General features: G+C 33.0%; 49 protein-coding genes (2 of these 49 running past the window's edge). 23 read left to right on the forward strand and 26 right to left on the reverse strand.

Going from position 1 to position 57,671, the window contains the following annotated elements:
• From BLP44_RS06700 to BLP44_RS06715, 5 genes are all read left to right on the forward strand, one after another.
• Window positions 1-250, forward strand: partial view of a TonB-dependent siderophore receptor gene (locus BLP44_RS06700; RefSeq protein WP_091130810.1) — the end only. 2,054 nt of this gene lie to the left of the window's left edge; 250 of the gene's 2,304 nt are visible here — the last part of the coding sequence; its start codon lies off the left edge, out of view; the stop codon is at window positions 248-250.
• Window positions 251-399: 149 nt separating this feature from the next.
• Entirely contained in the window at window positions 400-1,716 is a 1,317-nt protein-coding gene (locus BLP44_RS06705) for an APC family permease (RefSeq protein ID WP_091130811.1), read from the forward strand.
• Between the two features lie 59 nt (window positions 1,717-1,775).
• Window positions 1,776-2,021 carry a hypothetical protein gene (locus BLP44_RS23125; protein WP_244511689.1) on the forward strand — a complete coding sequence of 82 codons (246 nt, stop codon included), beginning with the start codon at window positions 1,776-1,778 and terminating at the stop codon, window positions 2,019-2,021.
• Between the two features lie 35 nt (window positions 2,022-2,056).
• On the forward strand, window positions 2,057-2,401 hold the full coding sequence (locus BLP44_RS23130) for a putative polyvalent protein kinase domain-containing protein (protein ID WP_244511703.1): 345 nt from the start codon (window positions 2,057-2,059) through the stop codon (window positions 2,399-2,401).
• A gap of 88 nt (window positions 2,402-2,489) precedes the next feature.
• A complete protein-coding gene (locus BLP44_RS06715) occupies window positions 2,490-3,113 on the forward strand; it encodes a GyrI-like domain-containing protein (protein ID WP_091130812.1) in 624 nt (207 codons plus the stop codon).
• A 120-nt stretch (window positions 3,114-3,233) separates the two neighbouring features.
• Here the strand turns inward: BLP44_RS06715 and BLP44_RS06720 are convergent, their stop codons facing one another.
• Window positions 3,234-5,867: a valine--tRNA ligase gene (locus BLP44_RS06720; protein ID WP_091130816.1), complete on the reverse strand. Its 2,634-nt coding sequence runs from the start codon at window positions 5,865-5,867 to the stop codon at window positions 3,234-3,236.
• 265 nt (window positions 5,868-6,132) lie between these two features.
• On the opposite strand from BLP44_RS06720, the gene BLP44_RS06725 reads away from it, so the two are divergent.
• Window positions 6,133-6,513 (forward strand): DUF1573 domain-containing protein, encoded by a 381-nt coding sequence (locus BLP44_RS06725; protein WP_008462293.1) that lies wholly within the window; start codon window positions 6,133-6,135, stop codon window positions 6,511-6,513.
• 96 nt (window positions 6,514-6,609) lie between these two features.
• On the opposite strand, the gene BLP44_RS06730 is transcribed toward BLP44_RS06725, so the two are convergent.
• The 5 genes from BLP44_RS06730 to BLP44_RS06750 form a co-directional block, all read right to left on the reverse strand.
• Window positions 6,610-7,107, reverse strand: coding sequence for a hypothetical protein (locus BLP44_RS06730; RefSeq protein ID WP_083219798.1), 498 nt, complete (start codon window positions 7,105-7,107; stop codon window positions 6,610-6,612).
• A gap of 241 nt (window positions 7,108-7,348) precedes the next feature.
• Window positions 7,349-9,478: an OmpA family protein gene (locus BLP44_RS06735; protein ID WP_091131379.1), complete on the reverse strand. Its 2,130-nt coding sequence runs from the start codon at window positions 9,476-9,478 to the stop codon at window positions 7,349-7,351.
• Window positions 9,479-9,488: 10 nt separating this feature from the next.
• Entirely contained in the window at window positions 9,489-10,415 is a 927-nt protein-coding gene (locus BLP44_RS06740; RefSeq protein WP_091130820.1) for a PorP/SprF family type IX secretion system membrane protein, read from the reverse strand.
• Between the two features lie 32 nt (window positions 10,416-10,447).
• Entirely contained in the window at window positions 10,448-13,081 is a 2,634-nt protein-coding gene (locus BLP44_RS06745) for a T9SS type B sorting domain-containing protein (RefSeq protein WP_091130823.1), read from the reverse strand.
• A 150-nt stretch (window positions 13,082-13,231) separates the two neighbouring features.
• Window positions 13,232-14,557 (reverse strand): PDZ domain-containing protein, encoded by a 1,326-nt coding sequence (locus BLP44_RS06750; RefSeq protein WP_091130827.1) that lies wholly within the window; start codon window positions 14,555-14,557, stop codon window positions 13,232-13,234.
• A 123-nt stretch (window positions 14,558-14,680) separates the two neighbouring features.
• Here BLP44_RS06750 and BLP44_RS06755 point away from each other — a divergent pair, with 123 nt between their 5' ends.
• The 6 genes from BLP44_RS06755 (at window position 14,681) to lgt (ending at window position 20,052) form a co-directional block, all read left to right on the forward strand.
• The gene (locus BLP44_RS06755; protein WP_091130830.1) at window positions 14,681-15,877 is read left to right on the forward strand and encodes a pyridoxal phosphate-dependent aminotransferase; all 1,197 of its coding nucleotides are present in this window, start codon (window positions 14,681-14,683) and stop codon (window positions 15,875-15,877) included.
• A gap of 203 nt (window positions 15,878-16,080) precedes the next feature.
• Entirely contained in the window at window positions 16,081-16,752 is a 672-nt protein-coding gene (gene folE / locus BLP44_RS06760; protein ID WP_008462286.1) for a GTP cyclohydrolase I FolE, read from the forward strand.
• A 37-nt stretch (window positions 16,753-16,789) separates the two neighbouring features.
• Complete coding sequence (locus tag BLP44_RS06765; RefSeq protein WP_008462285.1) at window positions 16,790-17,179, forward strand: four helix bundle protein; 390 nt, start codon at window positions 16,790-16,792, stop codon at window positions 17,177-17,179.
• A 56-nt stretch (window positions 17,180-17,235) separates the two neighbouring features.
• Window positions 17,236-18,717, forward strand: coding sequence for a cysteine--tRNA ligase (gene cysS / locus BLP44_RS06770; RefSeq protein WP_091130833.1), 1,482 nt, complete (start codon window positions 17,236-17,238; stop codon window positions 18,715-18,717).
• 89 nt (window positions 18,718-18,806) lie between these two features.
• Window positions 18,807-19,055 (forward strand): membrane protein insertion efficiency factor YidD, encoded by a 249-nt coding sequence (yidD, locus tag BLP44_RS06775; RefSeq protein ID WP_066032382.1) that lies wholly within the window; start codon window positions 18,807-18,809, stop codon window positions 19,053-19,055.
• Window positions 19,056-19,119: 64 nt separating this feature from the next.
• On the forward strand, window positions 19,120-20,052 hold the full coding sequence (lgt, locus tag BLP44_RS06780; protein ID WP_091130836.1) for a prolipoprotein diacylglyceryl transferase: 933 nt from the start codon (window positions 19,120-19,122) through the stop codon (window positions 20,050-20,052).
• Between the two features lie 56 nt (window positions 20,053-20,108).
• Here lgt and BLP44_RS06785 read toward each other — a convergent pair whose 3' ends face one another.
• The 11 genes from BLP44_RS06785 to BLP44_RS06835 form a co-directional block, all read right to left on the reverse strand.
• Window positions 20,109-20,696, reverse strand: coding sequence for an acyloxyacyl hydrolase (locus BLP44_RS06785; RefSeq protein ID WP_244511691.1), 588 nt, complete (start codon window positions 20,694-20,696; stop codon window positions 20,109-20,111).
• 111 nt (window positions 20,697-20,807) lie between these two features.
• Window positions 20,808-23,798, reverse strand: coding sequence for a protein translocase subunit SecDF (gene secDF / locus BLP44_RS06790; protein ID WP_091130840.1), 2,991 nt, complete (start codon window positions 23,796-23,798; stop codon window positions 20,808-20,810).
• 225 nt (window positions 23,799-24,023) lie between these two features.
• Window positions 24,024-24,959 carry a malate dehydrogenase gene (gene mdh, locus BLP44_RS06795; protein ID WP_008462261.1) on the reverse strand — a complete coding sequence of 312 codons (936 nt, stop codon included), beginning with the start codon at window positions 24,957-24,959 and terminating at the stop codon, window positions 24,024-24,026.
• A gap of 110 nt (window positions 24,960-25,069) precedes the next feature.
• Window positions 25,070-27,010, reverse strand: a complete 1,941-nt coding sequence (gyrB, locus tag BLP44_RS06800) for a DNA topoisomerase (ATP-hydrolyzing) subunit B (protein ID WP_008462259.1) — start codon at window positions 27,008-27,010, stop codon at window positions 25,070-25,072.
• 383 nt (window positions 27,011-27,393) lie between these two features.
• A complete protein-coding gene (asnB, locus tag BLP44_RS06805) occupies window positions 27,394-29,007 on the reverse strand; it encodes an asparagine synthase B (RefSeq protein ID WP_091130843.1) in 1,614 nt (537 codons plus the stop codon).
• A gap of 309 nt (window positions 29,008-29,316) precedes the next feature.
• Entirely contained in the window at window positions 29,317-30,993 is a 1,677-nt protein-coding gene (asnB, locus tag BLP44_RS06810) for an asparagine synthase B (RefSeq protein ID WP_066032395.1), read from the reverse strand.
• A gap of 475 nt (window positions 30,994-31,468) precedes the next feature.
• Window positions 31,469-31,918, reverse strand: a complete 450-nt coding sequence (locus BLP44_RS06815; protein WP_008462254.1) for a hypothetical protein — start codon at window positions 31,916-31,918, stop codon at window positions 31,469-31,471.
• Between the two features lie 64 nt (window positions 31,919-31,982).
• Window positions 31,983-32,513, reverse strand: a complete 531-nt coding sequence (locus BLP44_RS06820; RefSeq protein ID WP_091130847.1) for a GNAT family N-acetyltransferase — start codon at window positions 32,511-32,513, stop codon at window positions 31,983-31,985.
• 130 nt (window positions 32,514-32,643) lie between these two features.
• Window positions 32,644-34,395, reverse strand: coding sequence for a TonB-dependent receptor (locus BLP44_RS06825; RefSeq protein WP_091130851.1), 1,752 nt, complete (start codon window positions 34,393-34,395; stop codon window positions 32,644-32,646).
• Between the two features lie 168 nt (window positions 34,396-34,563).
• Entirely contained in the window at window positions 34,564-35,427 is an 864-nt protein-coding gene (locus tag BLP44_RS06830) for a PhzF family phenazine biosynthesis protein (RefSeq protein WP_091130855.1), read from the reverse strand.
• Between the two features lie 116 nt (window positions 35,428-35,543).
• Window positions 35,544-38,558 (reverse strand): tetratricopeptide repeat protein, encoded by a 3,015-nt coding sequence (locus tag BLP44_RS06835; protein ID WP_091130858.1) that lies wholly within the window; start codon window positions 38,556-38,558, stop codon window positions 35,544-35,546.
• Window positions 38,559-38,867: 309 nt separating this feature from the next.
• Between BLP44_RS06835 and BLP44_RS06840 the strand changes: the two genes are divergently transcribed.
• Genes BLP44_RS06840 through BLP44_RS06850 form a run of 3 tightly spaced genes read left to right on the forward strand, consistent with a single transcriptional unit; the run spans window position 38,868 to window position 41,362 of the window.
• Window positions 38,868-39,551 (forward strand): cell division ATP-binding protein FtsE, encoded by a 684-nt coding sequence (locus BLP44_RS06840; RefSeq protein ID WP_091131383.1) that lies wholly within the window; start codon window positions 38,868-38,870, stop codon window positions 39,549-39,551.
• Window positions 39,551-40,432: a glycosyltransferase family 2 protein gene (locus tag BLP44_RS06845; protein ID WP_091130861.1), complete on the forward strand. Its 882-nt coding sequence runs from the start codon at window positions 39,551-39,553 to the stop codon at window positions 40,430-40,432. Before BLP44_RS06840 ends, BLP44_RS06845 begins: the two co-directional genes overlap by 1 nt.
• Window positions 40,433-41,362 carry a glycosyltransferase family 2 protein gene (locus BLP44_RS06850; RefSeq protein ID WP_091130865.1) on the forward strand — a complete coding sequence of 310 codons (930 nt, stop codon included), beginning with the start codon at window positions 40,433-40,435 and terminating at the stop codon, window positions 41,360-41,362.
• On the opposite strand, the gene BLP44_RS06855 is transcribed toward BLP44_RS06850, so the two are convergent.
• Both BLP44_RS06855 and BLP44_RS06860 read right to left on the reverse strand, forming a co-directional pair.
• Window positions 41,345-41,752: a sugar 3,4-ketoisomerase gene (locus BLP44_RS06855; protein ID WP_091131387.1), complete on the reverse strand. Its 408-nt coding sequence runs from the start codon at window positions 41,750-41,752 to the stop codon at window positions 41,345-41,347. The two genes, BLP44_RS06850 and BLP44_RS06855, sit on opposite strands and share 18 nt — an antisense overlap.
• Window positions 41,752-42,834, reverse strand: coding sequence for a glycosyltransferase (locus BLP44_RS06860; protein ID WP_066032404.1), 1,083 nt, complete (start codon window positions 42,832-42,834; stop codon window positions 41,752-41,754). The genes BLP44_RS06855 and BLP44_RS06860 overlap by 1 nt, the downstream gene beginning before the upstream one ends.
• Window positions 42,835-42,879: 45 nt before the next feature.
• On the opposite strand from BLP44_RS06860, the gene BLP44_RS06865 reads away from it, so the two are divergent.
• Window positions 42,880-44,016 carry a glycosyltransferase gene (locus tag BLP44_RS06865; RefSeq protein ID WP_091130869.1) on the forward strand — a complete coding sequence of 379 codons (1,137 nt, stop codon included), beginning with the start codon at window positions 42,880-42,882 and terminating at the stop codon, window positions 44,014-44,016.
• Window positions 44,017-44,060: 44 nt separating this feature from the next.
• Here BLP44_RS06865 and BLP44_RS06870 read toward each other — a convergent pair whose 3' ends face one another.
• The 7 genes from BLP44_RS06870 to BLP44_RS06900 form a co-directional block, all read right to left on the reverse strand.
• Window positions 44,061-45,092, reverse strand: a complete 1,032-nt coding sequence (locus BLP44_RS06870; protein WP_139159183.1) for a SlyX family protein — start codon at window positions 45,090-45,092, stop codon at window positions 44,061-44,063.
• Window positions 45,093-45,209: 117 nt separating this feature from the next.
• On the reverse strand, window positions 45,210-46,505 hold the full coding sequence (locus tag BLP44_RS06875; RefSeq protein WP_244511693.1) for an O-antigen translocase: 1,296 nt from the start codon (window positions 46,503-46,505) through the stop codon (window positions 45,210-45,212).
• Window position 46,506: 1 nt separating this feature from the next.
• On the reverse strand, window positions 46,507-47,607 hold the full coding sequence (locus tag BLP44_RS06880; protein ID WP_091130874.1) for a DegT/DnrJ/EryC1/StrS family aminotransferase: 1,101 nt from the start codon (window positions 47,605-47,607) through the stop codon (window positions 46,507-46,509).
• Window positions 47,604-48,551 (reverse strand): FemAB family protein, encoded by a 948-nt coding sequence (locus BLP44_RS06885; protein ID WP_091130877.1) that lies wholly within the window; start codon window positions 48,549-48,551, stop codon window positions 47,604-47,606. Before BLP44_RS06885 ends, BLP44_RS06880 begins: the two co-directional genes overlap by 4 nt.
• Window positions 48,552-48,553: 2 nt before the next feature.
• Window positions 48,554-49,156 (reverse strand): trimeric intracellular cation channel family protein, encoded by a 603-nt coding sequence (locus tag BLP44_RS06890; protein WP_008462233.1) that lies wholly within the window; start codon window positions 49,154-49,156, stop codon window positions 48,554-48,556.
• A gap of 84 nt (window positions 49,157-49,240) precedes the next feature.
• A complete protein-coding gene (locus tag BLP44_RS06895) occupies window positions 49,241-50,086 on the reverse strand; it encodes a hypothetical protein (protein WP_091130880.1) in 846 nt (281 codons plus the stop codon).
• A gap of 106 nt (window positions 50,087-50,192) precedes the next feature.
• Window positions 50,193-50,936, reverse strand: coding sequence for an RDD family protein (locus BLP44_RS06900; protein WP_091130884.1), 744 nt, complete (start codon window positions 50,934-50,936; stop codon window positions 50,193-50,195).
• A 20-nt stretch (window positions 50,937-50,956) separates the two neighbouring features.
• Here BLP44_RS06900 and BLP44_RS06905 point away from each other — a divergent pair, with 20 nt between their 5' ends.
• The 7 genes from BLP44_RS06905 to BLP44_RS06935 form a co-directional block, all read left to right on the forward strand.
• Window positions 50,957-51,934, forward strand: coding sequence for a stage II sporulation protein M (locus tag BLP44_RS06905; protein WP_091130888.1), 978 nt, complete (start codon window positions 50,957-50,959; stop codon window positions 51,932-51,934).
• Window positions 51,934-52,890: an LTA synthase family protein gene (locus BLP44_RS06910; RefSeq protein ID WP_091130891.1), complete on the forward strand. Its 957-nt coding sequence runs from the start codon at window positions 51,934-51,936 to the stop codon at window positions 52,888-52,890. The genes BLP44_RS06905 and BLP44_RS06910 overlap by 1 nt, the downstream gene beginning before the upstream one ends.
• Entirely contained in the window at window positions 52,883-53,656 is a 774-nt protein-coding gene (locus BLP44_RS06915) for a DUF4129 domain-containing protein (RefSeq protein ID WP_091130895.1), read from the forward strand. The genes BLP44_RS06910 and BLP44_RS06915 overlap by 8 nt, the downstream gene beginning before the upstream one ends.
• Complete coding sequence (locus BLP44_RS06920; protein WP_091130898.1) at window positions 53,649-54,851, forward strand: DUF4350 domain-containing protein; 1,203 nt, start codon at window positions 53,649-53,651, stop codon at window positions 54,849-54,851. Before BLP44_RS06915 ends, BLP44_RS06920 begins: the two co-directional genes overlap by 8 nt.
• A gap of 38 nt (window positions 54,852-54,889) precedes the next feature.
• Window positions 54,890-55,903: an AAA family ATPase gene (locus tag BLP44_RS06925; RefSeq protein WP_091130901.1), complete on the forward strand. Its 1,014-nt coding sequence runs from the start codon at window positions 54,890-54,892 to the stop codon at window positions 55,901-55,903.
• A gap of 150 nt (window positions 55,904-56,053) precedes the next feature.
• Window positions 56,054-56,665: a DUF3828 domain-containing protein gene (locus tag BLP44_RS06930; protein ID WP_091130905.1), complete on the forward strand. Its 612-nt coding sequence runs from the start codon at window positions 56,054-56,056 to the stop codon at window positions 56,663-56,665.
• A 22-nt stretch (window positions 56,666-56,687) separates the two neighbouring features.
• Window positions 56,688-57,671, forward strand: the 5' portion of a protein-coding gene (locus tag BLP44_RS06935) for a DUF58 domain-containing protein (protein ID WP_091130908.1). Its footprint extends 348 nt past the window's final position; 984 of the gene's 1,332 nt are visible here — the first part of the coding sequence; its start codon is at window positions 56,688-56,690; its stop codon lies beyond the right edge, outside the window.

Genomic DNA, 57,671 nt, shown 5'->3' on the forward strand with positions numbered 1-57,671 from the left:
TGCTGTTAAACCTACACCAACAAATCCTAAACCTGACCCTGCATATACCGTAACGATTAGAGATCGTGATATTCCATTAGAAGGTTATGTTACAATTGATGCATCTGTCGGATATACTTGGAGAAAATGGTCTGTACTTTGCAAATTATCAAACATTACAAACGAATTAAATTATACAGTTCACGAAAACTATAGTGTGAACCCAATTGCTCCTCGTCAGGTTATGACAAGCTTGCGATACAAGTTCTAAAATATTGAATTAGATGTTTTTTTTTTGATTTATCCCAAGATTTTCTATTTCTCTTGAAATAGAAAATCTTGGGATTTATATTTTAAGTCCAATTCTAATTCAATTAACACTATTTTTGCGTGCAATAGTATTCCCTAAAAAAATCAAAAATGTCAGATTCTCCAAAAAACCAGTTGCAAAAAAGTTTAGGCCTTAGTTTTAATATTGCCGTTTTAATTGGAGGAACAATCGGTGTTGGAATTTTAAGAACACCAGGAACTATTGCAGAAATGCTAAACAATTATTGGCTAATTCTTGCTTCATGGCTATTTGGAGGTTTATATGTTTTATTGGGAGCCAATTCGTATTCAGAATTGGCTACAATGCTGCCAAAAGCTGGCGGATCTTACAATTACATTAAAAGAGCTTTGGGCGAATATGCTGGTTTTCTTTCTGGCTGGTACGATTATATTGTGAATGCCATTCCTCCTGCTTTTTATTGTATTGTAATAAGCGAATACACCATTATTCTATTTCCACAATTGGCCAATTATTCAACAGTAATATCCATTTCTTTATTGATAGCATTTGTATTGCTGCATTTAAGTGGTGTAAAAAACGGAAGCTTGATTCAGCAGATTACTAGTTTATTAAAAGTGATTTGTTTTGTGGCTTTGGTTGTGGCTTGTTTTATGTACTCTGGAGCTGAAATTCCGCCAATAAAAACTGATAATTCGGTTTTTCAAATCGGACTAATTTTTGGATTTTTCAAATCATTGCAACTAATTATCGGGACTTACAATGGCTGGAATGCTGTTTGTTTTTTTGCTGAAGAAAATGAAAATCCAAACAAAAATATTCCGAAATCTTTATACAGCGGAGTTTTACTTGTTGTAGCCATTTATATTTTGGTAAATGCCGCATTTTTTCATGTACTGCCAATCGAAACACTAGCAAAATCTAATCTTGCCGCTGCTGATGTTGCTAAAATTCTTTTTGGCGAAAGCGGAGCTAAAATCGTAACGGTAATTTCGATTTTCTCTTTAATCAGTATTTTGAATGCCTTTATGATGATTCCTCCAAGAATATTGTACGGATTAAGCCGTGACGGATTTTTTATCGAAAAAGGAACTCAAGTAAACAAAGGCGGAACACCAATAGTAGCTCTATTGGTTTCGTCATTTTTTAGCTTGTTTTTAATCTGCATTGGTTCTTTTGAAGTTTTGTTTTCATTCGCCGCTTTTATCTCCATAATCGTTTGGGGATTGGCGTATTATTCCCTTTTAAAACTTAGAACTTCTGAACCGCATTTACCAAGACCTTACCGCTCTTTCTGGTATCCGTGGACCACAATAATAGCCTTAATATTTTCTATTGCATTACTTGCTGGATTTATTTACAGCGATCCAAAAAGCTTTATTATAATTGTAGGTATTGCGATCGCTTCTTATCCTTTGTTTTTAGTTTTGAAGAAAAAACAAAAGTAATACAAAACTTACTTTTATTTTGTTTTTTAATAAAATGCACTATTTTTGCATTTAACAATATGAAACATGAATTACAACTTATCATTTCAGGAAAGAGCAAAGTTAAGCATGGAACAATTATCCAAGCAGCAACCAGTTACCTTAGAAGAAGCCAAAGCTCAAGTACAATGGCTAAAGAATTCAAGCATTTCAAAAAACAAGAAAAAGAGACCTTAGAAAGATTTATAGAATTAAATAATCTTTGGATTCTAGATATTAATCTTGAAGATTACCTTTCTGAAGGAGCAGAGCAAAAGTCTATCTAAAAGATGGAAAGCATGTAATCAAACTTAATGATTCTATTTATTACAATTCCTGGATAGATTACTTCAATAATTTATTGTTAAATAACTTCTTTTTTCCAGATACTGCATACAATTTACTAGGCTTTTTCAAAAACGAAGATATTATATATGCAGTTGTTGAACAACCTTTTGTAAAAGCAACTGAACCAACAGATTTAGAAGTTGTAAAGAAGTTTATGCTTGTAAACGGTTTTCTAAATACCAAAAACAATGATTATTATAATCCTGACCTAGGAATTATTCTTGAAGATCTTCACGACGAAAATGTATTGACAGAAAATGGTATTCTCCAATTTATAGATACCGTTTTCTATATAAAAGATAATTTTTACGAGAATTAAAAAAATAATTTCGTAAAAAAACAGAACTTCTACTGACATAACGTTGTCACTTCATGTCATTTAATTTGCATAACAAAACACAAAAAAGATGAGCAAATTAGATTTAACCAAAACAGACAAAACGTATTATAATGCCAAAATCAACCCCGAAATTGTCTTTATAGAAAAAGCGAATTATATATCGATTACAGGTCAAGGTGATCCTTCTGGAAAAGATTTTTCAGAAAAAATTCAAGCATTATACATCACGGCGTATGTCATTAAATTTATGAATAAAGCGATGGATAACGATTTTGTTGTTCCAAAATTAGAAGCATTGTGGAGTTTTGATAATGAAAAATACGCATCAATCTCAATGGATGAAGCTCCGCTGAAAATACCTCGCGCTGAATGGAATTACAGAATCATGATTAGAATGCCCGATTTTGTAACTCGAGAACAAACCGAAAAAGCTATTGCCATTGCGGTCAATAAAAAACAAAATGAATTAGCCAAAGCAATTGAATTCTTTGAAATGGAAGAAGGTAAAGTAATTCAGGTTCTTCATATTGGCCCTTTTGATACAGAACCGCAAACACTAAAAAAAATTCTAGAATTTAGTACTGAAAACAATCTGCAACAAAACGGGTTGCATCATGAAATTTATCTTTCAGACTTTCGTAAAACAGCTCCCGAGAAATTAAAAACAATACTGAGAGAACCTGTAAAATAATTTTTTTTATTAGCCACGACTCGAGCGAAAGCGAACAGGCGAAGCAATTTGTGGCTAATAAAAAAAAGACCTAACAGGTTTTAAAAACCTGTTAGGTCTGCTTATAAAAAGAAATATTTCTTATTTCAAACCAGCCAAACTCTGCTCGATTGTAGCAATTTTTGCTAAAGCATCAGCTTGTTTTTGTTTTTCTAAATTAAGTACTTTCTCCGGAGCTCCGTTAACGAATTTCTCATTTGAAAGTTTCGCTTCAACCGATTTCAAGAATCCTTTTGTATAATTCAATTCTTCTGTCAGTTTTGCAATTTCTGCTTCAACGTCAATATTTCCAGTAATCGGAATGAAATATTCATTAGATTTTACACGGAAAGACAAAGCGCCATCAACTTTTTCAGAAACATATTCGAAAGCAGAAACGTTTCCTAATTTCGTGATGATTGAATCAAAATAAGTAGAAACATTTTCGCTATTGATTCCTTTTAATTCAATTGCATCTTTAAATGGAATATTTTTATCTTTTCTGATGGTTCTAATTCCTGAAATTACTTCAATAGAATTTTCGAAATCAGCAATTAATTTTGCATCAAACGGTTTTACTTCTGGCCAAGTCGAAACAATTAAAGCTTCTTCTGGAGTTCTTTCCGTAATTAACTGCCAAATCTCTTCTGTCAAGAAAGGCATAAACGGATGCAATAACTTCAAGTTGTTTTCTAACATTTCGATCGCTTTCGCGAAAGTTATGCTATCAATTGGCTGTTGGTAAGCCGGTTTAATCATTTCTAAGAACCAAGAACAGAAATCATCCCAAACTAACTTATAGATTGCCATCAATGAATCTGAAATTCTGTATTTCTCAAAATTATCCTCAATATCAACCAAAGTCTGCTGTAATTTAGCTTCGTACCATTCGATTGCTACTTTTGATGATTCTGGCTGTGCGATAGTTTCAGAAACTTCCCAACCTTTAATCAATTTGAAGGCATTCCAAATTTTGTTTGAGAACGCTTTTCCTTGAAGGCATAATTCTTCGTCAAACATAATATCGTTTCCTGCAGAAGCACTTAAAAGCAATCCTACACGAACACCGTCGGCACCAAATTTCTCGATCAAGTCTAAAGGATCTGGAGAGTTTCCTAATGATTTAGACATTTTACGGCGCTGTTTATCACGAACTAAACCTGTCAAATATACGTTTGTAAATGGTTTTTCGCCTGCATATTCGTAACCTGCGATAATCATTCTTGCCACCCAGAAAAATAAAATATCCGGACCCGTTACCAAGTCATTTGTTGGATAGTAATATTTAAAATCTGGACTTTCTGGATCCATAATACCACCGAAAACAGACATTGGCCATAACCACGAAGAAAACCAAGTGTCTAATGCGTCAACATCTTGTTTTAAGCTGTCGGTTGTTAGTTGCGGGTTGTTGGTTTTTTCTTTTGCTAATGCTAACGCATCTTCGATGTTTTCTGCAACTACGAAATCTTCTTTTCCGTCTCCGTAATAGTAAGCCGGAATTTGTTGTCCCCACCATAACTGGCGAGAAATATTCCAATCACGAATATTGTTTAACCAGTGCGCATAAGTGTTTTCGAAACGTTTTGGATGTAATTTAATATCTCCTGTTTCTAAAACCGATTTAATTGCTGGTTTTACCAATTCTTCCATTTTCAAGAACCATTGATCAGATAATCTTGGCTCGATTACGGCTTTTGTTCTTTCAGAAGTTCCCACTTTATTTAAGTGTGTTTCTGTTTTTGCTAAAGCTCCAATTTCTTGAAGTTCTTTTTCAATTTCCCTACGAACCACAAAACGGTCTTTTCCTTGATAGTGTAATCCGAAGCTGTTTAATGTCGCATCTTCATTAAAAATATCAACGATTTCTAAGTTGTGTTTTTCACCCAACGTTTTATCGTTCATATCGTGAGCAGGCGTTACTTTCAAACATCCTGTTCCGAATTCAATATCAACATATTCGTCTTCAATAATTGGAATAACTCTTCCGCAAATTGGAACAATTGCTTTTTTACCTTTTAAATGTGTAAAACGCTCATCGTTTGGATTGATACAGATAGCAGTATCTCCGAAAATAGTTTCTGGACGCGTTGTAGCAATAGTCAAGAAATCTTCTGAGCCTTCAATTTTATATTTTAAGAAAAATAATTTTCCTTGCTGTTCTTCGTAAATTACTTCTTCGTCAGAAAGAGTAGTTTTTGCTTCTGGATCCCAGTTTACCATACGGTATCCTCTGTAGATTAATCCTTTGTTGTATAAATCCACAAACGATTTAATTACAGATGCAGACATATCTGGATCCATTGTAAATTTAGTGCGTTCCCAATCGCAAGAAGCACCTAATTTCTTAAGTTGTTCTAAGATTGTTCCTCCATATTTATCTGTCCATTCCCAAGCATGTTTTAGGAATTCTTCACGGGTCAAATCGTTTTTATTGATTCCTTCAGCTTTTAATTTCGCTACCACTTTTGCTTCAGTAGCAATAGAAGCGTGGTCTGTTCCAGGTACCCAACAAGCGTTGAATCCTTTAAGACGTGCTCTACGAATTAAAACATCTTGAATCGTATTATTCAACATATGTCCCATGTGAAGGACTCCAGTGACGTTTGGCGGCGGGATTACAATGGTGTACGGTGTTCTGTGATCTGGTTCTGAATGAAAATAGTTATTTTTCATCCAGTAATCATACCATTTACTCTCAATCGTCTTAGCGTCAAATTGTGCTGGAATTGTCATTTATATATGTTTAATCGTTTACTTTTTTGTTGATTCGTTTAATCGTTAAATTGTTTAATCGCTTGTTTTTTCGTGAAATCAATTTAAGGTAAATCGGTTAAACGATTAAACAGTTAAGCACATAAGCGAAACTTTGGTTCAGTTTTTGTATTTTATTAGCTGACAGCAAAAGTAAATAATTAAGTAGACTATAAAAAGAGAAATAATAATTTGTGTGTTAATTAAAAGAATGTATATTTACTTACAATTAAAAAAAAGATTTCATATGAAAAATGCAGCCTCTTTTATTGCAGTCTTATTGTTTAGTGCAATAAGTTATGCGCAAAATGGCCCAAAAATTGAATTTGCAGCCCCTGATAATACAATTGATTATGGAAAAATTTCTAAAAGTGACAATGGGCTTCGTTCATTTGAATTTACCAACACTGGAGATGCTCCTTTATTAATTACAGGTGCAGAATCTACAGTAAGTTCAATTATTGTGACTAAACCTGCGGCAGCCATTATGCCAGGCAAAAAAGGAAAAATTGATGTAAAATATAATATGGTCGCAGGACCTATCCGTAAAACTATTACTGTTGAAACAAATGCAGTAAACTATCCTGACGGAAGAGTAGCTCTTAAAATTAAGGGTGAAGTTCAATAAGAATCAAATAATCTAAAATAACAAAAGCCGTTTCTAAATCTAGAAACGGCTTTTTATTTTGCAAAGAAGCATCTTGCTTCTGAACTCTTTCCTCTTTTATTTCTTCTCAGCGCATTCAGCGGTATCAAATTTATACTTTACGCTTTCAAAGTCAATTGGTTTGTCTTTTACTAAATAAGTAACCCCCATTGTTGTCTGCATAGTTCCGTTTCCTAAAATAAGCTGATTATTGCGTTTTAAAAGTGCCATCGGATTTTTGAATGTTTTGTCCCCGTTTACGTTGTCTTTAAAAGTATAATCTACAAACAGCGTATCTCCATGAAACTCTCCTGCAACTTCACCCGTTCTAACAGTTGAAGGCGCCACTCTCATAACCATATCTCCAGATAATTTTCCGTTTTTTAAAGTATTTAATTTTAAATCTATTGTGTCCTTTTCATAAATTGCTTTGTAACATGCCGTGCTTACTATTGTTTCACCTTCTGCTTTTGCAGCTTCAGCGGCTTTTTGTTTTTCTTCATTTTTACAGCTTTGCAATCCAATGAAGGATAAAAGCAAACAAGATAAGGTTAGATTTCTCATAATATTTTTCATTTTTTTGATATTACTATAAAATTAAAGAAAAAGAATTTATTTCTTCAATAATTTTCATCTGTTGGTAAAAATTAATTTTAACACATAGAAACATAGTTTCAATAAACTTAAAAAGGCGTTTCACTAATTTCAATACACATAGCTAAGTGTTAAAGCTAGCTTTTCCTATAATCTTAAACAAAAACAATAAAAATCTATGTTTCTATGTGTTTAAATTCAATTTAACTCAAAAGGATGATTTTTATAAATTTTTAATTACAAATTCAGATCTTCTGTTTAATTCATGTTCTTCTTCTGAGCACGAGTCATCAGTTTTGCATTTTATAATTGGCACCGATTCACCATAACCTTTTGCTGTGATCCTTTGGGCATCTATTCCCGATTGAATAATAAACTCTCTAGTAGAATTAGCTCTCTTTTGCGATAAGTCTTCATTAAATTTAGCATTTCCTCTAGAATCGGTATGCGATCCTATTTCGATTTTCATTTCAGGATATTTCTTCATTAGTTCGACAACTCTTCCTAGAACCACTTTTGATTCTTTACGAATGTACCACATATTATAGTCAAAGTAAATTGGATCTGTTTTGATGATCAAGCGGTCTTTGTCTTTTACAACATCTTTTTCTTTCGCTAAAATCTCTTTTACTTTTTCCTGTTTTTTAACTTCAGCTGCAACAATTGCGGCTTCTTTGGCCTTTTTCTCTTTTTCTTTTAACTCAAGCGCAACCAAAGCTTCTTTTTTCTTGTTCTCTTCTTCAATAATAATTTCCTGTTTTCTCTTATTTTCAGCAATTTGTTTTTCTTCTTTTTTGATGGCTTCTAAAGATCTCAACGCCAAAGAAGCATCATTAACTTTATCTCTAGTTTTATCTAAGGTCAATATTTTAGAAGCATTGGTATAGTTTTCTTTGAAAGCGCTTATTTTATACGAACTCTCACAGGCAACCGTAAAACTGAATTTTCCGTCAGCAGAAGTTGTGATTGTATTTAAGGTTTTATTTTCTGAATCCTGCAATAATACTGTTGCACTTTCTAGAGCCAATTGCGTATCTACATCTGTAATTGTTCCTGCAATAAACTGTTTGCAATCTTCAACGATTAGATCTTTTATTTCTTTGAATTGATAAATGTCGTCGCTTCCCTTTCCTCCTTCTCTATTTGAAGCAAAAAATCCTTCTTTGGTATTAGAATCGATATTAAACGCAAAATCATCTAAATTAGAATTTAACGGAAGTCCAACATTTACTGGTTTTGAATAGTCATTTCCATTTATTTCAGAAACAAAAACATCTAATGATCCGTAACCTAAATGTCCGTCTGATGAAAAATATAATTTATTGTCTCCCGAAGCAAAAGGAAACTGCTCTCTCTTACCGGTATTGACTTGCGGCCCTAAATTCTTTGGAGTATCAAATGCTCCTTTATTTATGTTTACCGAATAAATATCAAATGAACCCAAAGAACCTGGCATATCTGAAGCAAAATACAATACTTTTTCATCGGCACTCAAAGCGGGATGCTCAACAGAATAATTCGGACTGTTGAAGGGAAGCGATGTAATATTGGTCCATTTTCCTTCTACTAATTCTGCTTTAAAAATCTGAAGATTTGAGATTTTTTTATCGTCTTTTTTCTTCTTGCCATTTTTAGAATTGTTTCTCGTAAAATACATCGTTTTGCCATCTTTTGTAAAAACTGCATTCGATTCGTGCATTCCAGTTTTTAATTCTTTAGCAAAATAATGAACGATAGAATCTGCCGAATTGATGTTTTTTAAAGGAATTGAAACTAAATTCAAATAGGTTTCGTTATCCCATTTGTATTTTTTATCGAATAAACCAGGTTTCAATTTAACTCCTGCAAAAACTAGATTTTCTTTGTATTTAACTGCTCCAAATTCAGAATTTGGCGTATTTATAGCAAGGTTTTTAATTTCAAAACGCTTACCGATCGCAGTAACATTTTCTAAAGTTTTAAGTTCTTTTTCAAATTTGGTAAGATCTTCTGGATTACTAGATTTAGCATAATATTCTTTTAAATTGGCATTTGCGTCATCGTTGCTATTTGTTGCTTTTAACGTTTGTGCGTATCTAAAATAATATTCTCGGTCTAAATTATTGCTGTAATTGCCAATCAGAAGACGATAATAACGCTGCGCTTTAACCAAATCATTGGTATAGAAATAAGAATCGGCCAAGTTTTTAATGACTTCTTGAGAAGGTCTTTCGTCGGCTAATTTTTGGTATAAAATAATGGCTTCGCTGTAATACGTTTTATCAAAAAAACGTTTTGCTCTAATCAATTCCTGATCCTGTGCACTTATAAACTGTATTGAAAATACGAATATAATAACGAGTAGTTTTTTCATATTTTTCATTTTAGAAGAATCTTGGTGATTTATCGAATCCTTTCCCTAACAAATCCAAATCGAACAACAGCATTATTTCGTGTGTTCCTGAATTAAACTGACCGAAATTTGTGAGCGTATAATCATAGGCGTAACCCACTCTCAATGTCGGCGTAACATTAATATTGAATAAAGCACTAACTGAATCATCAATTCTGTAGGCAGCTCCAAATTCAAACTTTTCATTATACAAAACATTCGCAGTGACGTCTAAAGTAATTGGCGCGCCTTTTACAAATTTTGACATAAATGCTGGTTTCAACTTCACCTTATCGCTAAACTGAAAAACATAACCTGCCGTTAAAAAAGTGTGTATTTCTTCAGAACCAAAAGCATTCATTCCTGATTTTTCTTCAATGTATTTTGATTTCAGCAAATTCGGCACAGATAGTCCGATATAAAGATTGTCTCTGAAATAATAAGCTCCAACTCCAATATTTGGTTTGGTTGCATTTATATTTTCTGCAAAAGCTAAATCAGTCTGAGGATCCGTAAAACGAAATCCGTTAAAATTAGTTTGCATGGATGAAAATCCCGCTTTTAAGCCCAGCGACAATTTATTTTTTCCGCCTAATTTTAAAACATAGGCAAAATCGGCATAAACATTATTTTCTTTTTTTGCTCCGTCTCCAATATCATCTGAAATAAAAGAGATTCCAGCTTCTATTTTGTCATTAATCGCTGTATGTCCAAAAAACGTAAATGTTTTTGGAGCACCGTAAGCGCCCACCCATTGCGTTCTATACAATCCGCCAAAATTCATCATAGCAGGAACGCCTGTCGCATAAGCAGGATTGACTACACTCATATTGTACATATAATGCGTGTATTCTGGATCTTGCTGTGCAGAGACCGATAAGCAGAAAAGGAAATTTATAAGGAGTACTATTTTTTTCATTTGAAAACTGTATTAAAATGTAAAAAGAGATTTTATCGATTTAAATAAAGACGGCCTTGTTTTGGCGGTTTATTGTCTTTATTGAAATGCAGTACATAAAAATAAACTCCGTTGGGTGCGATACCTCCCGCGATACCACTTTTTTCATAATTTTTACCGTCCCAAGCTGGTTTACTATTATCTCCTTTATACATTCCGTTTCCGTATCTATTATAAATTTCAAGTGTATAATTCGGGTATAAAAACTCAATATCTTTTATCACAAACGAATCGTTTACACCATCTCCGTTTGGTGAAAATCCGTCTGGAATAAAAAACTCGTATTGAGCCACCTCGCAGTCTTGCAAAGAGACTTTTACTTCTCTGTAACTTTCAGACAAGCATCTTGTTACTTCATTTAAATCATATCCGTAATAAGTTGCATTATGGACTAGTAATGTAGTTGAAGGCAATAAATTTCCATCTGCTGCGTCATACCAAGCAACTGTTGTGGGAACATTGGTTTTACTGGAAAGATCACTTATTTTCGGATTTGCCAATCCGCAGAAGTCTGGCGTTTCTGTCATTTCAGGAGCTGGCGTATCGTTTATAATTACCGAAATTTTGGCTGGTTCTGAAGTACAGCCCGCTGCTGAAGTTTCTCTAACGAAATAATCTTCTGTTTTTAAAACATAATCAACTGCTAACGGTGTTGTTGCTGTTGCCGAATTATACCATTTATATTGCGCCCCTTTTGGTTCTAAATTGGCTATTGATGCTTCATCAACTTTACAAAACTGCTGATCTGTTACAGTTGGTGCTGGCGGAATTGGATTTATTACAAAATCATCTGTAACATTGATTAAATCTACATCGCAATTTGTAACGGTATTGGTTAAATTCAATAATGTAATTTTTGTTGTTCCTGTATTTAAAAGCAATTCGGCAGGAATAATAAAATCTAATTTTCCATTTGTGACTGCTTTTGCAATAGTTTGCACGGATGAAGAATTGCTTTCAGACAATGCGTAAGAAATACTGGCATTCGTTAAGCTTCCTAAACCAGAAACTGCAACAGTAACAGGCGCATTCAAACAGAAATCATTAACTTTTGCCATCACAGTTACTGCATTTGGAAGCGGATTTATATTTAAATTCCCTGCTACATTTGCCGTATTGCTGCATTGAGGCGAAGGATTTGTAATATCAGTGATGCTATAAATACTAATTACCGATAATCCGCTTCTAGTATTTAAACTTTTTGGAACTATAAAAGAAGCCTTTCCTCCAACAGACTGCATTTCTGCTGTTTCGCCAAGAGCCAAATTATCTCCATTTACGTTATAAGAAATACGGTAATTTCCATCGAGCAATTGAGGCGCTGTGACTTGAATTGTAGCATCATCATTTTGACAAATAGGAAGCGCCGATAATGTAGCATTAGTCAAACGCGGTAATGGATAAATAGTCAAAATAGTTGAAAACGGACTAAAGATATTTACACATTTTCCTTTACTTGATGTTGACACTATACGCGTAACCGTTATGGTATATTGCCCCACTTGTTTAAAATAAGAAGATCGAATTGGAAAGTTAAATTCTCCATTTGCAAAATTTCCTCTTATAGTTTCAGATCCAGACGCTCCCGGTCCGACAACACTAAAACTAACGTCGTATACTCCATTAGGTATAGAGTCTGGTCCTTGCGTAATTTTTGCCGAATACGTTGCTGTGGCAATTTCCGATTCGCAGATATCTTTGCTAACTGCGATTTTTGACCCTGTAAAATCGAGTCTTTTTTCGAGCAATATTTTTACAGTAGCATTATCATCAGGACATATAAAGCTGTTAGGAACAGCTAAAACAGTATACGTATAAGAATATTCTCCTGGTCCATTTGCGTCAAATAATTCTTGAAGATTAATAGTATGATCAGTGGGCGATGTTATTCCGATACCTGTCCAAGTTCCATCTGGGTCTTCACCAGTAAGCCGATCATTTAAATTCAAATCGGTATATGCTGCCAAATCGGTTGTCCCGCACAACTCCAAATGCTGTGGTTCTCCTGCTTCTGGAGCTATATAAATAGTTACTTGCACATTGGTAGACTTTTCGTCGGGAGAACATTCAAGCACAGCTGGCACGGTATAGATAAAGTTAAGTGTAGTTTTGGTTTTATATTGGTCAATCGTTATTGAAGATTCTACGGGCTCTCCTTTGTCAGTCTTAAATGTCCCGTTTACATGTGGTCCCATTACTTTACTGTCAAAAGCCGTAAAAAGATTAAAAGTTCGATTTTTATTACAAACAGTAGCTTCCGAGCCAACTCCCACATATGCACCTATCGTAATTGTAACTACAGCTTTATTATCTGTACATCCTGAAGTCGCTGGGGCAGTATAAGTATAATAATACGTTCCACCGCCAAGAATAAGTTGCGCGTTCAAAATACCATTTACAGCATCTAAACCTTGCTTGCTGCTTCCTGTCCATGTTCCGCCAGGAACTGGAGAACCTCCTAATAAAGAAAATAAATTTACCGATTGATAAATTGGATTAGAGACGTCACAAATTAATTCATTTGTATTATCATCACCAGCACATTGTGCAGTTAGTTTTGAAGAAATGAGGGTAAAAAAAATAAAAAACAATACAAAACAGTGGTAGCTAATGTAGTTTTTTGCCATAGATTAAATTTTTTACTAAACATAAGAAAATATTTAACAAAAAACACGATTTTTAGTAAACTTATTTTCACAAAAAGTAAACATTTCTACAATACAACATCTTAAAATGCTGTTTTCATAATAAATCAAAAATTATGACCTAGTTCTTTTTTACAATTCATCTTCTAGCCTAAATCTAAATTTAAGCACCACACTATTTCGTTCAACCTCGATATTAATCCAAATATCATCTTCCGATTTTAAAAGATTATTAATCTGTTGGAGAGTATATTTATACGGCTGTGTCTTATTAATACTGATAATAATGTCACCTTTAAGAAGTCCGCATTTTTCAGCTGCAGAATTCTTACGCACGTTTACAATTTCATAAACAGGCTTTAGAGCAAATTTATATTTAAAATTATTGCTGTTCTTCTCTTTTTCCTGCAATTCATCCATCGAGGAAGCAACTCGCACGGTTTCTAAATGCACTGTTTCCTGTACCCACTGAAGTCCATTGTGCTGAACCGTGATTCCACTTTTATTGTAGGTAAAAGGTTCTCCAAATTTGCTATTCTTTTTCAGGTAGAGTTTTTTCCCTTTATAATCCAAAACCAAAGTAAATCGTTTTAAAACTTCGCCACCAACAGATCCAATACGTCCTGGGACCATCTTAACGTTCCGAATGGAGGCAGAATCAGGAAAAGAAACGATTGGTTTTTTAAAATCAAATTCGTCAATCGAAAATTTATCAATTTTAGCACGATGCCCTTCAATATCCCCGCTAAATCCTTTTCCTAAAAAATCTGGAAAATTTTTATTTGGGAGTTTGATTTTATCATTCTCAAAAACCCAGAAAGCATCACTATTTCCAATATCAATTAGAAGCTTTGCCGGAATTTCTTCATTATTGACCGTTGCTGTTGTCATGATGTAGGGTTTTGATTTTTCTACTGTTATCGGAACCATTCTAAACTTTTTATTTAGTTTTTCCTCAAACTTATTATTCTTCGCATGAACTATTATTTTCCTTTTCTGGTAATTAACTTCTACATAGTTATTTCGAAAGAATTTATGGCCGATAATTCCATTGACAGGAATTCCGATATGAGAAGACAAATTGAAGCTTTGGTCTAAAATAATAAAGACCATATGATCATTGGATTTCAGACCATGTGTTTCCAAAATATTCTTTGTCGATTTCAGACCTTCTATTTCTTCCTCGCTTCCTAAACCGCGGAGTTTAATTTTTTCCACATTATTAAAACTGACTTCCTGCTTTTCTTCCATACTAAACAGAATCGTTTCTTCGACACCAGAATCTAAAAGAAAATTAAGCTCAACTCCATTTACTTTTATCGGAATAAAAACAAGATTATTTATCAATTTAAAAGGAATTGTGGCCTTTGTTGCATTGTTTTCCAATAAAAAATCGCCTTGTCCAAAAAGCAAAAAAGGTAAGAATAACCCAAAAAACAATACTATATATTTTTTCATTGACAATATTTTATTATAAAATTAGTAAATATATTTATTATTGTTACATTTTTGCAAGTACCCGTATTGTTTACGTTAAATTGGAAAAAAAAATGCAAATTTGCACTTCAATAATTTATACTCATGCCGACAATTTCACACAAGGGAAGAAACATGCCCGAATCTCCGATACGCAAGCTGGCTCCTTTTGCTGATTTAGCAAAGAAAAAAGGACACAAGGTGTATCACTTAAACATTGGTCAACCGGATATCAAGACACCGGAAGTGGCCATCGAGGCGGTAAAAAATATTGATTTGAGTATTATAGAATACAGTCCGTCTGCCGGATATGAAAGCTATAGAAAAAAATTAGCTCATTTTTACCAGCGCCAAAATGTAAACGTTAACACAGAAGACATCATTGTAACTACTGGTGGTTCTGAAGCCTTACTTTTTGCACTGGCCACAATTACAGATCCTGGAGATGAAATCATTATCCCAGAACCTTTTTATGCTAATTATCATGCGTTTGCTTCTTCTACAAGTGCAACTGTAGTGCCTCTTGTTTCTACTATTGAAACTGGTTTTGCTTTGCCAAGTATTGACGAAGTTGAAAAACTAATAACACCAAGAACAAAAGCCATTCTGATTTGCAACCCTGGAAATCCGACTGGATATTTATACTCTGAAGCCGAAATTAAACAATTGGCTCATTTAATTAAAAAACACGATTTATACTTAATCGCTGATGAAGTGTACCGTGAATTTTTATATGATGGAGATGATGTTCATTTTTCTGTAATGAATCTAGAAGATGTACAGCAAAATGTAATCATGGTTGATTCTGTTTCTAAACGCTACAGTATGTGCGGAGCAAGAATTGGCTGTCTGGTGACAAAAAACAAAGACGTCTTGGCAACCGTAATGAAGTTTGCTCAAGCGCGTTTAAGTCCGCCAACTATTGAGCAGATAGCTTGCGAAGCTGCTATAGACACTCCGCAGAGTTATTTTGATGAAGTAATTGGTGAATACAAAGAACGTCGCAATACCTTAATTGCCGAATTAAACAAGATTGAAGGTGTTGTGGTAACAAAACCAAAAGGCGCTTTTTATTGTATTGCCGAACTTCCGATAGAAGATTCAGACGATTTTGCACAATGGCTTCTTGAAAGTTATAATTTAAATGGCGAAACAGTAATGATTGCTCCTGCAAAAGGTTTCTATTCAACTCCTGGAATGGGACTAAATCAGGTTCGTATTGCTTATGTGTTGAACAAAAAAGATTTGATTACTGCTGTAAATATCTTAAAGGAAGCTTTACTGGTTTACAACAACAGATAATCAATTCATTATAATCGATTTAAAAAGACAATAACGTTCTTCGTTGTTGTCTTTTTTGTTTTTAATAACAATATTTCTCTTTAAAATTTAAATTATATCCAAAAACGAGTAATTAAATCCTAAAAACCATAGAAAAGGTTTCCCATTTATTAATTATCTTTACCGCCTTAAAAAGATATACCACATTATAATAGTAGTTCTTAATGATAAATAACGAAGAATTTTTAGACGAAATAGGTGACAGTCATTTCAGCAGTAATGCAAAAAACCCTCTAAGAGCGGATGCTTTTGACATCACTGATGAAGAAAAAATAGAAAAAATTAAAAAAGATGTCGAAAACATCCTGCAAACTTTAGGAATGGATTTGACGGATGACAGCATTAAAGGAACTCCAAATCGAGTTGCAAAAATGTTTGTAAAAGAAATTTTTGGAGGCCTTAACCCTGCAAAACAGCCAAAAGCTTCTACTTTTGACAATAATTATAAATATGGCGAGATGCTTGTAGAAAAAAACATCACGGTTTATTCTACTTGCGAACACCACTTACTGCCAATTATCGGGCGTGCTCACGTTGCTTACATCTCAAGCGGACGCGTTATTGGTTTATCAAAAATGAACCGTATCGTAGAGTATTATGCAAAAAGACCTCAAGTACAAGAGCGTCTAACTATGCAGATTGTTCAAGAGCTTCAAAAAGCTTTAGGAACAGAAGATGTAGCCTGCGTTATTGATGCTAAACACCTTTGCGTAAACTCACGCGGAATTAAAGATATCGAAAGCAGCACAGTAACTTCTGAGTTCGGAGGAAAATTCAAAGAGCCACAAACAAAAAGAGAATTTTTAGATTATATTAAGCTAGACACTCAATTCTAAAATGTTTATTGTTTTTAGTTTATAGTTTGTTGTTTTTATGGCCAAAATAGAAAAGTTTGAAGATTTAGAAATTTGGAGATTAGCTCGAGAAATCTGTCTTCAAATTGAATTTTTAATTCAAAATACAAACTTGAAAACAAACTATTCGTTAAAAGATCAAATTGATAGAAGTTCTGGTTCAATAATGGATAATATCGCAGAAGGTTTTGAAAGAAATGGCAATCGAGAATTTATTAATTTTTTAAGTATTGCAAAAGGTTCTGCTGGCGAAGTAAAATCTCAATCCTATAGAGCCTTTGATAAAAAACTGATTAATCAGGAACAACATTTAAAACTGAATGAAAAGGTTGAACTTGTTAAAAACAAAATTGGGGCAATGATGAACTATTTAAACAAATGTGAAATCAAAGGTCTAAAATTCAAATAAACAATTTCATCCCAAAACAATAAACCAAAAACAATAAACAACAAACATTAAAAAATATGCCACTATATAGCAGTCAGCCTTTAAAAATATACAATTCGCTTTCTGGCGAAAAAGAAGATTTCAAACCAATCCATGAAGGAAACGTTGGAATGTATGTTTGTGGACCTACCGTATATAGTAATGTTCACTTAGGAAACGTGAGAACTTTTATGTCTTTTGATGTAATTTTCAGATATTTTCTTCATTTGGATTATAAAGTTCGTTATGTTCGAAATATTACCGACGTTGGACATATCGTAGACGATGTGGATGAAGGTGAAGATAAAATTGCTAAAAAAGCACGCTTAGAGCAATTGGAACCAATGGAAGTAGTACAGCGTTATACCGTAGATTTCCACAACATTCTAAAAGCTTTCAACTTTTTGCCTCCAAGCATCGAGCCTACAGCAACAGGGCATATTATTGAGCAAATTGAAATTATTAAAAAAATTATCGATAAAGGCATCGCTTATGTGGCAAACGGATCGGTATATTTTGATGTTGTAAAATATAACGAGACTAATAATTACGGTATATTAAGCGGTAGAAATATCGATGATATGCTGGCAAACACACGTGATCTTGACGGGCAATCTGACAAGAGAAATCCACAAGATTTTGCGCTTTGGAAAAAAGCAGAGCCGGAACATATCATGAGATGGCCTTCACCTTGGAGTGATGGTTTCCCTGGATGGCACTTAGAGTGTACTGCCATGAGCACCAAATATCTTGGGAATCATTTTGACATTCACGGAGGCGGAATGGATTTAAAATTCCCTCACCACGAGTGTGAAATCGCTCAAAATGAAGCTTGCACAGGTCAGGCGCCAGTAAATTACTGGATGCATGCGAACATGCTTACTTTAAACGGAAAGAAAATGGCAAAATCGACTGGAAACAATATTCTTCCAGGCGAAATTCTTAGCGGAGACAACAACATCTTAAGCAAACCATTCTCTGCTTCTGTAACTCGTTTTTTCATGCTTCAAGCACATTACAGAAGCATCTTAGATTTTTCTGACGATGCTATTGTTGCGGCCGAAAAAGGATATAAAAGATTGATGGAAGCACTAGATGCTTTACCAAATATTACTGCAGGAAATTCTAGTTCAATAGATTTTGCTGCTTGGAAACAGCTTTGCTACGATGCAATGAATGATGATTTCAACACGCCAATTTTAATTGCGCAGCTGTTTGAAGCCGTTCGCTACATCAATTTATTAAAAGATGGCAAAGAAACGATTTCTGCTGATGATTTAGCCGATTTCAAAAAAGCCGTAAATGCTTTTGTTTTTGACGTTTTAGGACTCAATGATGACAAAGCTGCTGATGGCGATAGCGATAAACTGGAAGGTGTAGTAAACATGCTTATCAAAATGAGAAATCAGGCGAGAGCAGATAAAAACTTTGCGCTTTCTGACCAAATTCGCGATCAATTAATTGCTTTGGGAATTCAGCTTAAAGACGGAAAAGAAGGAACTACTTTTAGCATTCAATAAAAAGTATTCAATATTAGTTTTTAGTGTTTCATTCATTCTGAACACTAAAAACTGAGTATTGAACACCAACTAAACGATACAAGAAAAATATGTTTTCAAAAATTCTGATATATCCGTTTGTATTGTTAGTCCGTTTTTATCAGACTGCCATTTCACCGTTTACACCGGCTTCTTGCAGATTTGAGCCAACTTGTTCGACATATATGATTCAGGCATTGCAAATTCATGGATTGTTCTATGGCGGATTTTTAGGCGTCAAGCGCATTTTAAGCTGTCACCCTTGGGGAAGAAGTGGTTACGATCCTGTACCAGAAAAGAAATGCAACCACAAACATTAACTTTTTAGGAAACGGTACTTTACATTAAATATTTATTTTTACAGCTATATAAAAACATTTATACATGACACACGCCTTAAATTTAGTTTGGAATCCTTCTGAGGGAATCAACTTAGGATTTTTTATGATTCGCTATTACAGCTTAATGTTTGTAATTGCTTTTGGTTTAGGATGGTTCCTAATGAAAAAGATGTTCGAAAGAGAAAACGAATCGATTGAAAAACTAGATTCTCTATTTGTTTGGACAGTTTTAGCCACTTTAATAGGCGCTCGTTTAGGTCATGTTTTCTTTTACGATTGGGAATATTTCAGAAATCATTTGCTTGAAATTTTCTTGCCATTTAAATTTGAGCCTGAATTTCAATTTACAGGCTTCCAAGGATTAGCAAGTCATGGCGCAGCTATTGCCATTATTGTTGCGATGTATTACTACAGCAAAAAAATTCTAAAACGTCCATTGTTATGGATTTTAGACCGAGTTGTAATTCCTGTTGCAAGCGGTGCTATTTTTGTACGTTTAGGGAATTTCTTTAATTCAGAAATTATTGGCCACGAAACTACTTCTGCATTCGGAATCCGTTTTCTTCATGATAAATTCAGTAAAGCCGAAGCTGTACAAAAAACGGGAATAGCCGATCCAAAAGAAGCTTATAACGCAATAGCTTCAGATCCAAGATTTGCTAATTTGCTAGCAGAAGTTCCTTCAAGACATCCTACTCAGCTTTACGAAGCAATCTGTTACGTTTTTGTTTTTGCTATTTTATACTTTTTATACTGGAAAACAAATGCAAGACTTAAATCTGGTCTATTATTCGGATTGTTTTTAGTTCTTTTATTTGTTGTGCGTTTCATCGTAGAGTTTGTAAAAGAAAGCCAAGGCGGTTTTGAGAGCGAATTAGGCTTATTTTCGACAGGACAATGGCTAAGCATACCATTTATCATTATTGGACTTTTCTTTGTTATTAGAGCACAAAGAAATCCTTTAGCTGACGCATAAAACAATTTTAATTCATAAAAAAATGCCCAATATTTAAAGTATTGGGCATTTTCTTTTTATGGTTGATACGAAATACCAAATTCGATATTCTTAGTATTATATCCTGCATTACTGCTTCCTAAACCTGCATTAGAAACGTGCCGCAAACTCGGGCGAAGATCAAACTGCATTTTATTATAGTCAACGGTAAAACCAAGCGCCAAAACATCTGCAAAAGCAAATCCTTTTGACATTCTCTCTGTTTCTGTATCTGTAATAAGAGGACCAACACTTCCTAATATATATATCGAGCACATTTTTCCAATTGGCTTTCTAACCACAAATCCAATATTCAGAACATATTCCATCACTTCCTTCATTTTCATATATTCTATTCTTTTCTGCTCGAAATCTGGTTTCTCTGGCTTTACAAAATAATAATTAAGCAATTGATGTTTTCCAAAATTGATTTCGGGTTGAACTAAAACTTCGTACTGAAAATTTCTAGATTCTTTGATTTTATAATACAATTGCACTTTATAAAAATGATTCTCAAAAGTATAATCGGTATTACTAAATTCACCTCCGAATCCATAACTTAAACCTATTCTATAATTTCTATTTTTCTCCTGTGCTTGAAGCTGAAAAGCAACAAAAAAAAGCAATTATAAAAAATCTTAGTTTTCGAATCATAATTCGTTTTAGATTGGCAAATGCAAACATAAAAAAAGATCCAGTGAAAACTGGATCTTTTTTTATATCAAACAAGGTTTTAATTATGCCTTATTGTGTTTGTCTTCAATTGTGTGTTTCTCATCACTTGAAATCGTGTCAACCAATACTGGTGTAGCGATAAATAATGAAGAGTAAGTACCAACGATAATACCGATTAACATTGCAAAGATAAATCCTCTGATAGATTCTCCACCGAAAATAAACATCGTTAATAATACGATAATCATCATTAATGAAGTATTCAATGTTCTAGATAATGTAGTATTAATAGAAGCGTTTACAATATCTTCAAAGCTACCTTTACGGTTTCCGATGATAAACTCTCTTACCCTGTCAAATACAATTACTGTATCGTTCATAGAATAACCAATTACAGTTAAGATCGCAGCGATAAAGTGCTGATCCATTTCCATGTGGAATGGCATGAATTTGTAGCATAATGAATAAATTCCTAATACGAAGATTACGTCGTGAGCAACAGCTGCAATCGCACCTAATGAATACTGCCATTTACGGAAAGATACCATTAAGTATAAGAAAATAACTGCCATCGCACCAAGAACTGCCCAGTAAGAGTTAGTTTTAATATCTTCAGAGATAGAAGCACCTACTTTAGAAGCTTGTAATACTCCAACTCTCTTACCATCAAATGAGTTGATGAATTTATCGTAAGTTGTATTTGGGAAATACTTCTGTAAAGCAGCATATAATTTTTGGTTTACTTCCTCATCAATAGCAACACCGTCTTCTTTAATTTTATATTTAGTAGTGATTTTCAATTGATCATCATCACCTAAAATTTTAGCCTCAACCGGAGTACCGAAAGCTGCAGACAATTCATCTGAAACTACAGTCGCATCAACTGGTTTTTCAAATTTAACTTGGAAAGTTCTTCCTCCAACAAAATCAACACCTTCATCTAATCCGTTAACGAAGAAGATAGATACTAAACTTACTACTGTTACAATAGAAGAAAAGATATAAGTGAACTTTTTGATTTTGATGAAATCAAAGTGGAAGTTTGTAAACCAGTTTTTAGTAATACTTGTAGAGAAAGTCAAATCTGCTTTTCCTGCAATATTTCTGTCAATGAAAATTCTAGCAATAAAGATAGAAGTAAACAATGAAGTTACGATACCAATTAATAATGTTAATGCGAAACCTTTAATAGGACCTGTTCCGAAAATAAACAAGATAGCTCCAGTTAAAACGTGAGTAACGTTAGCATCAATAATAGAACGCATTGCACCATGCCATCCGTAAGAAGCTGTAACTGCTTCAGAAAGAGATTTTCCTTCACGCAATTCCTCTTTCGCTCTTTCGTAGATAATAATGTTCGCATCTACCGCAGTACCTAATGTAAGTACGATACCTGCAATACCTGGTAATGTCAATACAAAACCAAAACTTGCCATAATTCCGAATAAGAATAGTAAGTTTAACAATAAAGCAAGGTTTGCATACCAACCAGCTTTACCATAATAGAATACCATCCAAACGCAAACTAATAAGAATCCTAATACAGAAGAGATTGTACCTGCATCAATAGCCGCTTGTCCTAAAGATGGACCTACAACAGTTGATTGAATAATATCTGCAGAAGCTGGTAATTTACCTGCATTTAATACGTTAGCTAAATCTTTTGTTTCAGCTACATCAAATGAACCTGTAATCTCAGATCTTCCTCCAGCAATAGGACCGCTTGTTACACCTGGAGCAGAATATACGATATCATCTAATACAATAGCAATGTAACTTTTTTGAGCAAATGCTCTTCCTGTCAATTCTTCCCAAACTTTAGCACCTTGGCTGTTCATCTGCATAGAAACTGCAGGTTTACCCATTTGGTCAAAAGTATCTTTTGCATCAGTTACAACACCACCGCTCATAGCTGGCGCATTGTCTCTGTTTCCTTTTAAAGCATACAATTCTACAACTTCAACATCTGCTGCAGTTTTTGGATCTTTTGCTTTAGGATCTTTTATAGTTGTTGGCTTACTCCATACAAATTTAGCATAGTGCTGATCAGCAGCCAATAAAACTCTAATTTCTGGTCTTTTAAAATATTCATTGATAGAAGCAGTATCTTTAGGTGCAAAATAACCTAAAACTGGTCCACCACCATTACCAATCATTTTATCAAACAAAGGATTGTTTCCTTTTTTAACATCTGAAGAATCTTTAGCATCTGTTAATAATGCATTTAATGAATCTTTAGCAACAGTTTTGGTTTCAGTCTTTTTAACTTCAGTTTTCTTTAAAGCTTCGTTTGCTGATACTAAGAAATTACCGATTTCTTCAATTTTGAAAGTTTCCCAAAACTCTAATTGAGCTTTTCCTCCTAATAATTTTTTAATTCTATCAACATCCTTAGCACCTGGAAGCTCAACTAAGATTCTTCCTGTTTCTCCCAATTTTTGGATGTTTGGCTGAGTAACACCAAATTTGTCGATACGCTCTCTTAATACTTTAAAAGCGCTTTCTACAGACTCATCAACTTTTCTTTTGATAACTTTTTGAACTTGCGCGTCAGACATTTGAAAGTCTACTCCACCTTCTCCTTGAAGGCTTCTGTTAGCGAAAATATCTGGAGATGCTAATTTTACAGTTCCTTTTGAATTTGCTTCAAAAGCTTCAAAAAACTTATTTAAATATGTTTTGTTTCCTTCTAAATTTGCAGATGCATCAGCTAATGATTTATTAAAAACTGGATTTTTAGAATTATTAGCCAAACCTTTTAATACATCTTTAATAGAAATTTGAAGAATTACGTTGATTCCCCCTTCTAAGTCAAGACCTTTATTAAGCTGTTTGTTTTTCACTTCGTTATAAGTGAAATCAGTAAAACCAAGATTTAATACTTTTTCTTTACCAATAGAATCTAAATATTTCAGCTCTTTATCAGGGTTATCTCCTGCAAAAGCTTTAGCTTCACTTTTGACACTATTTGCCACAAAAGTGAAGGATAGTTGGTAAATACTTACCAATGCAAATAGAATTGCGAAAAATTTAATAAGTCCTTTATTCTGCATTATTACTAAAAATTAATTATGTTTTATTTTTGATTTTGTTTTAAAGTCCCATAAAATAAGCCCTGACATTATTTTTTAAAACAAAAAAACGAGATCACGAATTACCAATTTTTTTTTAAACCGAGCAAATATATAATTAACGAAAATATTAACCAATTTATTTATTAATTAATCTCAAAAAAAAAGCTGCAAAAGTGCAGCTTCTTTTCTTTTTTGCCGTTTTTATTATACTAAAATCGTTTTTAGAGCATCATTCATACTACGAACTGCATCTGCACTTTTAGCAAATAATGCTTTTTCTTGATCGTTTAATTTAATATCAACTATCTCTTCTACTCCGTTTTTACCAATTATGCATGGCACACCAATACAAATATCATTCTGCCCATATTCTCCTTCTACAAAAACAGAACATGCAATCATTTTTTTCTGATCGTTTAAAATGCTATCTACCAAATAAGCTACAGAAGCCCCTGGAGCGTACCAAGCTGAAGTGCCTAAAAGCCCAGTAAGAGTAGCTCCTCCAACCATAGTATCTGCTGCAACTTTTTGCAGTACTTCTTCCGAAAGAAACTGCGATACTGGAATTCCATTATAAGAAGCTAAACGTGTTAACGGAATCATAGTGGTATCTCCATGACCTCCAATTACCATTGCCGAAATATCATTTGCGGGTTTATCCAAAGCTAATGAAAGGTAAGTTCTAAAACGAGAACTATCTAAAGCACCGCCCATTCCTATTATTCTATTTTTCGGAAGACCTGTAGCTTTTAAAGCTAAATACGTCATCGTATCCATCGGATTGGAAACTACGACAATTATAGTATTAGGAGAATATTTTAGTACATTTTCGGCAACTGTTTTTACAATTCCTGCATTAATACCTATTAATTCTTCTCTTGTCATTCCTGGTTTTCTCGGAATTCCTGATGTAATTACTACTACATCGCTTCCCGCGGTTTTAGAATAATCGTTGGTAACTCCCGAAACTCTGGTATTAAAACCTGTGTTTGTGGCACACTGTGTAATATCCAGCGCCTTCCCCTCTGCAAAACCTTCTTTAATATCCAACAATACTACTTCGCTTGCAATTCCTCTATAAGAAATGACATCTGCACAGGTAGCTCCAACATTTCCTGCTCCTACAATGGTAACTTTCATATTTTTTACTTTATCGGTTATTAATTATGTCTATTCTCTAAAAAGACAATTCGTTTAATTGTCTAGTAAATTTAAACAATTAAACGAATTGAAATTATTAATTTTTCATTTTATGCGTCGATATTTGCGTAAACTGCATTTTTCTCGATAAACTCTCTACGAGGAGGCACTTCATCCCCCATCAGCATAGAGAAAACTTGATCAGCTTCTGCAAGACTTTCAATATTAACCTGACGTAATGTTCTGAAATTCGGATCCATTGTAGTTTCCCATAATTGCTCCGCGTTCATCTCTCCAAGACCTTTATAACGTTGGATAGAAGCACTTCCTCCCATTCTTTCGTTAGCCTGATCACGCTGAACATCATTCCAAGCATATTCTTTTTTGTTTCCTTTTTTAACTAAATATAAAGGTGGCGCTGCGATATATACGTGACCTTCTTCAATAAGCTCTTTCATAAAACGGAAGAAGAACGTTAATATTAAGGTAGAAATGTGGCTACCATCGACATCGGCATCACACATGATGATTACCTTATGATATCTAAGTTTTTCAAGATTTAACGCTTTACTATCTTCAGCAGTACCAACCGTTACTCCTAATGCAGTAAAGATATTTCTAATCTCTTCGTTTTCGAACACTTTATGGTGCATCGCTTTTTCAACATTCAAGATTTTACCACGCAATGGCAGAATCGCCTGAAAGTTACGATCACGTCCTTGTTTTGCTGTTCCACCAGCCGAATCTCCCTCGACAAGGTAAACCTCACATCTTGCAGGATCTTGCTCAGAACAGTCTGATAATTTTCCTGGCAATCCGCCGCCTCCCATAACAGTTTTACGCTGTACCATTTCACGCGCTTTTTTGGCTGCGTGACGTGCCTGAGCCGCTAAGATTACTTTTTGGATAATTACTTTTGCATCATTAGGATTTTCTTCCAAATAATTTTCAAGCATTTCTCCAACTGCTTGAGAAACTGGAGAAACCACCTCTCTGTTTCCAAGTTTAGTTTTAGTTTGTCCTTCGAACTGAGGTTCTGCAACTTTTACCGAAATAATAGCTGTTAATCCTTCACGGAAATCATCTCCTGAGATTTCGAATTTCAATTTATCCAACATTCCAGAAGCATCGGCATATTTTTTAAGCGTTCTTGTCAAACCACTTCTAAAACCTTGCAAATGCGTTCCTCCTTCGTGCGTATTGATATTGTTTACATAAGAAAAAATATTCTCCGTATAACTTGTATTATAGATCAAAGCAACCTCAACTGGAATTTCACCTTTTTCGTGATCCATACTGATTACGTGAGAAATAATTGGCTCACGGTTTCCATCCAAATAACGGATATATTCTTTTAATCCTTCATCTGAATGAAAAACTTCGCTTCTAAATTCTCCTTTTTCATCAACTTCTCTCTTATCTGTAAAGGTAATTGTGATTCCTTTATTTAAGAAAGAAAGCTCACGCATACGAGCTGAAAGCGTATCATATGAAAATTCAGTAGTCTGCTGAAAAATAGTATCGTCTGGGAAGAAAGTCTGGCGCGTACCTCTTTTCTCTGTTTCACCGATTTGTTTTACAGGATATAAGGCTTTTCCTCTTTCGTATTCCTGCTCATAAATTTTACCTTCTCTAAATACAGTAGATTTCATGTGAACAGAAAGGGCGTTTACTACAGAAACCCCAACCCCGTGCAAACCTCCTGAAACTTTATATGAATCTTTATCGAATTTACCTCCGGCACCAATTTTTGTCATTACAACCTCAAGTGCAGAAACACCTTCTTTTTTATGCAAATCAACTGGAATACCACGTCCGTTATCTTCAACTGTAACAGAACCATCTTCGTTTATTGAGACACTAATGGTGTCGCAATGCCCTCCCATTGCCTCATCAATAGAGTTATCAACAACCTCATAAACTAAATGATGCAGTCCTCGAACCCCTACATCTCCAATATACATTGATGGACGCATTCTTACGTGCTCCATTCCCTCTAATGCCTGAATACTATCTGCTGAATAATTGTTCTTCTTGATTTCTTCGCTCATATAATTTATTCTAAAAAATGTATTTACTGTCTAACACGCAAATATATAAAAACGCGAGCTATATACCCAGTAAATTACAACTTAAAGCACCTAAGTTATTAACACAATCGTCTGAAAAACCTAAAAATAAGTCCAAAAATGAATTTAAATTCGAATTTTTTGAAAATCCCAAAATTTTAAATGTCAAATTCTAATTTTGAAATCTGAAATATCGAATCAAAATTTTAAGATCCGCTTAAAACATTACAATAAAAAAACCGAAATCACATTAAAATGTTTTTCGGTTTTTCTATATCAGCCCCAACTTGGAATTTGGAATTTATTTTATTGATTTTTCCTTTTTTTTTGGAATTTGGAATTTAAGAAATTGGAATTTTCCACTTTTAAGCAATAACAGTAGTTTTTACAGTTTCAAAATTACCGTTTAAGTGTGCGGCATTTGCCCTTCCGCTTGGATCGAGATTTTCTTGCCATTTTGGTATCCATTTTCGAACAGTTTGCGCTGCACTGACCTGCGGATAGAATTTATGGAAAATCGATCTGTATAAATACGCTTCTTTAGTCGTTGGCGAATTGTACGGAAACTCAACACTTGCTCCAGCCAATTGCTCATCTGTAACCTGCGAAGCGCAATATTCGATCAACTCATCAACCCAACTATATCCTACACCATCAGAAAATTGCTCTTTCTGACGCCATAAAACTTCTGAAGGCAAATAAGGATCTTCTGTATCAAAAGCTTTTCTTAAAATGTATTTTTCAACACCGTCATACGTTTTTGGCTGTTTTTCTTCTGTTTTAATTCGAATCGCAACATCTAAAAATTCGGTATCCAAAAACGGAATTCGCACTTCTAAACCATTTGCCATTGTCGTTTTATCTGCACGTAGCAAATCTGCTGTAAACAGCTTCTGCACTCGTTCTATCGTTTCATCCTGAAATTCTTCTTCCGAAGGCGCATTTCTAAAATACAAATGTCCACCAAAAACCTCATCAGCTCCCTCGCCAGACAAGATTACTTTTATTCCTTGATCAGCGATAGCTTTAGAAAGCAAATACATTGGCACACCAGATCTAACCGAAATAATATCGTAAGTCTCGATATGATAAATTACTTTTTCTAAGGCTTTCACTCCTTCTTCTACAGAAAAATGAATTTCGTGATGTTCTGTCCCCAAAAATGCAGCTGCTTTTCTTGCCACAACATTATCTGGAGCATCAGCATCCAATCCGATAGAAAAAGAATGCAGTTTTTCGCCTTTTTCTTTTAATAATCTTGACGTAATTGCTGAAATTAATGAAGTATCTAAACCTCCTGACAGCACAACTCCCAAAGGCACTTCTGCCAATAGACGTTTGCGTGTTGCCTGAATTAAGCTTTCGCGAATTAACTCTAAATCTAGTGGCTGAGTTGCATTTTTATGGTCTTCGTATTCTGGACGATAGTATTTTACAAAACCAGTTTTTGCTGTATAATAATGTCCTGGAGGAAAAGTAGAAAACGATTTGCATTGGTCTGCAATAGATTTCATTTCTGACGAAAAATAAATTCGTCCTCTTTCATCCAAACCATAATACAAAGGTTTTACCCCAATCGGGTCACGGCCAGCAATATATTTATCTCCATCGATAACCACAAAAGCAAAATCTCCATCTAATTTATTGCAGAAATCATATCCAAATTCTTCATACAGATGTACAATCACTTCTGAATCTGATTCTGTTCTAAAAGTATGGTGCTTTAATACCGTATTTTTAAGTTCTTTATAATTATAAATTTCCCCATCATGCACCATCCATGCTTTATTAGTTCCTTGAATTGGCTGTTTCCCCGAATTAAGATCAATAATCGATAGGCTTTCATGACAAAGTATACTGCCATTTTCCATGATATGAATATCGCTTTCGTCAGGTCCGCGATGTGACATTCTTTCAGAAAGTTCTTTTACAAGTTTCGGGTCTTTTCCTTTTCCAATTACGGCCAATAATCCAGACATAATACTTCTATTTTATTTATTTACATTCAGTTTTTAGGCTAACTGAACATTAAAAAATCATTAAAATTTTTCATACAAAGCAAAACTAAATATTAAATTTTGCTTTTTGCTATTAAATTCTTAAAATACTATAGCATTTAACGTTTTTTATGGGGTTTCAAATATATTAAAAGAAAGTTAAATAATTACAAATAACAAATCTTAGAGAGGCCTTAATTATTTAATTTAACAGTTAAGACAAAAAAACGCTCTCTTAAAGAGAACGTTTTTTCGCAATATATATACTAATTCTAAAAATTAAACTCTATTTTATGCTTTAACGTAAGCATCGTCGTGAACATTTGCTACTGCTCTTCCTGATGGATCGTTTAAGTTTTTGAAAGCTTCATCCCACTCCAAAGCAATTTTTGTACTACATGCCACACTTGCTTCTTGAGGCACACACAATGCTGCTGCATCGCTTGGGAAATGTTCAGTAAAAATTGAACGATAATAGTACTCTTCTTTTGAAGTTGGTGTTTGCAATGGGAATTTAAATCTCGCGTTTGCCAATTGTTCGTCTGAAACTTCTCTAGCTACCACTTCTTTTAAAGTATCAATCCAGCTGTATCCTACTCCATCAGAGAATTGTTCTTTTTGTCTCCAAGCCACACTTTCTGGAAGCATGTCTTCAAAAGCTTTACGAACTACCCATTTTTCCATTGGGTGCTCTTTGTTGATCATTTTATCTTGCGGGTTGATGCGCATGGCAACATCCATAAATTCTTTATCCAAGAATGGCACACGACCTTCAATTCCCCAAGCCGCTAAACTTTTGTTGGCACGTAAACAATCATACATGTGAAGTTTTCCTAATTTACGAACGTTTTCTTCGTGGAATTCTTTAGCGTTTGGCGCTTTGTGGAAATATAAATATCCTCCAAACAACTCATCTGCACCTTCTCCTGAAAGAACCATTTTGATTCCCATAGATTTGATCACTCTCGCCATTAACCACATTGGAGTTGAAGCTCTAACTGTAGTTACATCATATGTTTCAAGGTTGTAAATTACATCACGAACCGCATCTAATCCTTCTTGGATCGTAAATTTGATTTCATGGTGAATAGTTCCAATATGATCTGCAACTTTTCTTGCTGCTGCTAAATCTGGAGAACCTTCTAAACCAACAGAAAAAGAGTGCAATTGTGGATACCAAGCATCTGTAGTGTCATCTGACTCAATTCTTTTTTGAGCAAATTTCTTAGCCACAGCCGAAGTAATAGAAGAATCTAAACCTCCTGAAAGTAAAACTCCGTAAGGAACGTCACTCATTAGTTGTCTGTGAACTGCAGCTTCCAATGCTTTTCTGATTTCAGGAATGCTTGTTTCGTTATCTTTTACAGCATCATATTCTGTCCAGTCTCTTTTGTACCATTGTACAAATTCACCGTCTTTACTTGATAAATAATGTCCTGGAGGGAATAACTCGATTTTTGTACAATATCCTTCAAGAGCTTTTAACTCAGAAGCAACATAGAAAGTCCCGTGCTGATCCCATCCAATGTACAACGGAATAATTCCCATATGGTCACGAGCAACGAAATACTCGTCTTTATCTACATCGTAGATTGCAAATCCGAAGATTCCGTTTAATTCATCAACGAAGTTTACTCCTTTTTCTTTATATAAAGCTAAAATAACTTCACAATCACTTTCAGTTTGAAAGTTATATTTACCAGCAAATTGTTTACGAAGATCTCTGTGGTTGTAGATTTCACCATTTGCAGCCAAAACCAATTTTTTATCTTCTGTAAATAAAGGTTGTTTTCCTGACGCTGGATCTACAATTGCCAAACGCTCGTGAGAAAGAATTGCTTTATCATTACTGAAAATTCCGCTCCAGTCTGGTCCACGGTGACGAATGATTTTTGACATTTCTAATACTTGAGGTCTTAAAGCTTCAGCTTTTTGTTTAAGATCAAAGGCACATACAATTCCACACATAATTTTATATTTTATTTTGTAAATTTTAATTTGATAGGGCAAAGATGTGATATTAGTTACAATTGAAAAACATAAACATCAATTTCAATTACAATTTAAAACCAAAATTTTATTTTTACACATAAAATGTAAAATTTAAAAGTAAAAATAAGCTCAAAACTTGAAATTTTTAATTTTGACTATAAAACTGGTTGAAAATTGAAACTTTAAATCGGTTTTTTGAATTAAATTTTGAGTTATTCTGTTACAAATGAAAGATTCGTAAAGATGAGAAGAAAAGTTGTTCTGGAATTGTATTTTAAGCAAGAACACAGTGTTTGTCATTCTGAGGAACGAAGAATCTCACTAGAAACTCCGCAAAGAATAATGCCGATCTTTGTCGACAAACTAGTGAGATTCTTCGTTCCTCAGAATGACAAGATTGGATAAGATGGTTACGTATTGAACTTTGTCAAAGTTGATAGCGAAAAAAGACTTATTCTACACTTTCAATAGTATAATGCGTCTTATTAATTTCAAATTGAAATCCAGCTTTATTTCCCATTAAGTGATTTCCTAAGGGAGATTGTGGAGAAAGCGCAATAACATTAATTCCTTCAATTGCAATTTTAGGAAGCGCAACACTCACATATAAATAAATTCCGTTGGCTTTTACTAAACTGCCTAAAACGATGTTTTCTGTTGTCTTAAGCGGGTCTATTTTATCTAAAATTGCTTTTTGCTCAAGGGCTTCCTTCAACTTATTAGTCAATTTTTCCTGTTCGATATGCATCATCGACAAAGCTGTTTCGTGTTTATCGCCAGCTGAACCTTTGGCATCGTTTTTTGAATCTTCTGTCAAACCAGAAATCATGTCTCTAAAAACATCAATTCTGTCTTGAACCATTTGTGTATAGTGAGAATATATTTTTTCTTTGAAAGTCATTTTTTTAAAGGTACTGAGATTCTGAGGTGCAAAAGTGCAAAGGTTTTTCCTTTTGTCTAAATTTTTATTCGAAAAAAGCTTTTGGATAGACCACTTCTCCGCTTACTCCTTTTAAACCATCTTCCGCTAATGCAATAACCATACAGTTTTCTGATGGAACATCAAAAGGCATTTTGATATTGTACTTTTCACAAAGTTTATATCCAAATCTTGGATAATAATCTTGATGTCCTAACAAAATAACCGATTTGTAACCTAACCTTTTCGCGATTTCATGTCCATGTAAAATAAGTTTAGAACCAATTCCTTTTCCTTGAAATTCTGGCAAAACTGAAACGGGAGCTAATGCCAAAGATTCAAATGAATTTAAATTATTTTTAATTTTCAGCTTGGTAAATAAAATATGACCGACAATTTCATTATCAATTTCTGCAACAATAGACAATTCAGGAATAAAGGCTTCAGAGTTTCTAAGTCTTTCTACTAAAAATTGTTCTTTGTAATCGCTGTATTTTTCCTTTTCAAAAGCTTTTTCTATCAAATGAAAAACACTTTCAAAATCATTTTTATTTTCTTGACGTAATATAATTTCCATTTTATAAAATTAAAAAACAGCCACGAATTCACGAATCTACTCCAAAAAATTCATGAGCCCATGGCTGAAAAAAAAGGCACTTTATCTTTTATAAAATCTTTGTGCCTTAGTGTCTTTGTGGCATTAAGCCTTAAAAATCAAATTTATAATTTGCACCTCCTAAAACTTGGAATCCTTGTACAGGATAATTCAACCATTTTTCGTAAGCTTGATTTCCAATATTATTCAATTTTAAGAAAAACGTCAAACGCTCACTAAATTTATAACCAACATGCGCATTGGCATCAAAATAACTTTTTAAGGTAATTGGTGTTGCATCAATTCCTAAAGAAGTATTGGTCTGCATATCTTTTCTTTCGCCAACATAAAACACATTCAATCCTGCGTACCATTGCTTTGTAATATTAACGTCTAAAGTCGAACTTAATTTCATTGATGGCAAATTCCATGCTTCAACTGCATTGTCTGTATTATAACTATTAAAAGTTCCGTTGATTCCAAAAGTTACATTTTGAGAAAAATCAGCTTTTAATTCTCCGTAGAAACGGAACGTTCTAATATCTTCATACACTACTCCAAATGAGTTCCCGAAAGCATAATCTTCGTTGGTAATTACTTCTGTATAATCATTTGCTTTAAACAGTGCTTTATCTTTTTCATTCAAGTAAGAAGCGGTCAAGTTATAATTTACGTTATTTGCCAATTTCCCTTTTAAACCTGCAAATACATTATATTGTGTACTTGACGGACGCATGTTTAAAGTCGGAGACAAAAACGGATTCTCGGTCACAAAATCGGCATACGAATTTTGGTTTAAAGCTCCATTAACTCCTGTATAAAAAATCATCAAATCGCCAACCAATCTATATGAAGCATTTACTTTTGGATAGAAATAAAACTTATTGCCACTGTTTTCAGAATCTGCACTGTAATAGATTCCAGCTCCTAGTTCTAATGTCCATTCGTTTTCATTGATTACAAAACTTGGTTCGATTCCAACATTTGTAAAACTGTATTTTAAAGCTTCTGTATTATCTTGAAAATAATTGTTTTTAAAAGATCCGCTTACATGATCTACAATTACATTGGTTTTAATTGCCTGATCCATTACATCAACTGTAAAAGTAGGCTTTACATAAAATCTGTTTTCCGATGAAGAATAACTGTCTGAAAAATGAGTAAATTTCGCAGAAAGCTTACTAAAAATACTTTCTGTAAATTCTGCATTTCCGCCAACCCAAATGGTATTATAAGAATGGTCTGGATTAATGCTGTTTACCAAATCATAACGCTGATCTGGAATTGTCGAGCCAAAATCTGATGGAAGTCCGTACCAGTTATAAATTTGGTTTTGATATCCTAAATCGACTCCCCAAGTATTATCTCTATTGTTTTGACCGTAACCAACATTTATTGATGTATCGTAAAATTCATCATTCAATTCAACATCTTTAATTCCGCCTTGAGAAGAGTGATGGCGAAACATTCCGGCTACATAATCATTATTGCCCAAATCCTGATTTACGAATAATTCACCGTTCAAAGTGCTGTAATTTCCAAGTCCTAAAGTCGCGTAATTATTAAACAATCTTTCTTTTTTAGCTTTTTCCACACCTTCAGCTTTTCCCTTTGAAGGCGTAAAAGTAGAAGCCACAGGAACAGACAAAATACTATATTTAATTACTTCTTTCGGCTGATTCCCGCTATCGTCAAGCGAAGGTGTTTCTTTTACTTTAAAAGCATCTGAAACAGTCGGCGAATATGGTTTTACCACGTTTACAGTTTCAGTTCCGATACTTTCATTTTTCTTCTGTGCAATCGAAAACTGACCAACAAATAATACTAGCAAAATGATAATTTTATACTGGCAATTTAATTTCATATTTCTTTCTTTTAAGAGGGTTAAGAAGCAAGAGAAAAGACCTATCAAATCTATTTCTTTTCTCAAAACTCTTGTTCTATCCTCTATATTCTATTATCTAAATCTAAAAATTCTTTTTCCTTGACTCTTGTTTTTTGCGTCTTTCTTCTTGCTTCTTTCTTCTAAAGTTTAAGCTTCCCACTCTCCTTTGGCTACAAATTGAGCTTTTCCTCCTATTTTAATATCAAACTGATCTCCGCTAAGTTTTCCATCAAAATAAATTTCAGACGGTCGGCCAATGTAATCTCCCTGATGGTTTGTTACTTCAATTACAGGAGAATGATATTTTAATAGATAGGCCTGCAGACAAGTACTTGCACTTCCTGTTGCTGCATCTTCCACCAATTGATTATTTTCTACACATAACATTCTGGTTGCCAACTTCGAATCTTCAAAACTATAAAAATACAGCCCTCTGTGATCTGTTTTACAATGCTGTTTCAACCATTTATCGGTTTTATCTTTATCTAAAACCAAATTCTCTAAAGCTCTTTTGCTGTTTAACGGAACAATTACAAATGCACTTCCCGTAGTCACTTCTTGTATCAAATATTGATTGTCAAAATCATCAATTGTCAAGTTGCTGAAAGACGGGAAATCTTCTTTTGCAAAAACATCCCAAAACTTTGGTTGCGCCGCTTTTAGCCAAATCAAATCTTCGGTTTTATTGATCGAAATTGGTCCAATAGGAACTTCTAATTTTATTTCATTAGGCGAATTTTCAAAAATCTTATTCATCAAAACCCAAGAAGTCCCAATGATCGGATGTCCTGCAAACTGCATTTCGTGCGCAGGAGTAAAAATTCTTATTTCGGCTTTATTGTTTTCTTTGTCCAGTTTCGTTACAAATGTGCTTTCCGCAAAATTAATCTCGCGCGCAATCTGCTGCATTTCTTTCGAACTCAAATTCTCAGCATCTAAAAAAACCGCCAACTGATTTCCGGCATATTTCTTATCAGCAAAAACATCAACTATGTAAAAAGGTAAACTCATTTCTTTCTTTTTTTCTTTTAGAAAATAGAATATAGAATATAGAGAATAGACTTTCCAATCTTTGCTTTAATATCTATACTCTTTATTCTTTTCTCTATACTCTATTATCTTTTTTCTTATCTATTAATCGACGAATTTGTTTTTGACTCTTCTGCTTTAATAGCGCTCAATTCTTTTTTCGCTTCTTCGACAACATCTGGATAATCTGTAAAATTGTTGATTACGTTATCTAAAATATAAGTTGCCTGATAACTGTCTTTTAATCCGTAGAAGTTCTTCGCCATTAACACCAAACCTTTTGCTCCGTAATATTTATACGCCGAATAGCTTTTTGCCAATTTTTGAACAGCGGTGTTTGAAGCATCAAATTTCCCTTCTTTGGTTTTAAAATAGGCATCGTAATACAACGCTTCTGCTGCTAATTCTCCTTTTGAAGTTGTCATTAATTTAGCGTAAGCTGTTTTCGCTTTATCTTCATTTCCTGTTTGAATCGCCGCTCTTGCTACAATGATTTGAGCGTCTGCTTTTACTCCTGCATCAGATTTTGGGTTTTCTAAAACTTTTTCAGCAGCAGTAACCGAATTGTCATAATCTTTTTTGTCATAATAACATTTCATTAGGTTTGCCTGAGCAAAAGTCTTGTTCTGCGGATAATCTGCTTCGCTTTCTAAACGTTTTAAAACTGGAATTGCTTTATCACAATCTTTTGCTTTTAAGTAAATCTGAGCCAATCTATTTAAAGCCTGTTCTGTAAATTCATTTCTAGGCTGATCGATTACATATTGATAATTTGATGTGGATTTTGTTTCAGATCCTTCAGCATAATACAATTGTGCTAGATAAAAATTAGCTTCCAAAGCGTGCAAACCAGCCGGAAATTTGCTTACATAACCTCCAAATCCTGTAATTGCAGCTTTGCTATTGTTTTGACTATATTGTTTAAAGGCAGCATCGTAAGTATCGTTATCTAATTCAGCATCTGAAACCTCAACAAAATCTAAAGTACGAACCCAAGTTGCATATTCGTCTACTTTTCCTGAATCAACATAGATTAATCTTGCTGTTGAAACCGCTTCTAAAGCTTCTGGTGTTTTCGGAAATTCAGCCGCTACTTTTTTGAATTTTGTTAAAGCCTGCTGATCGCGATCTGAATTATAATAAATCAATCCTTGTTTTAAAATTGCTTTTGAAGTAAAAGATCCGTTTTGGAATTCTGAAATCAATTGATCATACGTTTTCAAAGCTTGATCGTTTTTCTTTTCTGCAACGTAAGTATTTCCTAATTCGAACAAAGCATCATCTCTGTAAGACGATTTTTTGTACATCTGAAGGAAATTATTCAATTCATCCACTTTCTTCGCATTATTTGACATGAATCCGTAAGAAAGTGCTTTTTGAAATTGCGCATAATCAGCATCTACGCCTTTAGCCGCAATTGCTTTTGCGTATGCCTCGTTAGCAGCGCTGTATTTTGAAGTCACGAAACGACAATCTCCTAAACGCAAATAAGAATCGTTTAAACGAACTTTGTCTGAAGGCGAATTATCGATTTGAGCCTGAAAAGAATTCGCCGCCTGATCATATTCTTTCAGCTTAAAATACGTGTAACCAATATTGTAATTGATATTTTTATATTCGTCTGTAGATTTTGCAGTAGCCATTCCAGCAAATTGCTTGTAAGTCAGTAAAGCATTTTGCATATCATCATTCAGATATTCTGTTTCTGCTTTCCAGAAAGTGGCACGTGCTGTGAACTCAGGTGTTTTTTGTTCGCTGATCGCACTTTTGAACATTTTACCCGCTTCTTGGTAATTATTTTCGTTGTACAATTCCAATCCACGATAGAAAAGCACTTTTTGATACGCAGCTTTGTTTTCAGCAGATCTATTTTTTTCTAATAAAACTAAAGCTTCTTTGTAATTTTTAGAAGAAATATAAGAATCAACCAAAAGTTTTTCTACTTCTGCACGGCTTGAATTGTTTGGATATTTTTTAAGGAAATCCAATAAAATACCAGGAACGGCTTGATAAGCATTTCCGATATCGTAACTTAATTTAGCATAATTTAAAGCAGCATCTTCTTGAATCTGCGCGTTGAAATCCATTTCAGAAGCATTCTTAAAAGCATTTAAAGCTTCTTGCTTTTTACCTGTATTTAAATAGCTTAAACCTAAATGGTAATAAGCATTCTGAGCAACAAAATCTTTTCCTTCAATAATTTTATTGAATTGAGAAATTGCTTTTTCGTAGTCTTTCTGCTCATAATACGCATATCCTAACTGATAAAAATCGGTATTATTCCATTTTCCTTTTTTACCAGCATATTTTTCCAAATACGGAATTGCTTTTCCATATTGTTTTAGGTTGAAATAACTTTCTCCAATAATTTTATTCAGTTCCGATTTTTCAATATCGTTAGATTTATTCATGGCTACCAATCCTAGATCAATCGCCTTTTGGAAATTTCCTAACTTGAAATTCATATCGGCCTGATAATACGACAGCTTTTCTTTGTATTTTTCTTCTCCAGAAACCTCATCAAAATATTTTGTGGCCTCTTTATAATCGTCGCCCTCATACGCCATAAAACCTAAGTAATATTTGGCCTGTGAACCATATTCTTTAGAGTTTACAACTTTATTAAAATAATTGGTGGCTTCTTTTTTCTTTTTAGCATTAAAATAGCTGTAGCCTTTCATGAAGTTAAACTTATCCGATTCAGTTTTACTCATGTAACTTTCGTCTACCTTGTCAAACCACTGTAAAGCTTTTGGATAGTTCCCTTGTTCGAAAAAATATTGCGCAGCTTCAATATAAGCCTGATTTTGTTTAGTACTTGTTGGATAGTCGTTAACAAAATTTTCTACCAAAGCATCGGCATTTGCTTTATTGGTTCTAATCGCACAATTGGCAATGTAGTACGCACAATCTGACTGAACTTCTTCGTTAGTCGCATTGTATTTTACTTTTTCAAAAATCAATTGAGCCGAAGCATATTGTTTATCGTTATATAAAGCCAGTGCTTTGTCAAAATCCTTTAATTCGTAAGTATAAATAGCCGATTTTTGTGCCGTAGCTATAGTCGAAGCAAGGATAATTTGGTATAAAAAGAACTTGGAAAGTTTACGCATTGTAATAATATTTAGTATTCAAATGTATCATTTTATACGGGTTATAACGAAACGTTTTGAGGTTTTATTATGAACAAATATTCGATAATTCCCATTTAAGCGTATTATAAAAATTGATTCTGGGCCATTGTAAGATAGATAAGTTATTATAAGTTAGGAGCTTTTGGCAGATTAACCAAAATGAACTTAGATTACTTTCAGGGTTTAAATTTTCAACCGTTTTTCGAGAATTTTTCTTAAGAAATGATTGAAATTTATTTTGAATACAAGCGTTATCTTATTACTTTTACCATTCAAACCAATTTTATTATGTCACAAACCGTACTGTCTCTTAAAGAAGTCACTATATATCAAGAAGGAAGAAAAATTATATCTCACATTAACTTAGATGTTAAGCATGGTGAGTTTATCTACATTATTGGAAAAACTGGTTCTGGGAAAAGTAGTTTCCTAAAAACTTTGTATGCTGATTTGCCGTTAATTGAAGGTGAAGGACATATTGTTGAATTTGATTTGGCTACTTTAAAAGAAAACGATATTCCGTACTTGAGACGTAAAATCGGAATTGTATTTCAGGATTTCAAACTGCTTCCAGACCGTTCTATAAAAGACAATATGCTGTTTGTTTTGAGAGCTACAGGATGGACAGAAAAAGAAGCCATGCAGCACAAAATAGATGAAGTTTTGGACAAAGTAGGCATGAAAGATTTTGTAAACAAAATGCCTCATCAGCTTTCTGGCGGAGAACAGCAGCGTGTTGCAATTGCAAGAGCATTGCTTAACGACCCAGAGTTTATTTTAGCCGACGAACCTACAGGAAATCTTGATCCGCAAACGAGTTCTGAAGTATTGGAAGTGCTAAAAGCAATCAACGCCGCTGGTAAAACGGTTATTATGGCGACTCACGATTATGCTTTACTAATGAAATTCCCTTCTAAGACTTTGAAATGTGAAGATGAAAGAATCTTCGAAGTGGTTCAAAGAAGCGTGTAATGCTTTCCATTTTAATTCCGGTTTATAATTATGATGTTTTACCGCTTGTAAGCGAATTAGTAAAGCAATGCAATTCTTGCGGAATTATTTTTGAAATCATTTGTCTAGATGATGCTTCTCAAAGTTTTATACTTGAAAATCAAAGAATCAATCTATTTGAGAACGCTTCATATTCTGTTTTAGAAAAAAATATTGGACGAAGCGCGATTCGAAATTTATTGGCCGAAAAAGCAGTTTACGAAAACTTGCTATTTTTGGATGCTGATACAATTCCAGTTCACGATAATTTTATTTCGAATTATATTTCAGAAATAAAAAATAAAGCTGTTTTTGGCGGACTTTTGTATGAAAACAAAAAGCCACTACCAGAACAAATTTTACGTTGGATTTATGGCAAAAAAAGAGAAGCTTTAAGTTTATCAGAAAGAAATAAAAATCCATCAAACACTGCATTGGTTTCTAATTTATTGATCAAGAAAGAAATTCTTAATCACTTTCCTTTTGATGAAAATCTAACAAAATACGGTTATGAAGATCTGCTTTTTTTTGCCATATTAAAATCTAATCAAATTGAGATTAAACATATTGAAAATCCTGTTTTTCATTTAAATTTGGAATCTTCCTCTTTATTTCTAAGCAAAACAAAAACTGCATTAGAAAATCTAGTTCTTTTAGATTATTTGAATAAAATATCGAAAAAAGAAAGCAAAATTATCCGCTCTTTCGACCGCTTAAAAAAACTAAAACTGACTTCTCTTTTTAATTTTGTTTTTAAAAAATCGGAACAAAAAATTGAGCGAAATTTACTTTCAGACAAACCTTCACTTTTTCTGTTTGACATTTACAAGTTAGGTTATTACTGTTTTCTTAAAACAAAATAAATGGCTTTTTTTTCTATCATAATTCCGCTTTACAACAAAGAAAACTTTATCGCAAACACGATACAAAGCGTTTTCGATCAAACTTTTCAGAACTTTGAAATTATTGTAGTAAATGACGGATCAACAGATAAAAGCGAAGAAAAGCTACTTCAATTTAAAGATTCTAGAATCCATTATTTTAGCAAAAAAAATGAAGGCGCTTCTGCGGCTAGAAATTACGGAATCGAAAAAGCATCAGCCCATTTTATAACTTTTCTTGATGCCGACGATTATTGGTATCCGACATTTTTAGAAACTATGTTTACCAATATTTCAAAACTTCCAGACCAAAAAGTATTTTCTGCTGCAATAGAATTTGAAACTTCAAAAAAAGTAATCTCTGCACAATATTCGATTTCAAAAACAAATGACGAATTTGAAATTGTAAACTATTTTAAGGCCAGTTTAAAAGAAACCGTTCTATGTACTTCGTGTGCTGTTTTTCATCAATCTGTTTTTGCTGAAATTGGAAATTTTGACACCAAAATTAAAAGCGGTCAAGATACCGATTTATGGATTAGAATCGGACTTGTTTTTCCAGTTGTTTTTTCTTGGAAAATATTGGCAAGATATGTCTACGACCCTAAAAGTCTTTCGAAAAACAAAAATCTGATGAAAGAAAAAATGGATTTTTCAAAATTTGAAGAAGCCGAAAAAACAAATTCAGATTTAAAAAAGTTCTTGGATTTAAATCGGTTTTCGCTTGCTATTAAAAGCAAATTATCTGGAGAAACTGCTCTTTTTTATAAGTATTACAACTCAATTGATCTAAAAAAAATTAGCTGGAAGAAAAGATTTTTACTGCATCTTCCTGCATTTATTTTACGCATTTTAATTTCTTTTAAAACCTTTTTAGCAAATTTAGGAATCGGTTCATCTGTTTTTAAATAATCGGAACTTTTTGTATTCTCGAATATAATCTTCCTCGCTAAATTCACCCGAAGACAAAACTAGACAAACACTTCCCGACGAGAAATTTTTAAGTTCACGCCAAATTCCCGAAACAATAAGCAAACCTACATTTGGTTTATTTAATGTAATTGTTTTGGTATTTTTCCCATCTTTCAAAACCACATCAAAACTGCCGCTTAGAGCTATTAAAAGTTCCTGCTGTTCAATATGCGCATGTCCTCCCCTTTTGCTTCCACTCGGCACATCATACAAATAATATACTCTTTTGGAAACAAACGGAATCGTACTGCCTTCAACAACTGAAAGATTTCCTCTCCGATCTTGAATTTTTGGAATCTCGATCAATTGAATGTCTGAAATATTCGTCATTAGTGATTGTTTAGAAGTTTTTTCCATTGATCTGAAATATGTTTTAAAGACAAATGTTTTACACTTTCAACCGCATTCTGTTTGCAAAAACGATATAATTCAGCGTCATCTACAAATCTATTCATTGCTTCGGCTAAATCTTTCGTGTTATGGTCTTCGACCAATAAACCATTAAACTCATTCTGAATAATTTCTCGCGGTCCAGAATTGCAATCAACGGCAACAACTGGCGTTCCTAATGCTAATGATTCTATAACCGATAGCGGAAATCCTTCGTAATAACTTGTCAAAATTGTAAATTTTGCTTCTCGAACTTCTTCAAAAGGATTTTCTTTGAATGGAAGAATCTTAACATAACCATTCAAATTAAAAGTTTTAATTTTCTGCTGAATAAAATCTGCATCATCTCCAGATCCCATCAAATGTAATTGATATCCTTTTTCATATAATTTTGATTGAGAAAAAGCTTCTAACATCAGTGTAAAATTTTTCACTTTTTCTTCAAATCTTCCAAAATATAAAATTACTTTTTTGGTTTCTAAGACTTCTTTTTTCAATTCTTCTTCTTCAATAGAAAACGGATTGTAAATGGTAATGGTGTTTTTAAGTTCGTATAACTTATTTATTTTTTCCTCTATTGCCTTTGAAACACAGACTAAAGCTTGAACATTCTCATAAAGTATTTTCGACCAAAACTTTGAAGAAGGAAAATATTCTTTAAAATTATAACTGTGAACGATATAATAGATTTTTGAATTGCGGTAAATAAATTTAGTAATTAGTTCTCGCAACAAAATATTTCTCGTTCTGCTGTCAATAACAATATCAATATTATTTTGGTTTAAATAATTCCTTAACAGTTTTCCTTTTTTTAATTTTCTAAAAACAGAAAATGAACCCGCACTTTCTTTTTCTAAATTGAACAAAGCTCCAGTATATTCATAATCTATATCGTCATTGACAATTATGGAATGAACTTCAAAACCAGAACTTTCTAACATGAAAGTAAGCAAACCTGCAAAACGTTCTGCACCTCCTTTTCCAAGAGAAATCGAAACAATAGCAACTTTCTTTTTATTCATGTTTTTAACCGAAAAAGTAAATATATTTGTCAAATATACATATAAATGAAAGTTTTACTGGTAGGCGAATACAGCCATTTGCACAATTCTTTAAAAGATGGTTTGAAGGCTTTAGGACATGAAGTTTTTATTATTGGTCATAAGGACGGTTTTAAAAATTTTCCTGTAGATTTTCCTATCCAAAAAAAATGGGATTCTGGTTTACCAAAAAAAGTAAAAGTTGCCGTTTATAAAATCTCGGGATTTGATATCACTTCTTATCTGACTTTTAGACAATTTTTAAAATTTGAAAAACAATGTTCTGGTTTTGATGTTGTCCAACTCATTAACGAAAACAGCTTCTATTGTACTTATCATTTTGAGAAAAAAATCATTTCGTATCTCTTAAAAAATAACCAAAAACTTTTTCTTTTAAGTACCGGTTATGATTATCTAAATGTGAAATATTGCTTCGAAAATCCTAATTTTAAATCTGTAATTCCGCTATATCTTAATCATAAGATTGATAAAAAGTCTTTTGGAAATGTTTTGAAATTCCGTGAAAAAGCTTTTTTAAAACTCCATCAGTTTATTTACAAAAACATAAACGGAATTATTGCTACAGATTTAGATTATCATCTTCCATTACAAGGAAATAAGAAATATTTAGGGATGATTCCGAATCCTATTAATATTGGAAAACTTCATTTCGAACCGCTTAATATTCATGACAAAATTGTTATTTTTCACGGAATCAACAATGAAAATTATTTAAAAAAGGGAAATGACTATTTTGAAAAAGCTTTAGAAATAATTGAGCAAAAATATGCTTCAAAAATCGAAATTATAACGGTTCGCAGTATTCCTTACGCTGAATATATCAATCTTTACAACAGCTGTCATATTTTACTGGATCAGATTTATGCGTATGATCAAGGTTATAATGCATTAGAAGCAATGGCAAAAGGAAAAGTAGTTTTTACAGGTGCCGAAAAAGAATTCACAGCAAGATATAATCTTTCTGAAAAAGTCTGCATAAATGCCATTCCGGACGTTGATTATCTGGTTAGCGAATTATCTTTTTTAATTGAAAATCCAGAAAAAATTACTGCAATCGGAAGAAGAGCTAGAGATTTTATTGAAAGAGAACATGATTATGTGAAAATTGCTCATCATTATCAAGATATCTGGATAAATAATTAAAAAAGAGAATCAAAAATTCTCTTTTTTAATTATTACTAAAGAAGTTATTTCTTTTGTTGTATTAATATTTTTACCTGCGATTTTAATTCTTCTATTTCTTTATTTTGCTGAATCAAATACAGTGTAAGCTCTTCAATTTTTTCTTGTTGTACTTTAGACATTTCTCCAAGTTCTAAACCATGTTCAGCAATTTCTTTCGCGGATGGTACATTTTTTAAGTGCCCATTTTTTTTAATATAACTTTCTACTTCTTTTAAATTATCAAGTTTATAATCTGAGGCAAAAACATAATCTGCCCAAGTGTTATATACTTTTATTTCTTCAGCACGGATTTTTCCTTTTACGGAAAGCCTATAAGAATCTGAACCATCAACAAAATTAGATGTACCAATACCAATACTTCCCATTGACACAACATTACCTTCCACAAATGCACTACCCGAACCGTCCAAAAATGTTGAACCGCATTTTCCTCCTTTAATAACTAACTTATACTTTGCATTTTCATCAGAAGTAAGACTTTCATAGCTTGAGCCTATTATTAATTTTGTATTAGACTGAGGAAGTGAAACATGACTAAAACTACAGCCATCTGAACCTGTATCTTCAGAAACTTTAAATACATTTCTCTGGGTATTATCATTTATTTCAAATCCCCCATATCCTCCTGTCTCAGCATAACTTCTAAATCTCTGGTTATCTCCTCTATCATCAATAGAAAACCAAAACATTGACTTACCGTTTATATTTGAAGAAGGAAAATCATAAAAATTCATCATTCTATTTGTTGCATTTACAAAACTTCCTGCATTAAACACAATTGTTTTATTTCCTCTGTCAGTTGCATTTGAAAATGTTTGTCCATTTGCAAGACTTGCACCAGAAAAAGTGACATTCCCATTAATTTCCAATTTTGCTGTAGGATTTGTAGTTCCTATCCCAACATTGGTATTAGATGTTGGTGAATTTGCTAAAATACTAGCAGCTCCACCTGTGCCCGTACTGATTTGAGCTTGTAATTCTGAAGCAGCTAGAAACAAAATCGCTGCATAAATTGTAGTGGTAATTTTTTTCATGTTATTGGCAATTTTTAAAAATTTTCCTTCAAATTTAATCAAATGCACATCCATATGTAAATCCCTACAATTATTTATAAAGAATTTTATTAACAACTAAAACATACATAAGAGACGTTAAGAAAGCTCCTCTGATTTTTTCTTTAAAACTGATCTAAAACACAAAAACAATATAATAAAATAAATAAGATTATTCAGTGCATAAGCCATAACAACGCCTTCAATTTGAAATTCTTTTATAAAATACAAACTAGAAAAATATAAGACTGACAACGAAAAGAATTCGGTTAAAATAAACATCAAAGTCTTTCTTTTTGCGAAAAACTGATACCCCAAAATTAAAGCGCAAACTTTAAAAACATCACCAAAAAGCTGCCAAAAAAACAAATAGGTTACAGGTAAAAATTCTTTTGTAAAAAGCAATTGAATAACAAAAAAGCGACTAAAATAAAGTACTGCCAACGCAAGTACAAAAACTGGTAAAATATATTTATAGTACTGAAAAAAAATAGTTTTAGTTTCCTGATTATTTTGGGCTTTGGATAATTTTGGCAGGAAATAAACACTCAAAATTGCACTGACAAACATTAAATAATAGCTTGAAATTCGCGTCATGGTTTCCCAATATCCAGCTTGTTCTATTCCTAAATCCTGAATAATATGATTTCGAATTGCAAGAAATACAAAAGGACCGAAAACAGACGAAACCAGTGTCATTAAAGAATAAGCCGAAAGATTTTTCAAAACTTTGAAATCGAAGACATCTAATTTTATAAATTGAAAAATCTGAATCTCTTTTTGAACTAAATAAAACGTGATAAAAAACAGCAATGATGGAGCAATTATAATAGCCATTAAAGCTCCAATGGTTTTGAATTGAATTATAAGAAAAACAGAAGTCAACAGCCCTACAATGTTTCCAATAATATTAATACTAATTACTTTTTTAAACTTGCCTAAACCATTAATTACAGAAATAAAAAATATAGAAAGTCCGTAAGTTGGCAAGACAAACGATAAGGCTTTAAAAACAATTAAATATTCTGTATTATCTCCAAAGATTTTTTCATTCCAATAAGAAGCTGAACAAAAAAGAATGATGCTTAAAAGAATCGCAACTCCTACTAAAGCAATAAAAACGGTCGAAATTATTTTTTGAAGTTCAATTCTACTTTTTTCGCTTTCAGCAGTGTATTTTACAATTCCATTTTGAAAACCTAAAGTGGCGATATTTTCCAATGAAGTCAAAAAATTGCGAAGATTTCCAACTAGAGCCATTCCGCTTGGCCCAACAAAAACTGCTAATATTTTTGAAGTAATTAATCCAATTCCGATTTTTAAAGCAACACTTAAACTGTTTAAAGAAGTAATCTTAAACAAATTCGTTTGAATTATTTTTCTGTAAAAACTCAAATTAGTATTGATTTAAAATTTCAATAATATAATCCACTTCAGATTCAGTCAAAACTGGACTTATAGGCAGACTTAAAGCCTCTTTATGAATCTTTTCAGTTATCGGAAATGACAAATTATTCCATTGCGAAAAAGCTTTTTGCTTATGCGGAGGAATCGGATAATGAATTACAGTTTGAATATTATTTTGAGTTAAATATTCTTGAAGCTTTTCTCTGTTTTCTGTTCGAATAACAAACAAATGAAAAACATGATTATTGGAGAAATCCCAAAATGGCAACACTATTTTATGGTTTTTAATTTCTTTTAAATAGCGCTCTGCAATGGCTCTTCGTTTTTCATTATCCGAATCTAAGTTTGGTAATTTCAGATTTAAAAATCCAGCCTGCAATTCGTCTAGTCTTGAATTTACTCCAACAAATTCATTGTGATATTTTTTTTCCGAGCCATAATTTCGAAGCGAAAAAAGAACTTTTGCTAATGCTTCATCATTTGTTGTAATTGCTCCTCCGTCGCCGAGACAGCCCAGATTTTTTCCCGGGTAAAAACTGTAAGCGATTGCAGATTTTAGATTATAGATTTTAGATTTTAGATTTTTCTCTACGCCATGAGATTGCGCAGCATCTTCTACAACAATTAAACTGTGTTTTTCTGCAAGCTCATTTATCTTATTCATTTCAGCCAATTGTCCGTATAAATGAACCGCTAAAATGGCTTTTGTCTTTGGAGTGATTTTTTCGGGAATTAATTCTGGATTTATATTGTAAGTTTCTAATCTTGGTTCAACCAAAACAGGAACTAAATCGGCTTGTAAAATGGCTAGAATACTTGCAATATAAGTGTTGGCAGGAACAATAACCTCATCACCTTTTTTGAGTTTTCCGAGTTCGATATAGCCTTTAAAAATGAGAACCAAAGCATCAAAACCATTTCCGACTCCAATACAAAATTTTGATTGGCAATATTCAGCAAAAGCTTTTTCAAATGTTTCCACTTCTTTTCCTAAAATATACCAGCCGTTGTCTAAAACCGATTTCAATTTTTCTTGAAATGCAGTTTCATACGGTTTGTTTATTTTTTTTAGGTCTAAGAATGGTATCACTTTATTTCTATTTTATAAAAATCCTGATTGTAAACAGAACAGCCTAATTCTTCCTTCTGAGCTAAAAGCCCTTGATTATAGCCTAATTCATTTTCTTCACCCACAATTCCCATATCAAAGAAATGTTTTCCTTTTCGTTTGTATTTGTGAATCAGATTGATGAATAAAAAATCTAGTGCGCGAAATTCTTCTCCTATTTTTGAAGTGGCGCCATATTGCGATTTTACGACATTTTTGGTTTCAAAAATCGTTATTCCAGCTATAATTTCATCATTTCTATAAGCAGAATATTGTCTGATATTTTTAGGAAATTTAGATTTCAAAAATGCAATTTCTTCTTTGGAATGCACTGGCTTTACATTAAATTTTTCTGCTAATCTTGGCTCAAGAATTTTTTCCCAAAATGGATCAAAATTTTCTTCTTCAAAAATATCCAAATCTAAATTTTCGATTCTTCTAAAATGCTTCATTTTGCTTTTAGAAATCTTTAAAGGAGCTTGCAGATTAACTGCTAAATTCATTTCTTTTCGTTCTAGAATCGCTCCCCTTTTCAACAAAAAAAAATCCATTGCTGCGTTTCCTTCAGAAAAATAAAAATTCGGAACTGGCTTATAATAAAAAGTATTGACTTGGTTTTCTTTCAAAAAAAGTAAAATTTCATCTAAAATGGATTCAACCTTTTCTGCTTTCAATTTCGGCAAATAAATCAATCCTCCGTATGTAAGACCTTGATGCGAATAAATGGCATTTTCTTTTTTATTCGCAGGAAGAATAGCACGCAGTTTTTCATCTTCAAATACTAAAAGCGAAAAATCTTCAAAACGATCTTTATGATATTCCATAAAATCGCGGTGAAACAAAAACGTGGCATTTTTGGACTGGGCGACAAAATCGTTCCAAATTGAATAATCTTCTTGAGAATACTTTTTTATGGTGTATTTCATGCCTATTTATGATCAAATGCTTTTAAATGCCATTTATACTTTACTGCCATTAATCTAATCACAATAATCACAAGCGAGGTAACTAAATATAAAATGTCGTCGTTTAAATTTAGTTTTCGCAATCCAAAAAATACCATTCCGCCAAAAATACAGATTGTGGCATAAATTTCTTCTCTAAAAACGTTTGGAATTTCGTTGCACAAAATATCACGAATTACGCCTCCAAAACAAGCTGTCATGGTGCCAAGGGCAATGCAAATTGCGGGATGAAGTCCAGTTAAAATTCCTCTTTCTAAACCAATTAAAGTAAAAACTCCGAGCCCGATTGTATCAAAAAGAAACAATGAAGTTCGAAGCTTATCGAAACTTTTTCTAAAAAGAATCGCTAGAAAAAATCCTAAAATGATCACATACACATATTGCATGTCACGCATCCAGCCCACAGGAGTTCTTCCGATTAAGACATCGCGAAGTGTTCCGCCTCCAACGGCAGTTACAAATGCAATGATAAAAACCCCAAACGGATCTAGTTTTTTGTGCATTGCGGTCAAGGCACCTGACATTGCAAACGCCATTGTCCCAATAATATCAAGTAAGTGAAACATTTTTTTTGAGTTACAAAGATGCAAAGGGTCAAAGTTACAAAGTTGTACCGAATAATCTTAACAACTCTTACTCATAAACGTTTCTTATTTTTTCACGTAAATCGGACTTCTTTTTAATAAATAAGAAATAGAATCCATCCAACCGTCTTTTACTGCCAGCAAAGGCTTACGGGTTTGTGAATAGATTTTATCTGTATTTCTATACATGTCAAAATAGACCGTATAATAGTAATACGTCTGATTGTTTGCGGTTGTTGTAGAAATATCATTTGTGGTTACTTTTTTGTTGTTGTCGCTCACTTTTGCATTTCCGCTGTTATATGTGGTAGCTGTAGTACCGGTTCCAATTGTGTATGAAACTTTTGCGGCCACAATGTTATCAACTCCTAATATTTTTTCAAGATCTTCTATTGGCGTTTCGTCAATGTTATTATGGTCGATTCCAGCTTTGTGCAACAAACTATTTGTTGTTCTTAAATCCTGAACTGTTAGCGGAAAAATGTTTGAAGATTTATCTAACAATTTGTTGTACAAATCGTTTTGAGCAAATTTTGCCATATCTTCAGAACCTTGCTGATTATCTGCATTTACATACGGAATTGGCAATACGGCAATTGTATTACGTTTCATCTCAGCGCTTGCAATATTTGTACTTTGATCAGCACTGCTAGTGTTTGGAGAAATATCAAAGGTTTGAGATCTTCCGCTTGCAAAATCAATTTTGGCAATCTGAGAAACGTCTAGCGAAATCTGAACGGTCTCTCCCGGAAGTGAATATTCTACTGTTTTATCAGACATTTTTAAAACTGTGCATTCAATAATCTGATAATCTCTTTTTATAATTTTATCTAATTTTTTTCCGCTTTGGGCAAAACTCACAAAAGCAGACAATAGTACTAGTAATACGAGAAAAGGCTTTGTAATTTTCATTTGTTTGGAGATTTATGAATTAATTATCTATATATAAATTTACGAAGAAATTTTAAAAAATTATCAGTAAAAATTAGAAAAATTCAACAATTCTTCAAGAAAAAAATTACATATTCTGAGTGTAAAAATTGTAATCTTTTAAAATTACTCTAATAAAATCGCTGTTATTTCCAGATTGATTTTTAATTCCTGTTACGCTTTCAATTTTGGCAGCCAACTTGTAAATAACTTCATGATCGTTTTTAGCCACCGCCTTTTGAAAGGTTTCTTTAATGATACGCATATCGTTATCTGAAAGCTTTATTACCAAAGGATACGTTGGCACATAAGATTCGCCAATATCTTCGAGAATAGTATGACTGATATTAATTTTATTCTTCAAAGTAATTACCGCCGTACCTGCCGCCATATCTCCCAATCGTTGTGATTTCTGGCTCGTAATAACCGTGATAAGACCCGGAAGTCCGAAAAAAGTAAAAAAGTCTATTACTCTAAAAAACCAGCGAATTAAATAGTCTCCAAAACCTGCTTGATAACCATCAATTTTAACCACTTTAATTTTCAATAATTTTTTCCCAAGCGACTGTCCTTCAAAAACACTTTCTAAAACCAACGAATAAACTATAACGGGAGAATACAATAATAAAAAAATCGCTCCGCGCGACCAGCCGTCCAAATTAACCATTAATCTATCGAGCTGCAACCAGTCAAAAAGAACTATAGAAAGTGCTGTTATATAACAGATTACAATAAATAAATCGATAAAAAACGCACCTAGTCTTTCGCCTACAGAAGCAGCGATAAAATTTATTTTAACATTTTGTGTCGTATTAATAGATAATTCTGACATATTTCATATTTTAGCCTACAATGAGAGAAATCGCCTTTATAAAACAAAACAGAGAAAAATGGCTCGAGTTTGAGCTGGCAATTTTTGGTAAAGCTAAAAAAAATCCTGATGAATTAGCTAATTTGTACATTCAAATGATGAATGATTTGTCGTATGCTCAAACGTATTATCCTAAAAGTAAAACGGTTGTGTATCTCAATCATCTCGCTTCTCAGATTTATCAAAAAATTTACAAAACCAAACGCACCGATCAGAATCGACTTACAGATTTCTTTAAAATCGAAGTTCCTTTATTGGTTTACGAATACAGAAGGTATTTGGTTTATGCATTTGCTTTATTTTTTGTCACCGTTTCTATCGGAGTTCTTTCTGCTCGTTATGATCGTGATTTTGTGCGTCTCATTTTAGGTGACGAATATGTAAATATGACTTTAGAAAACATCAAAAAAGGCAATCCGATGGCTGTGTATGGTTCAGGCAGCAATTGGGGAAGTTTTATTGGCATTACAGTCAATAACCTTTTTGTAGGCGCAAGATGTTATTTCTACGGAATTTTTGCAGGAATCGGAACTTTTAATGTTTTTCTTCAAAACTGTATTATGCTCGGTTCTTTTCAGTATTTTTTCTACGAACAAGGCGTTTTTTGGAAAAGCGTTCGAGGCATCTGGATTCACGGTTCTATGGAGATTTTTGCCATCGTAATCGAGACTACAGCTGGATTTATTTTAGGAGCTTCTATCCTATTTCCTAAAACTTTTTCTAGGCTAAATTCTTTTAAAATCGGTTTCAAAAACAGCTTTAAAATATTCTTAAGCACTTTTCCTTTCACCATAAGTGCAGGGTTTTTAGAAGGTTTTATTACACGATATTCTATCGATATGCCCAACTGGCTAAGCAGTTTTATTATTTTATTGACACTGGCAATAATTTCATTTTACTACTTGATATACCCTTTTATTGTACACAAAAAAATAACTTCAAAACCAATTCATTTATAATGTTCGAGCTTTACAGAAAAAGACAATTAGGTGATAATCTTGGCGATACTTTTACTTTTTTCAAAAATTACGGAAAGAACTTTTTCAAGATATTTTTTATTACAAATGGAGCATTTTTACTTCTTTTTGCCATAGTAATTTATACGCTCCTTAAAGTCAATTTTGAACACATCCAAGAATCTGGTCTTGAAAACAATCAATTAAAAAGCGATCTTCTTGAATACTTCAATCATAATGAAGGATTAGTCGTTGCATTGATATTTATCTGCGTTTTTTTATTCTTTATCATGTCCTTGTTTAATTATGCTTATCCGGTTTTATATTTAAAATTGATTGCTGCTGGCCAAGAAGATCTTGAAGTGAATGATCTCTCGGCAAGTTTCTTTAAAGTTCTTTTTAAATTAATAAAATTCAGCATAGGCTATTTGTTTTTAGTTTTTCCGGTTTTAATAATTGCCTTAATCATCTTGTTTTTTCTGTGCTTCATTATTATCGGAATTCCACTGCTAATGATTGCATTACCAGCGTTGTTCACGTTTTTAAACCTGCATTTTTACAGTTATTTGACAGAAGAAAAACGCTTTTTTGAATCTCTAAAACACGCTTACGATTTAGTAAAATTAGATTTTTGGAATACAATTGGAACAACTTTTATCATTATGATGATAATGCAGTTTGTTCAGTTTGCCATAACAATGTGTTTATATTTTGTAGGTATGTTTATCGCTTTAGCGTATTTAATTGGAAATTCTGCTTCAGACAACACAAATACTGTAGAACCTTCACCATTATTGATCGGCTTTATAACGATTGTCGTAATTGTGTTAATTGTTCTTGGTAACATTTTCAACAACATTATTATCGTGAATCAGGGAATGATTTATTATAGTTTAGAGTCAGGAGACAAACAAGAATCGAAATCAATTGATTTAATCGGAGATACTACAAATGAATAGGTTTGTTATTATTTTATATTTTCTTTTCTGTCTGAGCCCTTTCTATGCTCAAGATACTCTGGTTGAAGAAGATCCTCCAAAAATTATTGGAATTAAGTATACCGAAAAAGATATCACGGTAGACTCTGGATCTGTAGAAGCCAGACATTTTGAAAAGGATTTCAAGAAAAAATATACCGATAAGGACTTTGTTTACGAATACAAAGAACCCGAAAAAAGCTGGTGGGATCATTTTAAACATTGGCTCGCTAGACAAATTGCCAATTTATTTAATTTCGGAAGTGTAAAATCATCTCTAAACTTTATTTCAATTTTGTTTAGAATAATTGCTGTTCTGGTTGTTATACTTTTAATATACTTTATTGTCAAGGCATTAATCAAACGAGAAGGAATGTGGATTTTTGGAAAGAATGCTGACAAAAGAGCTTTGTTTTATTCTGATGCCGAAAAAAATATTCATCTTTTAGATTTTGAAAAACTTATTAAAGAAAGCATTGAAGCAGGCGAAAAAAGAATTGCCGTGCGATATTATTATTTATGGCTTTTGAAAGTAATGGCACAGTATCATTATATTGAATGGGATATCGAAAAAACCAATTCGGATTATTTGTACGAGTTGCATAATCCTGGTCACAAAGAAGAGTTTACTTATCTTTCTTATTTGTACAATTATATTTGGTATGGTGAATTTGAAATTGATGATGCAACATTTAGAAAGACTGAAAACAGATTTAAAAAAGCATTAAAAACTTTTGGCAATGGATAATAAAGTTAAAATATACATTGCTATTCTGGTTCTAATTTTCGGAATAACATTACTCGTAGGCAAAGGGCAGCCAAAACCTATTGATTGGACCCCAACGTATTCTGTTGAAGATAAAATCCCGTTTGGATTGTACGTTTTCGACCAAGAAGCGGATGGTCTTTTTAAACAGAAAGTAGAAAGAATTTCGACGCAGACTCCTTATGAATATTTGGATTCTCAATATGATGCTAGAGAAAATGTACAAACCTATAAAGTTAAAGGTACTTTTATGAATATTTCTGAAGTCGATAATATTGACCAGCAATCCATGAAAGAAATTCTATATTTTGTTTCTCACGGAAATAATGCTTTTTTAAGCATGAAAGTGTTTCCGAAAGTATTGTTAGATTCTTTGAAAATTGAATTAAAAACCGATTTCATGCCCAATGACAGCATTTCGGTTTGGATGGCGAACAAAAAAGCTGGCACAAAAAAATATACTTTTAATACTGGATTGAGTGATTATTTTTCTAAAATAGACACTTTAAATACAAAAGTTTTAGGGTATCAAATTAGCAGTAAAAACAAAAAACAAGTCAACTTTATTGAAGTTCCTTATAAAAATGGTTATCTCTATCTGCATACGCAGCCAGTGGCCTTTACCAATTACAATCTGCTGAAAAAAGATTATTATCAATATGCAGAAAACGTTCTGTCTTATATTCCGAAAGGAAATGTGTTTTGGTATAATAAAACTTTAAACGATAAACGAATTTCAAGCTCTCCGATGCGTTATATCTGGAGTCAGCCCGCTTTAAAATCGGCTTGGTATTTAGGTTTAATTGGAATTCTTATTTTTATGATTTTTAATGCAAAACGCAAACAGCGAATTGTTCCGATTATAAAACCATTACAGAACCTAACTGTTGATTTTACCAAAACAATTGGAAATTTATATTATCAGGAAGGCGATCATACCAATATTATTGATAAAAAGATTATTTACTTTTTAGAAAAAATCAGAACCGATTATCTGCTTGATACCAGCAAACTTGATAACGATTTTATAATGAAATTGCATTATAAAACAGGAAAAGATGAAAAAGATATCCGTGATGTGGTTCAGTTAATTAATGACCATCGAAATAGTTATCACGGAAGTCTTGAAGAAGATTTGATTAAAATAAATACAGCAATAGAAAAGATTTTACATTAAAATTCTAAACGAAATTTAAAAAGAAAACAGACCAAATTATGGACGATATCAATACAACATCAAACGAAATCACAAATGAAAATGTGAATTTTGAAACAAGAATTAATTTAGGACCGCTTTTAGATCACGTAAATACGATCAAAAAAGAAATCGAAACCGTAATCGTTGGACAGCATAAAATGGTAGATCAGCTTTTGGTTGCTATTTTGTCAAACGGTCACGTACTTTTAGAAGGTGTTCCAGGAGTTGCCAAAACCATTACGGCTAAATTATTGGCTAAAACCTTAAATATTGGTTTCAGCAGAATCCAATTTACTCCCGATTTAATGCCTTCAGATATTTTAGGAACTTCTATTTTCAATCTGAAAAACTCAGAATTTGAATTCAAAAAAGGGCCAATTTTTTCTAATCTGATTTTAATTGATGAAATCAACCGTGCTCCAGCAAAAACACAAGCTGCCCTTTTTGAAGTAATGGAAGAACGCCAAATTACAATTGATGGTTCTGCTTATCAATTGGAGGCTCCGTTTTTGGTAATTGCAACTCAGAATCCTGTAGAACAAGAAGGAACTTATCGTTTGCCAGAAGCGCAATTAGATCGTTTTCTTTTTAAAATTACAATTGATTACCCAAAACTGAACGAAGAAATTTTAATTATACAAAGGGAACATTCTTTACAAGATCACGGAAAACTGGATGCTATTAAAACGATTCTTTCTGCTGAGGAAATCAAAGAATATCAAGGTCTGGTAAAACAAATTAGAGTAGAACAAAACTTGTTGGAATACATTGCTCGAATTGTAGTAAATACACGCGAAAATGCATTTTTATATTTAGGCGCTTCGCCTCGTGCTTCTATCGCGATTTTGAACGCCGCAAAAGGTTTTGCTGCAATCCGAGGACGTGATTTTGTAACGCCAGAAGATATTAAAGAAGCTGCAATTCCAGTTTTACAGCACCGTGTAATTGTTGCTCCAGAACGCGAAATGGAAGGTATTTCAAGTCCAGAAATCATCAAACAGATTATTGAAACAGTCGAAATTCCGAGATAATTATTAATGGTGAATTGTAAATGGTGAATTGTTAATGGTTAATGGTTAATGGTTAATGGTGGAAAACGTAAAAGGCTTCGACTTCGCTCAGCCTGACAAAAAAGAACAAAACCTGAAACTTGAAACTTGAAACAATAAAAACAAAAAAAATTGAAACCGTCTAAACTTCTTATATTATTCTCTCTGCTATTGTTGACTGTTTTTCAGCCATCAAATGCGGCTCTTTTAAGAAATAAAAAAGATTCTTTTTATTTCAAAAATGACAAACAGGAAATTGAAACTTTAGTTAAGAAATTGTACGAATGGGTAGAAACTAAAAATAGCAATAATGATTTCAATCCTATTGCAAACAAAAAAGGAGATAAATACATTGGCTTAGATTTAAACTCACATAAAAAAAGATTGGAAGAATTGAAGAAAACCAATTTCTTTTCACAACAGTTTTTAGACAATTACAATAAAATTGCTCTGAGAATAGATTCTAATCTTAAAACTAAAAAAATAGAATGGCTTGAAGGAGATTTACCTCCTTTTGGAAATGATGCCAATCCGTGGTGTAATTGTCAGGATTATCCCGATAATTATTGGAAAACTATGACGATTAATCATTTGAAGATTGAAAACGACAAAGCTTCTTTTGATTGGACTTGGTCGTGGAAAGGTGATTTTAAATACAAAGTGAAAACCATTAAAGAAAACGGAGTTTGGAAAATAGCTTCTTTAGAAGGCTTTGATTTTAATGACTTCACTAAAATTTATTAGAAAAACATAAAACCGAGAAAACTTGAAATTCATAAAAAGTCTATATCTGAACAATTTCTTTTTCTATGTGCTCATTGGCATTATAGGATTGTTTGTCTGCGCTTTTATTTTTCCGAATATGTATAATGCTGTTTGGCTGCTCGTTTTAGGTTTAATTACTTTTTTAGGACTTGATATTTTGCTTTTGTATGTGGCAAGAACAGGACTTGAAGCCGAAAGAATTACGCCAGAAAAATTATCAAATGGTGATTTAAATCCGATAAAAATTAATTTAAAAAACCATTATACTTTTCCCGTTTCGGTTAAAATTATTGATGAAATTCCGTTTCAATTTCAGGTTCGAGATTTCAAAATTGTAAAAACAATAAAAGCTGCGACGCAAAAAGAAATTGGTTATGATCTTCGCCCGACAGAACGCGGAGAATACCATTTTGGTTCTCTAAACATTTATGTTTCATCTCCATTAAGACTCATTTCCAGAAGATTTATTTTTGATAAAGATCAAATGGTTCCGACCTACCCTTCTTATATTCAGTTAAGAAAATACGATTTGATTGCTTTTTCGAATAACTTATTTCAATACGGAATCAAAAAAATACGCCGAATCGGTCATACAATGGAGTTTGAACAGATTAAAGAATATGTTCAAGGCGACGATTTGCGAACTTTAAACTGGAAAGCAACTGCCAAAAGAAATTCATTGATGGTCAATCAGTTTCAAGACGAAAAATCACAATCCGTTTATATGGCAATTGATAAAGGGCGCGTAATGCAAATGCCTTTTGACGGATTAAGTTTATTGGATTATGCGATTAATTCGGCTTTGGTTTTATCCAATGTCATCCTGAAAAAGCAAGATAAAGCAGGGCTTTTTTCTTTTTCTAAAAAAGTAGAAAACAGAGTTTTTGCTGAAAGAAGAGGTTCGCAAATGCAGAAAATCCTAGAAACTTTGTACAATGTAAAAACCGATTTCTTCGAAAGTGATTACAGCAGATTGTATGTTGAC

It is taken from the genome of Flavobacterium anhuiense, assembly GCF_900101855.1.
In the GTDB taxonomy this organism is placed as follows: Bacteria; Bacteroidota; Bacteroidia; order Flavobacteriales; family Flavobacteriaceae; genus Flavobacterium; species Flavobacterium anhuiense.

Excerpts from the sequence above, each read along its gene's own strand:
- BLP44_RS06705 (WP_091130811.1), top strand. The coding sequence starts at position 400 with ATGTCAGATTCTCCAAAAAACCAGTTGCAAAAAAGTTTAGGCCTTAGT.
- BLP44_RS23125 (WP_244511689.1), top strand. The coding sequence starts at position 1,776 with ATGAAACATGAATTACAACTTATCATTTCAGGAAAGAGCAAAGTTAAG.
- BLP44_RS06715 (WP_091130812.1), top strand. The coding sequence starts at position 2,490 with ATGAGCAAATTAGATTTAACCAAAACAGACAAAACGTATTATAATGCC.
- BLP44_RS06720 (WP_091130816.1), bottom strand. The coding sequence starts at position 5,867 with ATGACAATTCCAGCACAATTTGACGCTAAGACGATTGAGAGTAAATGG.
- BLP44_RS06725 (WP_008462293.1), top strand. The coding sequence starts at position 6,133 with ATGAAAAATGCAGCCTCTTTTATTGCAGTCTTATTGTTTAGTGCAATA.
- BLP44_RS06730 (WP_083219798.1), bottom strand. The coding sequence starts at position 7,107 with ATGAAAAATATTATGAGAAATCTAACCTTATCTTGTTTGCTTTTATCC.
- BLP44_RS06735 (WP_091131379.1), bottom strand. The coding sequence starts at position 9,478 with ATGAAAAAACTACTCGTTATTATATTCGTATTTTCAATACAGTTTATA.
- BLP44_RS06740 (WP_091130820.1), bottom strand. The coding sequence starts at position 10,415 with ATGAAAAAAATAGTACTCCTTATAAATTTCCTTTTCTGCTTATCGGTC.
- BLP44_RS06745 (WP_091130823.1), bottom strand. The coding sequence starts at position 13,081 with ATGGCAAAAAACTACATTAGCTACCACTGTTTTGTATTGTTTTTTATT.
- BLP44_RS06750 (WP_091130827.1), bottom strand. The coding sequence starts at position 14,557 with ATGAAAAAATATATAGTATTGTTTTTTGGGTTATTCTTACCTTTTTTG.
- BLP44_RS06755 (WP_091130830.1), top strand. The coding sequence starts at position 14,681 with ATGCCGACAATTTCACACAAGGGAAGAAACATGCCCGAATCTCCGATA.
- folE (WP_008462286.1), top strand. The coding sequence starts at position 16,081 with ATGATAAATAACGAAGAATTTTTAGACGAAATAGGTGACAGTCATTTC.
- BLP44_RS06765 (WP_008462285.1), top strand. The coding sequence starts at position 16,790 with ATGGCCAAAATAGAAAAGTTTGAAGATTTAGAAATTTGGAGATTAGCT.
- cysS (WP_091130833.1), top strand. The coding sequence starts at position 17,236 with ATGCCACTATATAGCAGTCAGCCTTTAAAAATATACAATTCGCTTTCT.
- yidD (WP_066032382.1), top strand. The coding sequence starts at position 18,807 with ATGTTTTCAAAAATTCTGATATATCCGTTTGTATTGTTAGTCCGTTTT.
- lgt (WP_091130836.1), top strand. The coding sequence starts at position 19,120 with ATGACACACGCCTTAAATTTAGTTTGGAATCCTTCTGAGGGAATCAAC.
- secDF (WP_091130840.1), bottom strand. The coding sequence starts at position 23,798 with ATGCAGAATAAAGGACTTATTAAATTTTTCGCAATTCTATTTGCATTG.
- mdh (WP_008462261.1), bottom strand. The coding sequence starts at position 24,959 with ATGAAAGTTACCATTGTAGGAGCAGGAAATGTTGGAGCTACCTGTGCA.
- gyrB (WP_008462259.1), bottom strand. The coding sequence starts at position 27,010 with ATGAGCGAAGAAATCAAGAAGAACAATTATTCAGCAGATAGTATTCAG.
- asnB (WP_091130843.1), bottom strand. The coding sequence starts at position 29,007 with ATGTCTGGATTATTGGCCGTAATTGGAAAAGGAAAAGACCCGAAACTT.
- asnB (WP_066032395.1), bottom strand. The coding sequence starts at position 30,993 with ATGTGTGGAATTGTATGTGCCTTTGATCTTAAACAAAAAGCTGAAGCT.
- BLP44_RS06815 (WP_008462254.1), bottom strand. The coding sequence starts at position 31,918 with ATGACTTTCAAAGAAAAAATATATTCTCACTATACACAAATGGTTCAA.
- BLP44_RS06820 (WP_091130847.1), bottom strand. The coding sequence starts at position 32,513 with ATGGAAATTATATTACGTCAAGAAAATAAAAATGATTTTGAAAGTGTT.
- BLP44_RS06825 (WP_091130851.1), bottom strand. The coding sequence starts at position 34,395 with ATGAAATTAAATTGCCAGTATAAAATTATCATTTTGCTAGTATTATTT.
- BLP44_RS06830 (WP_091130855.1), bottom strand. The coding sequence starts at position 35,427 with ATGAGTTTACCTTTTTACATAGTTGATGTTTTTGCTGATAAGAAATAT.
- BLP44_RS06835 (WP_091130858.1), bottom strand. The coding sequence starts at position 38,558 with ATGCGTAAACTTTCCAAGTTCTTTTTATACCAAATTATCCTTGCTTCG.
- BLP44_RS06840 (WP_091131383.1), top strand. The coding sequence starts at position 38,868 with ATGTCACAAACCGTACTGTCTCTTAAAGAAGTCACTATATATCAAGAA.
- BLP44_RS06845 (WP_091130861.1), top strand. The coding sequence starts at position 39,551 with ATGCTTTCCATTTTAATTCCGGTTTATAATTATGATGTTTTACCGCTT.
- BLP44_RS06850 (WP_091130865.1), top strand. The coding sequence starts at position 40,433 with ATGGCTTTTTTTTCTATCATAATTCCGCTTTACAACAAAGAAAACTTT.
- BLP44_RS06855 (WP_091131387.1), bottom strand. The coding sequence starts at position 41,752 with ATGACGAATATTTCAGACATTCAATTGATCGAGATTCCAAAAATTCAA.
- BLP44_RS06860 (WP_066032404.1), bottom strand. The coding sequence starts at position 42,834 with ATGAATAAAAAGAAAGTTGCTATTGTTTCGATTTCTCTTGGAAAAGGA.
- BLP44_RS06865 (WP_091130869.1), top strand. The coding sequence starts at position 42,880 with ATGAAAGTTTTACTGGTAGGCGAATACAGCCATTTGCACAATTCTTTA.
- BLP44_RS06870 (WP_139159183.1), bottom strand. The coding sequence starts at position 45,092 with ATGAAAAAAATTACCACTACAATTTATGCAGCGATTTTGTTTCTAGCT.
- BLP44_RS06885 (WP_091130877.1), bottom strand. The coding sequence starts at position 48,551 with ATGAAATACACCATAAAAAAGTATTCTCAAGAAGATTATTCAATTTGG.
- BLP44_RS06890 (WP_008462233.1), bottom strand. The coding sequence starts at position 49,156 with ATGTTTCACTTACTTGATATTATTGGGACAATGGCGTTTGCAATGTCA.
- BLP44_RS06895 (WP_091130880.1), bottom strand. The coding sequence starts at position 50,086 with ATGAAAATTACAAAGCCTTTTCTCGTATTACTAGTACTATTGTCTGCT.
- BLP44_RS06900 (WP_091130884.1), bottom strand. The coding sequence starts at position 50,936 with ATGTCAGAATTATCTATTAATACGACACAAAATGTTAAAATAAATTTT.
- BLP44_RS06905 (WP_091130888.1), top strand. The coding sequence starts at position 50,957 with ATGAGAGAAATCGCCTTTATAAAACAAAACAGAGAAAAATGGCTCGAG.
- BLP44_RS06910 (WP_091130891.1), top strand. The coding sequence starts at position 51,934 with ATGTTCGAGCTTTACAGAAAAAGACAATTAGGTGATAATCTTGGCGAT.
- BLP44_RS06915 (WP_091130895.1), top strand. The coding sequence starts at position 52,883 with ATGAATAGGTTTGTTATTATTTTATATTTTCTTTTCTGTCTGAGCCCT.
- BLP44_RS06920 (WP_091130898.1), top strand. The coding sequence starts at position 53,649 with ATGGATAATAAAGTTAAAATATACATTGCTATTCTGGTTCTAATTTTC.
- BLP44_RS06925 (WP_091130901.1), top strand. The coding sequence starts at position 54,890 with ATGGACGATATCAATACAACATCAAACGAAATCACAAATGAAAATGTG.